At 72.3% G+C, this 55,533-nt stretch carries 54 protein-coding genes (1 of these 54 only partly in view); 33 read left to right on the top strand and 21 right to left on the bottom strand.

What is annotated here, in order from left to right:
• The 4 genes in view from J2X36_RS21490 to J2X36_RS21475 are tightly spaced (at most 47 nt apart) and all read right to left on the bottom strand, a layout consistent with a single transcriptional unit that may run on beyond the window.
• A protein-coding gene (locus J2X36_RS21490; protein ID WP_310353587.1) for a zf-HC2 domain-containing protein crosses the window boundary here: on the bottom strand, positions 1–484 show its 5' portion. It extends 338 nt beyond the left edge of the window; the window shows 484 of its 822 coding nt (coding positions 1–484); the start codon lies at positions 482–484; the stop codon falls past the left edge of the window.
• Positions 481–1,245: a sigma-70 family RNA polymerase sigma factor gene (locus J2X36_RS21485; protein ID WP_310353585.1), complete on the bottom strand. Its 765-nt coding sequence runs from the start codon at positions 1,243–1,245 to the stop codon at positions 481–483. Before J2X36_RS21485 ends, J2X36_RS21490 begins: the two co-directional genes overlap by 4 nt.
• 47 nt (positions 1,246–1,292) lie before the next feature.
• Entirely contained in the window at positions 1,293–1,679 is a 387-nt protein-coding gene (locus tag J2X36_RS21480) for a cupredoxin family copper-binding protein (protein WP_310353583.1), read from the bottom strand.
• Between the two features lie 32 nt (positions 1,680–1,711).
• Complete coding sequence (locus J2X36_RS21475; RefSeq protein ID WP_310353581.1) at positions 1,712–2,662, bottom strand: metallophosphoesterase; 951 nt, start codon at positions 2,660–2,662, stop codon at positions 1,712–1,714.
• A 326-nt stretch (positions 2,663–2,988) separates the two neighbouring features.
• Between J2X36_RS21475 and J2X36_RS21470 the strand changes: the two genes are divergently transcribed.
• The 3 genes from J2X36_RS21470 to J2X36_RS21460 all read left to right on the top strand — a co-directional run bounded on the left by J2X36_RS21470 (position 2,989) and on the right by J2X36_RS21460 (position 5,386).
• Entirely contained in the window at positions 2,989–3,297 is a 309-nt protein-coding gene (locus J2X36_RS21470) for a hypothetical protein (RefSeq protein ID WP_310353580.1), read from the top strand.
• Positions 3,298–3,564: 267 nt separating this feature from the next.
• Positions 3,565–3,714 carry a DUF1127 domain-containing protein gene (locus J2X36_RS21465; protein WP_132254437.1) on the top strand — a complete coding sequence of 50 codons (150 nt, stop codon included), beginning with the start codon at positions 3,565–3,567 and terminating at the stop codon, positions 3,712–3,714.
• Between the two features lie 304 nt (positions 3,715–4,018).
• Positions 4,019–5,386: an adenylate/guanylate cyclase domain-containing protein gene (locus tag J2X36_RS21460; protein WP_165937867.1), complete on the top strand. Its 1,368-nt coding sequence runs from the start codon at positions 4,019–4,021 to the stop codon at positions 5,384–5,386.
• On the opposite strand, the gene J2X36_RS21455 is transcribed toward J2X36_RS21460, so the two are convergent.
• Positions 5,349–8,108, bottom strand: a complete 2,760-nt coding sequence (locus J2X36_RS21455; protein ID WP_310353577.1) for an ABC transporter transmembrane domain-containing protein — start codon at positions 8,106–8,108, stop codon at positions 5,349–5,351. The two genes, J2X36_RS21460 and J2X36_RS21455, sit on opposite strands and share 38 nt — an antisense overlap.
• A 154-nt stretch (positions 8,109–8,262) precedes the next feature.
• Here J2X36_RS21455 and J2X36_RS21450 point away from each other — a divergent pair, with 154 nt between their 5' ends.
• The 9 genes from J2X36_RS21450 to J2X36_RS21410 are packed head-to-tail and all read left to right on the top strand — an operon-like array spanning position 8,263 to position 20,979.
• Positions 8,263–9,534 carry a hypothetical protein gene (locus J2X36_RS21450; protein WP_310353575.1) on the top strand — a complete coding sequence of 424 codons (1,272 nt, stop codon included), beginning with the start codon at positions 8,263–8,265 and terminating at the stop codon, positions 9,532–9,534.
• Complete coding sequence (locus J2X36_RS21445) at positions 9,531–10,856, top strand: glycosyltransferase (protein WP_310353573.1); 1,326 nt, start codon at positions 9,531–9,533, stop codon at positions 10,854–10,856. The genes J2X36_RS21450 and J2X36_RS21445 overlap by 4 nt, the downstream gene beginning before the upstream one ends.
• Complete coding sequence (locus J2X36_RS21440) at positions 10,844–12,820, top strand: glycosyltransferase (RefSeq protein WP_310353570.1); 1,977 nt, start codon at positions 10,844–10,846, stop codon at positions 12,818–12,820. Before J2X36_RS21445 ends, J2X36_RS21440 begins: the two co-directional genes overlap by 13 nt.
• Positions 12,817–14,658, top strand: a complete 1,842-nt coding sequence (locus J2X36_RS21435; protein ID WP_132254089.1) for an ABC transporter ATP-binding protein — start codon at positions 12,817–12,819, stop codon at positions 14,656–14,658. The genes J2X36_RS21440 and J2X36_RS21435 overlap by 4 nt, the downstream gene beginning before the upstream one ends.
• Complete coding sequence (locus J2X36_RS21430) at positions 14,658–15,545, top strand: hypothetical protein (protein ID WP_310353566.1); 888 nt, start codon at positions 14,658–14,660, stop codon at positions 15,543–15,545. Before J2X36_RS21435 ends, J2X36_RS21430 begins: the two co-directional genes overlap by 1 nt.
• The gene (locus J2X36_RS21425) at positions 15,542–17,491 is read left to right on the top strand and encodes an ABC transporter substrate-binding protein (protein ID WP_405029836.1); all 1,950 of its coding nucleotides are present in this window, start codon (positions 15,542–15,544) and stop codon (positions 17,489–17,491) included. Before J2X36_RS21430 ends, J2X36_RS21425 begins: the two co-directional genes overlap by 4 nt.
• On the top strand, positions 17,488–18,504 hold the full coding sequence (locus J2X36_RS21420) for an ABC transporter permease (RefSeq protein ID WP_310353563.1): 1,017 nt from the start codon (positions 17,488–17,490) through the stop codon (positions 18,502–18,504). Before J2X36_RS21425 ends, J2X36_RS21420 begins: the two co-directional genes overlap by 4 nt.
• The gene (locus J2X36_RS21415; RefSeq protein WP_310353561.1) at positions 18,501–19,649 is read left to right on the top strand and encodes an ABC transporter permease; all 1,149 of its coding nucleotides are present in this window, start codon (positions 18,501–18,503) and stop codon (positions 19,647–19,649) included. The genes J2X36_RS21420 and J2X36_RS21415 overlap by 4 nt, the downstream gene beginning before the upstream one ends.
• A 7-nt stretch (positions 19,650–19,656) precedes the next feature.
• Positions 19,657–20,979: a nucleotide sugar dehydrogenase gene (locus J2X36_RS21410; protein ID WP_310353559.1), complete on the top strand. Its 1,323-nt coding sequence runs from the start codon at positions 19,657–19,659 to the stop codon at positions 20,977–20,979.
• 321 nt (positions 20,980–21,300) lie between these two features.
• Here the strand turns inward: J2X36_RS21410 and J2X36_RS21405 are convergent, their stop codons facing one another.
• On the bottom strand, positions 21,301–23,037 hold the full coding sequence (locus tag J2X36_RS21405) for a bifunctional protein-serine/threonine kinase/phosphatase (RefSeq protein WP_310353556.1): 1,737 nt from the start codon (positions 23,035–23,037) through the stop codon (positions 21,301–21,303).
• Positions 23,038–23,101: 64 nt separating this feature from the next.
• On the bottom strand, positions 23,102–23,938 hold the full coding sequence (locus J2X36_RS21400; protein WP_310353554.1) for a formate/nitrite transporter family protein: 837 nt from the start codon (positions 23,936–23,938) through the stop codon (positions 23,102–23,104).
• A gap of 307 nt (positions 23,939–24,245) precedes the next feature.
• Between J2X36_RS21400 and J2X36_RS21395 the strand changes: the two genes are divergently transcribed.
• The 9 genes from J2X36_RS21395 to J2X36_RS21355 all read left to right on the top strand — a co-directional run bounded on the left by J2X36_RS21395 (position 24,246) and on the right by J2X36_RS21355 (position 32,101).
• Entirely contained in the window at positions 24,246–24,698 is a 453-nt protein-coding gene (locus tag J2X36_RS21395) for a YqaA family protein (RefSeq protein ID WP_165937851.1), read from the top strand.
• 129 nt (positions 24,699–24,827) lie between these two features.
• Positions 24,828–25,832, top strand: coding sequence for a glycosyltransferase family 2 protein (locus tag J2X36_RS21390; protein ID WP_310353549.1), 1,005 nt, complete (start codon positions 24,828–24,830; stop codon positions 25,830–25,832).
• Between the two features lie 12 nt (positions 25,833–25,844).
• Positions 25,845–26,651 (top strand): glycosyltransferase family A protein, encoded by an 807-nt coding sequence (locus J2X36_RS21385; protein WP_310353547.1) that lies wholly within the window; start codon positions 25,845–25,847, stop codon positions 26,649–26,651.
• Positions 26,652–26,881: 230 nt separating this feature from the next.
• Positions 26,882–27,673 carry a DUF2189 domain-containing protein gene (locus J2X36_RS21380; protein ID WP_310353545.1) on the top strand — a complete coding sequence of 264 codons (792 nt, stop codon included), beginning with the start codon at positions 26,882–26,884 and terminating at the stop codon, positions 27,671–27,673.
• A gap of 20 nt (positions 27,674–27,693) precedes the next feature.
• Positions 27,694–28,527, top strand: a complete 834-nt coding sequence (locus J2X36_RS21375; protein WP_132254060.1) for a cytochrome c oxidase subunit II — start codon at positions 27,694–27,696, stop codon at positions 28,525–28,527.
• Between the two features lie 13 nt (positions 28,528–28,540).
• On the top strand, positions 28,541–30,310 hold the full coding sequence (gene ctaD, locus J2X36_RS21370) for a cytochrome c oxidase subunit I (RefSeq protein WP_310353542.1): 1,770 nt from the start codon (positions 28,541–28,543) through the stop codon (positions 30,308–30,310).
• A gap of 7 nt (positions 30,311–30,317) precedes the next feature.
• Complete coding sequence (locus J2X36_RS21365) at positions 30,318–31,019, top strand: cytochrome-c oxidase (RefSeq protein ID WP_310353539.1); 702 nt, start codon at positions 30,318–30,320, stop codon at positions 31,017–31,019.
• Positions 31,020–31,035: 16 nt separating this feature from the next.
• Complete coding sequence (locus tag J2X36_RS21360; RefSeq protein WP_132254054.1) at positions 31,036–31,758, top strand: heme-copper oxidase subunit III family protein; 723 nt, start codon at positions 31,036–31,038, stop codon at positions 31,756–31,758.
• Between the two features lie 10 nt (positions 31,759–31,768).
• Positions 31,769–32,101 (top strand): cytochrome C oxidase subunit IV family protein, encoded by a 333-nt coding sequence (locus tag J2X36_RS21355; protein ID WP_310353534.1) that lies wholly within the window; start codon positions 31,769–31,771, stop codon positions 32,099–32,101.
• A 106-nt stretch (positions 32,102–32,207) separates the two neighbouring features.
• Here the strand turns inward: J2X36_RS21355 and J2X36_RS21350 are convergent, their stop codons facing one another.
• Positions 32,208–33,302: an NAD-dependent epimerase/dehydratase family protein gene (locus tag J2X36_RS21350; RefSeq protein ID WP_310353531.1), complete on the bottom strand. Its 1,095-nt coding sequence runs from the start codon at positions 33,300–33,302 to the stop codon at positions 32,208–32,210.
• Positions 33,303–33,462: 160 nt separating this feature from the next.
• On the opposite strand from J2X36_RS21350, the gene J2X36_RS21345 reads away from it, so the two are divergent.
• Together J2X36_RS21345 and J2X36_RS21340 are read left to right on the top strand one after the other, a co-directional pair.
• Positions 33,463–34,707 (top strand): ATP-grasp domain-containing protein, encoded by a 1,245-nt coding sequence (locus J2X36_RS21345; RefSeq protein ID WP_310353529.1) that lies wholly within the window; start codon positions 33,463–33,465, stop codon positions 34,705–34,707.
• A gap of 226 nt (positions 34,708–34,933) precedes the next feature.
• Positions 34,934–35,224: a hypothetical protein gene (locus J2X36_RS21340; protein ID WP_132254048.1), complete on the top strand. Its 291-nt coding sequence runs from the start codon at positions 34,934–34,936 to the stop codon at positions 35,222–35,224.
• A 95-nt stretch (positions 35,225–35,319) separates the two neighbouring features.
• Here the strand turns inward: J2X36_RS21340 and J2X36_RS21335 are convergent, their stop codons facing one another.
• The 3 genes from J2X36_RS21335 to J2X36_RS21325 form a co-directional block, all read right to left on the bottom strand.
• Positions 35,320–35,700, bottom strand: a complete 381-nt coding sequence (locus tag J2X36_RS21335) for a GCG_CRPN prefix-to-repeats domain-containing protein (RefSeq protein ID WP_132254046.1) — start codon at positions 35,698–35,700, stop codon at positions 35,320–35,322.
• A 127-nt stretch (positions 35,701–35,827) separates the two neighbouring features.
• On the bottom strand, positions 35,828–36,649 hold the full coding sequence (locus J2X36_RS21330) for a DUF4344 domain-containing metallopeptidase (RefSeq protein WP_132254044.1): 822 nt from the start codon (positions 36,647–36,649) through the stop codon (positions 35,828–35,830).
• 65 nt (positions 36,650–36,714) lie between these two features.
• Complete coding sequence (locus J2X36_RS21325) at positions 36,715–37,725, bottom strand: AraC family transcriptional regulator (RefSeq protein WP_310353522.1); 1,011 nt, start codon at positions 37,723–37,725, stop codon at positions 36,715–36,717.
• A 423-nt stretch (positions 37,726–38,148) separates the two neighbouring features.
• Here J2X36_RS21325 and J2X36_RS21320 point away from each other — a divergent pair, with 423 nt between their 5' ends.
• Together J2X36_RS21320 and J2X36_RS21315 are read left to right on the top strand one after the other, a co-directional pair.
• A complete protein-coding gene (locus J2X36_RS21320; RefSeq protein WP_132254041.1) occupies positions 38,149–38,442 on the top strand; it encodes a hypothetical protein in 294 nt (97 codons plus the stop codon).
• 66 nt (positions 38,443–38,508) lie between these two features.
• On the top strand, positions 38,509–38,883 hold the full coding sequence (locus tag J2X36_RS21315) for a hypothetical protein (RefSeq protein ID WP_310353519.1): 375 nt from the start codon (positions 38,509–38,511) through the stop codon (positions 38,881–38,883).
• Positions 38,884–38,908: 25 nt separating this feature from the next.
• Here the strand turns inward: J2X36_RS21315 and J2X36_RS21310 are convergent, their stop codons facing one another.
• Complete coding sequence (locus J2X36_RS21310) at positions 38,909–40,792, bottom strand: MHYT domain-containing protein (RefSeq protein WP_310353516.1); 1,884 nt, start codon at positions 40,790–40,792, stop codon at positions 38,909–38,911.
• Positions 40,793–41,156: 364 nt separating this feature from the next.
• Here J2X36_RS21310 and J2X36_RS21305 point away from each other — a divergent pair, with 364 nt between their 5' ends.
• From J2X36_RS21305 to J2X36_RS21280, 6 genes are all read left to right on the top strand, one after another.
• Positions 41,157–42,365 carry an L-dopachrome tautomerase-related protein gene (locus J2X36_RS21305; protein WP_310353513.1) on the top strand — a complete coding sequence of 403 codons (1,209 nt, stop codon included), beginning with the start codon at positions 41,157–41,159 and terminating at the stop codon, positions 42,363–42,365.
• Between the two features lie 148 nt (positions 42,366–42,513).
• Complete coding sequence (locus tag J2X36_RS21300) at positions 42,514–43,554, top strand: PAS domain-containing protein (RefSeq protein ID WP_310353512.1); 1,041 nt, start codon at positions 42,514–42,516, stop codon at positions 43,552–43,554.
• 146 nt (positions 43,555–43,700) lie between these two features.
• The gene (locus J2X36_RS21295) at positions 43,701–43,952 is read left to right on the top strand and encodes a hypothetical protein (RefSeq protein ID WP_132254030.1); all 252 of its coding nucleotides are present in this window, start codon (positions 43,701–43,703) and stop codon (positions 43,950–43,952) included.
• Positions 43,952–44,092, top strand: coding sequence for a hypothetical protein (locus tag J2X36_RS21290; RefSeq protein WP_165937850.1), 141 nt, complete (start codon positions 43,952–43,954; stop codon positions 44,090–44,092). Before J2X36_RS21295 ends, J2X36_RS21290 begins: the two co-directional genes overlap by 1 nt.
• A 149-nt stretch (positions 44,093–44,241) precedes the next feature.
• A complete protein-coding gene (locus tag J2X36_RS21285; RefSeq protein ID WP_132254027.1) occupies positions 44,242–44,475 on the top strand; it encodes a hypothetical protein in 234 nt (77 codons plus the stop codon).
• Between the two features lie 225 nt (positions 44,476–44,700).
• Positions 44,701–45,420: a DUF4214 domain-containing protein gene (locus J2X36_RS21280; protein WP_132254025.1), complete on the top strand. Its 720-nt coding sequence runs from the start codon at positions 44,701–44,703 to the stop codon at positions 45,418–45,420.
• Positions 45,421–45,469: 49 nt separating this feature from the next.
• Here the strand turns inward: J2X36_RS21280 and J2X36_RS21275 are convergent, their stop codons facing one another.
• On the bottom strand, positions 45,470–45,676 hold the full coding sequence (locus J2X36_RS21275; protein WP_132254022.1) for a hypothetical protein: 207 nt from the start codon (positions 45,674–45,676) through the stop codon (positions 45,470–45,472).
• Positions 45,677–45,903: 227 nt separating this feature from the next.
• Here J2X36_RS21275 and J2X36_RS21270 point away from each other — a divergent pair, with 227 nt between their 5' ends.
• The gene (locus J2X36_RS21270; protein WP_310353508.1) at positions 45,904–46,761 is read left to right on the top strand and encodes a type II secretion system protein GspK; all 858 of its coding nucleotides are present in this window, start codon (positions 45,904–45,906) and stop codon (positions 46,759–46,761) included.
• A 38-nt stretch (positions 46,762–46,799) separates the two neighbouring features.
• Positions 46,800–47,309, top strand: a complete 510-nt coding sequence (locus tag J2X36_RS21265) for an A24 family peptidase (protein ID WP_310353505.1) — start codon at positions 46,800–46,802, stop codon at positions 47,307–47,309.
• A gap of 6 nt (positions 47,310–47,315) precedes the next feature.
• Here the strand turns inward: J2X36_RS21265 and J2X36_RS21260 are convergent, their stop codons facing one another.
• From J2X36_RS21260 to gspM, 8 genes are all read right to left on the bottom strand, one after another.
• The gene (locus tag J2X36_RS21260) at positions 47,316–47,942 is read right to left on the bottom strand and encodes a hypothetical protein (protein ID WP_310353503.1); all 627 of its coding nucleotides are present in this window, start codon (positions 47,940–47,942) and stop codon (positions 47,316–47,318) included.
• The gene (locus tag J2X36_RS21255) at positions 47,939–48,352 is read right to left on the bottom strand and encodes a hypothetical protein (RefSeq protein ID WP_132254014.1); all 414 of its coding nucleotides are present in this window, start codon (positions 48,350–48,352) and stop codon (positions 47,939–47,941) included. The genes J2X36_RS21260 and J2X36_RS21255 overlap by 4 nt, the downstream gene beginning before the upstream one ends.
• Positions 48,336–48,821 (bottom strand): GspH/FimT family pseudopilin, encoded by a 486-nt coding sequence (locus J2X36_RS21250; RefSeq protein WP_132254012.1) that lies wholly within the window; start codon positions 48,819–48,821, stop codon positions 48,336–48,338. Before J2X36_RS21250 ends, J2X36_RS21255 begins: the two co-directional genes overlap by 17 nt.
• The gene (locus J2X36_RS21245) at positions 48,818–50,038 is read right to left on the bottom strand and encodes a type II secretion system F family protein (protein ID WP_310353494.1); all 1,221 of its coding nucleotides are present in this window, start codon (positions 50,036–50,038) and stop codon (positions 48,818–48,820) included. Before J2X36_RS21245 ends, J2X36_RS21250 begins: the two co-directional genes overlap by 4 nt.
• Positions 50,035–51,780 (bottom strand): GspE/PulE family protein, encoded by a 1,746-nt coding sequence (locus J2X36_RS21240; RefSeq protein WP_132254007.1) that lies wholly within the window; start codon positions 51,778–51,780, stop codon positions 50,035–50,037. The genes J2X36_RS21245 and J2X36_RS21240 overlap by 4 nt, the downstream gene beginning before the upstream one ends.
• Before the next feature lie 14 nt (positions 51,781–51,794).
• On the bottom strand, positions 51,795–54,041 hold the full coding sequence (gene gspD, locus J2X36_RS21235; RefSeq protein ID WP_165937849.1) for a type II secretion system secretin GspD: 2,247 nt from the start codon (positions 54,039–54,041) through the stop codon (positions 51,795–51,797).
• A 210-nt stretch (positions 54,042–54,251) separates the two neighbouring features.
• Positions 54,252–54,866, bottom strand: a complete 615-nt coding sequence (locus J2X36_RS21230) for a hypothetical protein (RefSeq protein ID WP_310353490.1) — start codon at positions 54,864–54,866, stop codon at positions 54,252–54,254.
• Positions 54,851–55,426, bottom strand: coding sequence for a type II secretion system protein GspM (gene gspM / locus J2X36_RS21225; protein ID WP_310353488.1), 576 nt, complete (start codon positions 55,424–55,426; stop codon positions 54,851–54,853). Before gspM ends, J2X36_RS21230 begins: the two co-directional genes overlap by 16 nt.
• Positions 55,427–55,533: the final 107 nt, after the last annotated feature.

The following is a 55,533-nucleotide window of genomic DNA, read 5'->3' as shown; positions in this document are numbered from 1 at the left end:
TCCGGACGTCCGTCAGGTGGTCCGCCAGGAGGGAGCGGACGTGGCCGGAGACCAGCTGGCTCGCCAGATCCGGCGCTTCGCCGGGGCGTGTCACCAGGACGGCGAGCGCGAGGCTCGCGGCGAGAGCGAGGCCCGCCGGCAGGGCCCGCCATCGGGTCGCGCTGTCGCGCAGGCGCGACACCCACCCGATCGGGGCGCGCGTCCACGCCGCCGCGACCTCGCCGTCGCTCGACGTGCGACCGGCCTCCTCGGCGAGGCTTGCGAGGATCCGCGCGCGCAGCGTGGCGGGCGCGCGCCAGACGACACCGTCACGGGCGAGGAGGTCGCGCACCGCACGCAGGCGGTCGAGTTCGGCCGCGCAGGCGGGACAATGCGCGACATGGGTCTCGCAGCGCAGGCTGTTGGCCGCGTCGAGCTCCCCGTCGAGGAGGGCGTTGAGCGAGGCGGCATCCTCGCCGCAGGGCCGCGCGTGATCGCTCGTCATGGCCTCGCCGCCTCGTCCTGGCGCCGCCAGGCAGCACCGATCATCTGCCGCGCCCTGGCCAGGCGCGACATCACCGTGCCGATGGGCGTCGCGGTGATCTCGGCGATCTGCCGATAGGACAAGTCGTCGAACTCGCGCATCACGAGGACCTCGCGGAAGGCTTCCGGCAGCGCCTCGATCAGCCGGCGGACCAGCCTCGCCTCGCTGTCGCGCAGGAGCGCGGCCTCCGGAGTGGCCTGAAGGGGATCCGGGACTTCGAGGGCCTCGGCCTCCGCTTCGTCCTCCGCCTGCGGAGGCGGAAGCGGTTCCGAGAGCGCCCGGGTTCTGGCCCGCTCGCTCGCCCAGCTTCGTGCGCAATTGCGCACGATCGCGAGCAGCCAAGCCCGCGGGTCGCCACCCCGAAACCCGTCGAAGGCCCGGAAGGCGCGCAGGAAGGCGTCCTGCACGATGTCGTCGGCGGCATCCGCGTCCCGGGTCAGGAAGCGGGCGAGATTGTAGGCGGCGTCGAGATGCGGGAGCACGATCTCGTGGAACGAGGCCCCGGATTTCGGCGGGGGCGCCTGGGCGACAAGCGTCGGGTGCCCCCCTCGCCGTTCCGTTCGGGCGGCAGGGCGCAGCAGCCCCGTCTGGACCGAGGCCGCGAGCACCGAGCCGATCGTCGCCGCGAGATCGGCGGCTGCCGCCTCGATCCAGGCCCGCAGGGTTGATTCGGGCACCACCGGCCGCAGCGACGTTCCGGCAATGATGAGCCTGCCCGTCATGTGGCTTCTCCCGCGCTCGCTCTCGCCTCTCGCGCTCCTCGGCCGGATCAGTCCGTCGGGCCCTTGACCACGACCGTCCCGGTCATGTGCGGGTGCAGGGAACAGAAGTAGGCGTACTCACCCGGCACTTGGAAGGTGACGGTGAAGCGATCGTCCGTATCGAGCGTCTTCGAACGGAAGAACTTGTTCTGCGCCACGACCGTGTGGGGGATGTCGTCGCCGTTGATCCAGGTCACGCGCGTTCCCGGGGCGACGGTCAGCGTCTGGGGGCCGAAGGTGAAGTTGTCGATGCGGATGACGACCGGATCGGTGCTGGCCCGGTCCGCCGCGGCCATGCTCGGCTGCGCCGCGAGGGTAAGGGCGAGGATCTGCAGGGCGATGGCGGCAATGATCCGCCCGGCCGGGTGGCAAGGTAATGCGCGAGGCGTCGGCATGGCACGCTCCTGATCGGTGAGGGGAAGCCGGCTCATCCGGAGAGCGGCGTGTCGATGATCGCCAGGGGCTCGCTGCCGCGCACGAGGCTGACGCTCGTGATGCCGAGCACCCCGCGCAGTTCGCCGGCCGGCACCTTCATCGGTCCCGGCGAGGGCGCCGTGCCGGGCGCCGGCTGGGGGAAGGCCGTCGAGCGGGACGTGTGGAAGGCGACGTTGCCCTCCACCTTCTGGATGATCTGGTGGATGTGCCCGTTGAGGACCGTGACCGAGCCGAACCGCTTGAGGGTGGCGAGCACCCGCGCCCCGTCCTGCGTGCCCCAGCCCCATTCGGGATAGACGGTCCAGAGGGGAATGTGGGCGAAGACGACGACGGGCGTGCTTGAGGCGAGCCCGGCCACGTCACGCTCCAGCCAGTCGAGTTGGTCGGCCCCGAGATTGCCGAGGCCGCCGGCCTTCAGGTCGACGACGTTGACGAGGCCGATGAAGTGGACGCCTTGCCGGTCGAAGCTGTACCAGCCGGCCCCACGCGACCCCTTGCCGTAGCGGTCGAGGTAAGACCGTCCACGCTCGTCGTCGAGCAGGTCGTGCTCGCCGGGCACGAAGAACAGGGGCAGGCCGGTCTCGCGGAGGATCTGGTCGGCATCGTCGAATTCGCGATCCTTCGAGAGATGGCTGATGTCGCCGGTGTGGATGATGAAGGCAGGCTTCTCCGGCAGCTGCCGGATCCGGGCCACCGCCTCCCGCAGCGTGCCCAGGGCGTCCGGATTGGCGGGCTTGTTGAAGCCCACATGGCTGTCGCTGATCTGCAGGAAGGTGAAGGGCGCCGCGGGCTTGTCGGCGGCCAGCGCCCGGGTCAGTCCGACCGCGCTCGGCAGACCGCCCTCGAGCGACCAGAGCAGGCCGGTGCCCGCCCAGATCATGCATTCGAGCGCCCCGCGGCGGCTCGTCCTCCCCGGCTCGTCCGGGCTCTCGTGATCCAGCATCGCTTCGGCTCCGCAGGCACGGGACGTCGATGTCCCTGCGGATCCTGATCATGGGCGGGCACCGATTATTCCCGGGCTCATGAGATTTGCCACAGGGGCGGCGGATCGATCTCCTCCCCCGACACCCATCCGCACCGCGTCCGGGCTCTGCGGCGGCGGGAATAAACCGGCCGCAGGGGCGGTCTGGCTGGTTGGAGAGGCCCTGAGCCTCCCGATCCATGCCAGCAGCGCCGAAGCGTCGAGACGCGCTTCAGGCGGCCGACGGGTCCGCAGGCCGGGCTCGCCAGCCGGATGGCGTTCGGCTGGCCGCGCGTCAGGAGAACGCCATGCACGCGAACCGATCCACGCCTGCCCGGAGCACGCTGTCCGTGATGACGGCCGCGATGCTGCTCCTGCCCGCGGCCTCAGCCCCCGTCACGGCTGCGCCGCGGTCCCTGCAACGCGCCGGCGCCGTCACGAGAGACGCCGCACCCGGCCTGTCCGGCCCGAGGTGGACGGGCAGCCTCCAGGCGGCGGGCGAGCCCGCCCGCTCGGCGCGCCCCCTGAGGAGCAGCACGCTCGGCAATGCCGAATTCCCGGAGCGTGACCCCATCGCACAGAACCTGGGCAGCACGGCGGGTGGCGGGTCCAACTGAGGGGACCGATACCTGACCCGAAACCCGCGCAGCCTCGATAGGCGTTCGGCCCCGGACCGCGCGGCCCCGGACCGTGCGGTCTCGTGGCTCGCGGTCCGAACCGATAGGCGCCGCGCTCTCGGCATCGAGCCTGCGGACGTCGCGGCAGCCCGGGGGCTCGGGTCCCGGACGCACCCGGATCTGTGATCGGCCTCACAGACCCCTCAGCCTCCCTCGGGCATCTCGCCGCCCCTGGCACTTCGCCGCCCCTGGTAGGGAGATCACACGATGCTCACGGCAATCCTGCGCACGTTTCACCTCTGGCGCGAGCGGCGAAGAGCGGATCAGGAGCTTGCCGCCCTCGATGATCGCCTGCTCGAAGACATCGGCCTCAGCCGGCATGACGTGCCTCGAGATCGCGATCGCTTCTGGTCGTGAGGCGTCGCCCTGTGGCGATCCGTTCCGCCGGAACCGGGCATCCCTCGCTCCGAAGGGGCGCCGCGGCCCGCCTCGCCGATCGTCGGGGTCGCGGTACCGGACGGCTGCCGGGCCTGGCCGCTCCTCGCCACCGGGAGGATGCGGTGCTCGACGCTCCGTGACCGGGCGAGCGCAGGCGAGGCCAGCGGGCGATCCGGGCTGAGGCTCCCCCCGAAGGATGGCCCCCGTACGCTCGATGGCCGGGCGCCCGCGGCCATGCTCTTATCCCGCCGTCGCCCCTTCGACGAGGATCCGGGAGGCCGGGATGCGGCCAGGTCTGCGTGCCGATGCGGTGGCCGGGGAGATCGAGCTGCCGACCGGCACTCCCGCGCGCCCGCTGGAAAGCGATCTCGTCGCCGCGCTGATGCGCCGGCACGAGGTCGCGGCGGAGCGCCTGATCGGGTGGCTCCGGGTGGCGATCGGGCTCTGCGTGTTCGTGACGGTGATCGTCGCCGATCACGTGATGCTGCGGTGGACGGGCGTGTCCCTCGACCTGTTCATGCGCAACGCCTGGATCGCCGCCCTCGGCTTCCTCTCGGTCGGTGCGGTCAGCATCGGTCTCGCCGTGCCGCAGCGCTGGCGCCACGGGTACTCCTACCTGTTCATGGTGCTCGATGTCGGGCTCGTCCTCGTCATCGCCTACCTCGCCCTCGCGGAGCGCGGCCTGCCCGGCAACGCGCTGCCCTCGGCGCCGATCACTTGGTCGGTGCCCGTGGTCCTCGCGGTCGGCGCCCTGCGCTACGACGTGAAGGTGCAGCTCGGCGCCATCGCGCTCCTGGCGCTGGGACTGGTCGGGATCGCGGGCGCGCTCGACCACAGCCTGATGCTCGACCCGGCCTCGCAGAACGTGCCGGCTTGGCCCGGCTTGTTCTCGATGCCGGTCAACGTGATGCGGTTCGCGCTGCTGCTGCTCGCCGGGGCGGCGACCGCCTTCGGCATCGTCCGCTCGCGCCGCCTCCTATCCTCGGCCGTCAAGGATGCGGTCGGCCGCGCCAGCCTCGCGCGCTTCCTGCCCGCCGAGATCGCGCCCCGGGTCGCGGCCGGCGACCTCGGCTTGCGCCGCGGGCGCCGACAGAGGGCCGTCATCGTCTTCGTCGACATCCGGGACTCGACCGGGATGGCCGAGGGCATGGACCCGGAGCGCCTGTCGCAGTTCTTCACGGCCTTCCGGACCCGCATCCTCGGCTGCGTGCGAAAGCACCACGGTATCGTCGACAAGTTCATCGGCGACGGGGCGCTGATCCTGTTCGGCGTCCCGGACGAGGGCAGCGACGATGCGGGTCGCGCCCTCACCTTCGCGCACGACCTCGTCCGGATCGTCGAGGCCTGGAACGCGACGCACGAGATGCCGCATCCGGTGCGGATCGGCATCGGCATCCACGTCGGCGAGGTCTTCTGCGGCATCGTCGGCGACGAGGAGCGGATGGAATTCACGGTCCTGGGCGATGCGGTCAACGTCGCCTCGCGCCTGGAACAGGCGACCAAGCGCTACGGCGCCATGATCCTGGCCTCGGGGGCGGCCGTCGAGGGCACGCCGGAGCGGGCCGCATGGCGGGAGATCGGGCGGGAGCCCTTCGCCGGGCGCAGGGAGCTGGTCACGATCTTCGCCCCCGCGGAGGGAGGCCCCGGCTGAGCCCACGCTCCTTGCCGAGGTCCGCCCGCAGGCGTGGACCGCGCCCGTCCGGCGCCGTCCGCGCGACGGGATCGCCCGGCTCTCCGGATCCCGCGGTCGCCCGTCGGGCTCCGGTCCTCCCGACCGTGATGCAGGGGTCGAATCCGGCCGCGAGCGCGGCGGAGGCGGTGAACAGGACCAGGGAGGTCTCCCGCCCGGACCAGTCCGATGCGGCGAGGAACCCGATCAGCGCCCGGTCGAGCACGCCCGAATCCTCCACGACGAGGATCGGCGGCAGCGTGAGCGCGGCCCGCGCGATCTCGATCCGCGCACGCTGATCGTCCGTCAGAAGCTGACCGCGGTTGCCGACATCGACGTCGAGGCCGCGCCGCTCGATCCACTCCTCCAGATCGAAGCGGCGGACCGCCGCCAGCACGTGCTCGCGCATGTCGGCCTCCGCATGCATGCGCCGCGTGCTGATGCGTCCGAACAGGAGGTTCTCGAGGATCGAGATGCGCGGGTTGATCCGATCCGGATCGTAGGGTTCGATCCCGTTGCCGTCGATTCCGCCGAGCGCGGCCTGGACGAGGCCCCGCGCCCGCACGATCCGGACCTGGAGCGCCGAATCGAGAAGGCCGAAGCGCTGGCGGGTCTCGACGTAGCGGAGCGTCAGCGCGAGGAAGGCCGCCCTGTCCTCCGGTTCGAGCCCGCCATCCGCGTCGATCCGGGCGAGCTGGCGGACGTAGTCGGGCAGCGCGTCGGGCGTGATCAGCGAGAACCGCCGGAAGAGGGTGTGCCCCTGCGGCAGGTCGCGGAAGATCTCGACGAGGTTGCGGGCGATCGCCACGCCCATCCCGACCAGCCCGTCCCCGAGCCCCGCCCTGCCGAGCGCCTCGACGAAGGCCGGCTCGGCCGCGAGCCGATCCATCAGCCCGGGCTCACGCGGCACCCCGAAGAGCAGGTTCTCGGCGACCGTGGCCTCGTCGTTGTAGCGGTCCGCGGCGAAGGGCACGACGAGGCCGCCGCGCTTGGCGCCGTCGAGGAGCGCCTGCAGGTGCCGGCGCGCGGCGATCAGGCGCGTGCCGATCGTGGGGTCGGGCATGTCCCGGCAGATCGTCGAGAGACCGAACCGGTACAGGTCGCGCTCCATCCCGAGGCCGGCCAGCAGCGCCAGGATCCGCCGGTCGAGCCCCTCCGCGCCCGAGACGCCGAGCCGGGCGTAGTCGATCCAGTTCTGCTCGATCGTCTCCACGGGGTTTCCGGTCCGCAGGGCCTCGGCCTGCCTGTCCGCGTCCGTCGGGACGGGTCCGGTCGGGATCCGGTGCAGCCCGTAGACGACGTTGTCCCGGATCGAGCCGGGAAACAGGTTCGGGCTCCGGCCCGCATAGCCGATCAGCCGGCTGCGGACCGACTGGGGCAGCCCGACGAGGTCGTGCCCGCCGAGCCGGATCGCCCCGCTCTGGGGCGAGTCGAGGCCGACGAGCGCGCGGGCCAGCACATGGGCGAGTTCCCCGTCCTCCACCACGAAGCCGACCCGCGCCGGCAGGGGGACGGTCGCATCGGCGATCGCGACGAGCTCACCGTCATGGGGGCTCCTCAGGGCGACGCCCTCCCATTCCAGCGTGCGGGCCGCCGGGACGGCCGCGCCCTCGGCCTCCTCCGCCTCCGCCCGGCGGAGCCGGTGGGCCGCGAAATGCGCGGCCACGGTCTCGTACTTCACCTCGACGTCGAGGCGCTGCTGATCCCAGTCGATGAGTTCCTTCAGCGGCGGCGGCAGGTCGCGATAGGCCGCCAGGACGGCGACGAGCTGGCCGATATCGAGCTGTCCGTGGAGGGCGAACATGCCGCCGACGGCGTAGAACAGGAACGGCGTCACCTGCGCCAGCAGGTTGTTGAGATACTTGATCGCGAATTTGCGCCGGTAGATCCGCAATCGAAGGCTGTAGAGCCGGTGCAGGCGCCCGCCGAATTCCGCCCGCTCCCAGCGCCCCGCATCGTTCACCGTCACGGCGTCGAGCCCCTCGAGGACCTCGCCGACATGGCCCGCCAGCTCCCGCGACCGGAGTTGCCGCTCGCGGCTCAGCCGCAGGATCGTCCGCCGCAGGCGCGGGATGACGATGAACTGGACGGCGACGATGGCGGCCGCGACGAGGCCGAGCCACACGTTCTGCAGGAGGATGAAGGTCAGGGCGGTGGCCGCCTGCGTGCCGAGGAAGACCGGGCTGATGATGGCGTCGCCGATGAAGGCGCCGATCGGCTCGACCTCGTCGCGGATGATCGTCGCCGTCTCCGAGGCCTTCACCTCGCGCTGCGCCTCCGGCGTGAAGCGCAGCATCAGCGCGAACAGCTGGAACCGCAGGCGGCGGAGCATGCGCTCGCCGAGCACGCCCTTCGAGAGGTTGATCCAGAACTTGAAGGCGCCGTTGATCAGGACGAGCGCAAGGAACAGGGCGGAGAGGCCGATCAGCAGTTCCATCCGCTCGAGCTGGAAGCCCTCGAACAGCGTGGTGGCGCCGCCGCCGGCCCAGAGCGGCCAGTGGATCGTCAGGTCGAGGAAGGGGGCCGTCCGGCGACCCCCGCCGAAGGCCTTGCCGGTGATCGCGTCGTTGACGATTCGCCGCGGCAGGTCGAGGGACGCGAAGTAGAACGGTAAGGAAACGAACACAACGGCGCAGATGGCGAGCTGATCGCGCTTCGAATGCGCCCAGATGTACTGGAACAGGGTCGGCTGCAGGTCACGCATCGGGTTCGGGGCTCGCCCCTCCGCTCGGCTGGACTTGACAAACATGGAACATCTAGAAGTTGTCATGCTTGGCCGCTTCATGCGAGGGGCCAGGCATCGGCCGTCCAGACCGATCCGCCGCCAGAGGAAGAGTGTTCGAGATGGAACGCTTCCGGTGAGGGACGCCCCCGCCTCGGCCCCGCGCGTGCTGATCTACAGCCACGACACGTTCGGGCTCGGGCATCTGCGCCGGTCGCGCGCCATCGCCCACGCCATCGTCGCGGCGGAGCGCGGGGCGCGCGTGGTGATCGTCTCGGGGTCGCCCTTCGTCGACCGGTTCGGCTTCGCCGACCGCGTCTCCGCGGTGCGGCTCCCGGTCGTCACCAAGCGCGTCGACGGCATCTACGCCCCCTTCGAGCCGGGCAGCGCCCTCGACGACCGGATCGCGGAGCGCGCGGCGATCGTCGCGGCGACGGCGGAGGCGTTCCGGCCCGACCTGACGATCATCGACAAGGAGCCGACGGGCCTGCACGGCGAGTTCCTGCCGACGCTCGAGCGCCTGTCCGTCCAAGGCGGCAAGTGCGTGCTCGGCCTGCGCGACATCCTCGACGACGGCGAGCGCCTCGCACCCGAATGGGCGCGCAAGGGCGCGGTCGAGGCCATCGAGCGCTACTACGACGAGATCTGGGTCTACGGCGTGCCGCGCATCCACGAGCCGCTGCGCGCGCTCCCCCTCGGCCCCGCGACCAGGTTGGTCTACCTCGGCTATCTGCGCCGCGAGGTCCCGGACTGGCCGCCCGGCCGCTCCGAGCCGGCGCTCGCGGGCGCCCCCTTCCTCCTCGTCACCCCCGGCGGCGGCGGCGACGGTGCCGGACTGATCGACTGGGTGATCTCGGCCTACGAGACCGATCCGGGCCTGCCGCTCCCGGCCATCGTGGCCTTCGGGCCCTTTCTCGATGCGGACACTCGCACGGCCTTCCTGGCGCGGATCGACCGGCAGCCCGGCCGCCTCTCGGCGATCACCTTCGACAGCGAGATCGAGCACCTGATGAGCCGGGCCGCCGGCATCGTGGCGATGGGCGGCTACAACACGTTCTGCGAGATCCTCTCCTTCGACAGGCGGGCCCTGCTGGTCCCGCGCACGGAGCCGCGGCGCGAGCAGGAGATCCGCGCCGTCGCCGCCGAGGCGCTCGGCCTCGCGCGCGTGCTCCATGCCGAGCCTCATGCGGGGCCGGGCCGCGGCGCCGCGCGCATGGCCGCCGCGCTCCGAGGGCTCCCGGACCAGCCGGTGCCGTCGCGCTTCGTCGAGCCGGGCCTCCTCGACGGGCTCGGCGGCGTGGTCGAGCGCCTGCGCGCGCTCCTCGCCGATCCGGCCGCCGGCCCGTCGCCGGGGCCGCCCTTCGTGGAAAGCCGCGCCGAACCCTGCCTCGGATGCGCCCATCCATGAGCGCCCGCGACGCCGACGCCCCGCCGGGAACCGGCGCGCGGATCGCGATCGTGCTGAAGGGCTATCCGCGGCTGTCCGAGACCTTCATCGCGCAGGAGATCCTGGCCCTGGAAAGGCGCGGCCTCGGCCTGGAGATCTGGTCTCTCCGGCGCCCCACGGAGGGTGAGCGGCACCCGATGCACGCGGCGATACGGGCGCCCGTCACCTATCTGCCCGAATACCTGCACCGGGCGCCCGTGCGGGTGCTGCGCGGCCTGATCGCGGCCGCGCGGCGTCCGGCCTTCGGCAGGCTGCTGCGCACCGTCGCGCGGGATCTCGTGCGGGACCCCACGCCCTCGCGCCTGCGCCGGCTCGGGCAGGCGCTCGTCCTCGCCCGCGAAGTGCCGGATGCGGCGACCCACCTGCATGCCCACTTCCTGCACGCCCCGGCGAGCGTCGCCCGCTACGCGGCTCTGCTGACGGGGCGTGCCTGGAGCGTCTCGGCCCACGCGAAGGACATCTGGACGACGCCGGCCTGGGACCTGTCCGAGAAGCTCGCCGATTGCGCATGGGCCGTCGCCTGCACGCGCGACGGCCTCGCCCGCCTGAACGCTCTCGCGCCACCCGGCCGGGTGGCGCTCGCCTATCACGGCCTCGATCTCGCGCGCTTTCCCGAACCCTGCCCGCGGCGCCCGCCCCGCGACGGGTCCGGCCCCGGACATTGCGTTCGGCTGCTCTGCGTCGGACGGCTCGTCGCCAAGAAGGGACAGGACGACCTGATCGCGGCTCTCTCCCGCCTGCCCGGCGCGCTGAACTGGCATCTCGACCTGATCGGGGACGGGGAGCGGCGCGGGCCACTCGAGACCCTGGCCAGGTCGCAGGGCCTTCGCGGGCGCGTCACGTTCCACGGCGCGCAGGCGCAGCCGCGCGTGATCGCGGCGATGCGCGAGGCGGACCTGTTCGTGCTGCCGACCAAGGCCGCCGCCTCCGGCGACCGCGACGGCCTGCCGAACGTCCTGATGGAGGCGGCGAGCCAGGATCTGCCCATCCTCGCCACCGCCTTCGCGGGGACGCCGGAATTCGTGACCGACGGGACGCACGGGGTCTTGGTGCCGCCGGGCGATCCGGCGGCCCTGGCCGATGCGATCCTGGCGCTTGCCCGCGATCCGGGACGGCGCCGAAGCCTCGCCGCGGCGGCGGGCGCGCGGCTGAGGGCGGAGTTCACGCACGAGGCCGGCATCGACCTGATCGGCGCGCGCCTCGCGGCCTCGGCCGGCCTGGTCCCGGCGCCGGCCCGGCGCATTCCCGGTCCCCACGCGGCGGGCTGCCCATGCGCGTCCTGATCGCCGTCACGCACCTCCTCGGGGCGGGCCATCTGACCCGCGCGGCGGCGCTGGCGCGCGCCTGCGCTGCGGCCGGCCATGAGGCCCTGCTCGTCAGCGGCGGGCGCCCAGCGCCCCTCGTGCGCCTCGGCGGCGTCCGGCTCGTGGCGCTGCCGCCGGTCCATGTCGAGGGCACCGATTTCCGCCGCCTGCTCGGACCCGACGGCGGGGAGGCCAGCCCCGGCCTGATGGCGCGGCGGCGGGCGATGCTCCTCGACACCCTCGACAGGGCGCGGCCGGACGTCGTCGTGACGGAGCTGTTCCCGTTCGGCCGGCGGGCGATGGCCGGGGAATTCCTGAGCCTCGTCGAGGCTGCGCGCGCGCGGCGCCCGCGCCCCCTCGTCCTCGCCTCGATTCGCGACATCCTGGTCGCGCCCGGGAAGCCGGGCCGGATCGCGCAGACGCAGGCCCGCCTTCGGGATCTCTACGACGCCGTGCTCGTCCACGGCGACCCGAGCCTCGTCCCGCTCGGAGCATCCTGGCCGGTCGATCCCAACCTCGCCGAGCGCCTGCACGCGACGGGCTACATCGACGAGGGGACGCCGGTGCCGGCCCCGGCCCGACGCTCGGGCATCCTGGTCGCGGCCGGGTCGAGCGCTGCGGGGCTCGGCCTGTTCCGGGCCGCGGCCGAGGCTGCGCACCGCGCGCCGGATCTCGGCTGGCGGATCCTCGTCGGGCACGGTGTGCCGGATGCGGCACTCTCCCAGATCGGCCGCGACCTGCCGGACGGGGTCGTCGACCGGGCGCGCCCGGACTACCGTGCGTTGCTGGCGGGCGCTTCCCTGTCGGTCAGCCAGTGCGGCTACAACACAGCGGTCGATCTTCTCGCCACGCGCACGCCCGCCGTGCTCGTCCCCTTCGAGGCGGGGGGCGAAACCGAGCAGCGCCTGCGCGCCGATCACCTCGCCGCGCGGGGCCTCGCACGCGTCCTCCCGGAAGCGGACCTCGATGCCGACGCGCTGCTCCGCAGCGTGCGCGAGGCCCTCTCGGCCCCGGCCCTCTCCCCGCACGGCATCGATCTCGACGGCGGCCCGCGCTCGGTGGCGATCATGGAGGACCTGTTCGCGGCGAAAACGGCGGGTCCGCCTGCGGCGAACGTGCCCGGCACGCGGCGCGTGGGCGACCCGGTCTCGGCTGCGCTCGCCCGCCTGCGCGCGGGGCTCGATGCCGCGGCCCGCGAGGGCGCGCGGGTTCCGGTCTGGTGGCGGGACGACGACGCGGTCGCGGCGACGCCCGCCTTCGACCGGCTGCTCGCCCTCTCCGAGCAGGCGGGCCTCCCCGTGCTGATCGCGGCCATTCCGGGCCGGGTCGAGCCCTCGCTCGCGAGACGCGTCGATCGCGCGCCGGGGGCCTGCCTCGCCGTCCACGGCCTCGTCCACGCCGATCACGCGCCGCCGGGGGGCCGCCCCGCGGAGTTCGGCTCGCACCGGTCCCTGCCCGTCCTGATCGCGGAGGCGGAGGAGGCGCTGCGGCTTGCGCGATCGCGGCTTCCGGCCGACCGGCTGCTGCCGGTCTTCGTGCCGCCCTGGAACCGGCTGGACGGACATCTCGCCGCGGCCCTGCCGGATCTCGGATACGAGGCGCTCTCGGCCGCGCCCGGTGCGGCCGGGGAGGTCCCCGGCCTCCTGCGCCACGACCCGCAGATCGATCCGATCGACTGGCGTGGCACCCGCAGCCTCGTCGACCCGCACCGCCTCGTCGATCGCCTGCTCCGCATCCTGACGGAGGCGCCGGAGACGCCGATCGGGCTCCTCACGCACCACGGCGCCCACGACGCCGCGTTCTGGGATTTCCTCGAACGCCTCCTCGACCTCCTCGCCCGGCATCCGGCCGTGCGCTTCGCCGACCCCCGCCGGCTGTTCCGGGCGGCACCGGCGGCCGCGCGACCCAGGGCCAGGAGCGCCGCCTGCGCGAGGCTGCCGTGAGCCCGCTCCTGTCGATCCGCGACCTGTCGGTCGCCTTCCGGACCGATACCGGGAGGGCCGAGGTCCTGCACGGCCTGTCGCTCGACGTCGGGGCCGGCCGGACGCTCGCACTCGTCGGCGAGTCGGGCTCCGGCAAGTCGGTGACGGCGCAGGCGGTGCTGCGGATCCTGCCCCCTGCCGCAGAGATCACCACCGGCCGCATCCTGTTCGCGGAGGGGGCCCAACCGACTGACATCGCTGCTCTTATCCCCGATGGAGCGGTGATGAGCGCTCTACGCGGCCAGCGCATCGCGATGATCTTTCAGGAGCCCATGACATCCCTGTCGCCGCTCCACACGATCGGCGACCAGATCGGCGAGGCCCTGCGCGTTCACACCGGGGCGAGCCGCCGGCAGGCGGATGCCGAGACGCGCGAGGCGCTCGCCCGCGTCGGCTTTCCCGACCCGGCCCGCGCCCTCACGACCTACCCGTTCGAATTGTCGGGCGGCCTGCGCCAGCGCGCCATGATCGCCATGGCGCTGATCCTCAAGCCCGCCCTTCTCGTCGCCGACGAGCCGACCACCGCCCTCGACGTGACGACGCAGGCGCAGATCCTCGCCCTCCTGCGCCGCCTGCAGGACGAGACCGGCATGGCGATGCTGCTGATCACCCACGATCTCGGCATCGTCGCGAACATCGCCCACGACGTCGCCGTGCTCTATCGCGGCCGGCTCGTCGAATCGGGACCGCGCGACACCGTCCTGCGCCGGCCCGGCCATCCCTACCTGCGCGCCCTGATGCGGGCGGTGCCGCGCTTCGACATGGCGCCGGGCGAGCGGCTCGCGCCGATCCGCGCGGCGCGGGCCGAGATCCCGCCGATGGACCGGCACGCCGCGCCGGCCGGGGACATCCTGCGGGTCGAGGGCGTCGGCAAGAGCTTCGTGCTGCGGGCCGGCCGCCTGTTCGCGAAGCCCCGCATCGTGCGGGCGGTGTCGGACGTGTCCCTGCGCCTCGCGGGCGGCCGGACCCTGGGGCTCGTGGGCGAATCCGGCTCGGGCAAGACCACCGTCTCGAAGATGGTGATGCGCGCCCTGGCACCCGATTCGGGGCGAGTCCTGTTCGATGCCGGCGCCGGCCTCGCCGACGTGCACGACCTCGAAGGGGCAAGGCTGTTCGCCTATCGCGGCCTCGTCCAGCTCGTGTTCCAGGATCCCTACGCCTCGCTCGATCCGCGCATGAGCGTGCGCCAGATCCTCGGCGAGCCCATGGAGATCCACGGGGTCGAGCCCCGGCTCCGGAGCAGGCGGGCCCGCGACCTCATGGCGATGGTGGGTCTCGATCCGGCCGCGCTCGCGCGCTATCCGCACGCCTTCTCGGGCGGCCAGCGGCAGCGGATCTGCATCGCCCGCGCGCTCGCGCTGAATCCGCGCCTGCTCGTCCTGGACGAGCCGGTCTCGGCCCTCGACGTCTCGGTCCAGGCGCAGATCCTCAACCTTCTCAAGGACCTGCAGGCAGCCCTCGGCCTCTCCTACCTGATCGTGTCCCACAATCTCGCAGTGGTCGACTACATGGCCGACGACATCAGCGTGATGTGCCGGGGCCGGATCGTCGAGGAGGCGCCGCGCGCCGCCCTGTTCCGCAATCCCGCCCATCCCTATACCCGCGCGCTGCTCGCGGCCGTGCCGGATCCCAGCCTCGACCACCCGCTGGATTTCGCCGCCGTGACCGGGGAGGCGTCCGACCCCGACCGATGGCCGGAGCCCTTCCGCCTCGCCCCGGACGAGGCGGGAACGATGCGGGCGATCGAGCCGGGCCACCGCATCCGCGTCGGCGCCGCGCACGCACGGGAGGCGGCCTGATGCGGGCGCGGCCGATCCTCCTCGAACGGCTGCGCCGCCGGATGCTCGTGCCGTTCTTCGACCGCCTCGGCTACGATCTCGTGCCGGCCAATCCCGACTGGATCCACCGGCCGCTCTCGGGCCGGGAGGTCGAGCATCTGCTGGCAAACGCGGCAGCGATCCTCCAGGCGGACCTCGCCGCCGCCGGCATCCCGGTGCGCGGCTCCGTGCGCGCCATGGTCGAGGAGTTCTGGTCCCTCATCCCACACGCACCCGTGAGGCAGCGCCGTGGGGGCAGCGGCTTCAACGGCGCCCTGCAGCTCTACGTCGCGATGCGCACCCTCGCGCCGCGCTTCGTCATCGAGTCCGGCGTATTCCGCGGCCTGACGACCTGGGTGATTCGGCAGGCCTGCCCCGAGGCGCAGATTCGGTGCCACGACCCGGACCTGTCCGGCCTCCAGTACCGCGACGCGCGCGCGCACTACGCGACCGTCGATTGGGCGCGGGCGGATCTGAGCGCGCTCGATCCCGACGCGACCGTCGCCTTCTTCGACGATCACGTCTCGCAGGCCCGTCGCGTCGTCGAGGCCAGGGCGCGCGGCATCACGCGGCTCCTGTTCGACGACGACGCGGCCGGCCACCGCATCCATGCCCACGGAGGCCCGGCCCACCCGACCATCGCCATGGTCACGGCCCTGCGCGACGATCCCGAGCCGATCCGCTGGCTGCACAACGGCCGCGCCTTCGAGCAGCGTCCCAACGACCCGCTGATGCGCGAGGCCGCCGCCTGCATCGCGCGCGCCCACGCCTTCGACGACCTGCACCGCGCGACCGGATACGCGCCGGCGCGGCTGACCGCCGTGACCCTGCGCCGGCGCGGGGCCGGCCCCGAAGGGGCGAGCCCGTGAGCGTCGATCGGACCGGCCTCCCGCAGGAAGCGCCCGGGCGCGAGCGCGCGGCCGCGGAGGGCGGCCTGTCCCGGCGCAGCCTCGTCACCGGCCTGACGGCAGCCGCCCTTCTGCGCCCGGCCGCGCCGCAGGCCGCCCCGGAGGCGGGTGCGGCCACGCGCCTGCCCGAGACCCCGCTCGTCGTCGATCTCGCCGCCCGGGGGCGCCGGCGCGGCACGGCCGGGGGCAGCATCCGCACGCTGATCGCCAGGGCGCGGGACGTCCGCTATCTCTCCGTCTACGGCTACACCCGCCTCGTCGGCTACGACGCCGATCTCGTCCTGCGGCCGGACGTGCTCGAGCGCTGCGACGAGGAGGGGGGCCGCTTCACCTTCCGCCTCCGCAAAGGGCATTGCTGGTCGGACGGCCACCCGTTCACGACCGAGGATTTCCGCTACTACTGGGAGGATGTCGCAAACGAGCCCGAGCTCAGCCCCGGCGGTCCTCCGGACTTTTTCCTCGTCGACGCCAAGCCGCCGCGCGTCGAGATCCTCGACGACATCACGATCCGCTATCTCTGGGAGCGGCCGAACCCCCGCTTCCTGCCGGCGCTCGCCGCACCGCGCGACCCGCTGATCTACCGCCCGGCCCACTACCTGAGGCCGTATCATCCACGCCATGCGGGCCGCGAGGCCGCGGAGGCCGCCGCGAAGGCGCAGAAGCTGCGCGGCTGGGCGGCGCTCCACAACCGCCTCGACGACAATTACGAACTCACCAACCCCGATTGCCCGACCCTTCAGGCCTGGCGGCCGCGCACGCCGAGCCCGGCCACGCGCTTCGTCTTCGAGCGCAACCCCTCCTATCACCGCGTCGACCGCGACGGCACGCAGCTGCCCTATCTCGACGGCATCCTGATGGACGTGACCGCGTCCGGCCTGCTCACCCCGAAGACGAATGCGGGCGAGGCCGACCTCATGTTCCGCGGCCTGTCGATGTCGGACATTCCGAGCCTGAAGGAGGGCGAGCGGGCGCACGGCTACCGCACGCTCCTCTGGCCGATCGCCCGCGGCTCCGAGATCGCGCTCTACCCGAACCTCACCACCCTCGATGCGGGCTGGCGGGCGCTCAACCGCGACCTGCGGTACCGGCGGGCACTCTCGCTCGCCATCGACCGGCGCACCCTCAACAACACGCTGCTCTTCGGCCTCGGCACCGAGGGCAACGACACGGTCGTCGCCGAGAGCCCGCTCTTCGCGCCCGAATTGCGGACGCTCCACGCGGTCTACGATCCGGAGCAGGCCGTCCGCCTGCTCGACGCGGCGGGGCTCGACCGGCGCGACGCGGCGGGCATCCGCCTGATGGCGGACGGGCGCCCGGTCGAGGTGGTGGTCGAGAGCGACGGCGAGGCGGCCATGATCCTCGACGGTCTCCTCCTCATCACGGAGTTCTGGCGCGAGGTCGGCATCCGGCTCGTGGTCAAGCCGCAGGAGCGCACCAACCTGAGGCGCCGGTCGCTCGCCGGCATGACGATGATGGTGGCCGCGCAGGGGCTCGACCTCGCGGTCGCGACCGCGATCATGCCGCCGACGGGCCTGAGCCCGGCCCAGCCCGACCATTATGCCTGGCCGCGCTGGAGCCTGAATGTCGAATCTCGCGGCCGGAGCGGCGAGCCCTGCGACGTGGCGGCGGTCCAGCGCCTGATCGCGCTGAATGAAGAGTGGAACGGGACCGACGACGCGGGCCGCCAGGGCGAGATCTGGCGCGAGATGCTGCGCAATCACGCCGAGAACCAGTGGGTGATCGGCACGGTCGCGGGCGCGCTGCAGCCGGTCGTGGCGGCCGACCGTCTCGCCAATCTCCCCGAGCGCGCGCTCTTTTCCTGGGAGCCGACCGCGATGATCGGCGTGCAGCGCCTCGACGAGGTGTTCTGGGATCGCCCCGCCGACCGAAGGGCCGAGGCCAAGTGATCGGCCTCGTCCTGCGCCGCTGCGCCACGATGGCGGTCACGCTCCTCGTGATCTCGGCCCTCGTCTTCCTGGTGATCAAGCTGCCGCCGGGCGACTTCCTGACAAACCGAATCGCCGAATTGCGCGCGAGCGGCGAGGCCGCCTCCGTCGCGAAGGCCGAGCTCTTGATCCGGCAATACGGCCTCGATCGCCCGGTCACCGAGCAATACCTGATGTGGATCGGCCTGTGGCCCGGCCCGGCGGGGTTTTCCGGCCTCATCCAGGGCGATTGGGGCTGGTCCTTCGAGTACGACCGGCCGGTCGCCGAGGTGGTGGGCGACGCGCTCTGGCTGACCCTCGTCGTCAACCTCGCGGCGGTGATCTTCGTCCACGCGGTGGCGATCCCGATCGCGCTCTACTCGGCGACCCATCGGCACTCGGCCGGCGACGCGCTCGTCACCGTGCTGGGCTATGTCGGGCTCGCGGTGCCGGGCTTCCTGCTCGCCTTGATCCTCCTGTTCTACGCCAATCGATGGTTCGGTCTCTCGATCGGCGGCCTCTACGACGCGGAGTTCACCGGCAAGCCCTGGGATTGGCCGAAGGTCCGCTCGCTGCTCGCCCACCTCGTCGTGCCGACCCTGGTGATCGGGCTCGGCGGCACCGCGGCGATGATCCGGCGGATGCGCGCCAACCTCCTCGACGAGCTCGCCAAGCCCTACACGATCACCGCCCGCGCCAAGGGCTTGCCGCCGCTGCGCGCCCTCCTGAAATACCCGTTCCGGATGTCGCTCAATCCCTTCGTCGCCGACATCGGCAACCTCCTGCCGCATGTGGTCTCGGGCTCGGTGCTCGTCTCCCTCGTCCTCAGCCTGCCGACGGTCGGCCCCCTGCTGCTCGACGCCCTGCGCAGCCAGGATCAGTTCATGGCGGGCTTCATCCTGATGTTCATCGCCGGGCTCACCTTGGTCGGCATGCTGATCTCGGACCTCGTGCTGGTCTGGCTCGACCCGCGCATCCGCCTCGGTGCCCAATGATGGAGAGGGTGGGCGGTCCCGGTCATTTCGTCGACACCGGCCCCTTCGATCCCGATGCGGGCGAACCGGGCCGCGGGGAAGCCGCCTCCGCGTGGAGGCTGTTCCTCCGGCGGTTCCTGCGCCACCGGCTCGCCGTCGCCTCGGCCCTCGTCCTCGCCGCCCTCTACGCGAGCGTGCCGTTCGTCGAGTGGCTCGCACCCTACGGGCAGGCCCGGCGGAACGGGGACTTCATCCACGCACCGCCGCAGGGCCTGCACCTGTTCCACGACGGACGATTCGTGGGGCCCTTCGTGTATCCCTATCGCGCCGAGCTCGACCTGCAGACCTTCCGGCGCGACTATCGCAGCGATCGCAGCCGCCCGCAGCCGCTGCGCTTCCTGTGCCGCGGCGACGGCTACCCGTTCCTCGGGCTCTTCCCCGCCGACCGTCACCTCGTCTGCCCGCCCGAGGGCGGCACCCTGTTCCTGTTCGGCACCGACCGGCTCGGGCGCGACCTGCTCTCGCGCCTCGTCTACGGCGCCCGGGTGTCGCTGATCATCGGGCTCGTCGGCGTCTCGATCTCCTTCGCGCTCGGGCTGATCCTCGGCGGGATCGCCGGATATTTCGGCGGCGCGCCCGACGCGGCCGTGCAGCGCCTGATCGAGATCGTGCGCTCGCTCCCCGAACTGCCCCTGTGGCTCGCCCTCTCCGCCGCGCTCCCGCCGACCTGGAGCCCGCTCTGGGTGTTCTTCGGGATCACGATCATCCTCGGCCTGCTCGACTGGCCGGGCCTCGCCCGGGCGGTGCGCGCGAAGCTCCTCGCGCTGCGCGAGGAGGATTTCGTGCAGGCGGCCGAACTGATGGGCGCGACGCCCGCCCGCGTGATCGCGCGCCACCTGATCCCGAACTTCATGAGCCACCTGATCGCCTCGGCGACGCTCGCCATCCCCACCATGATCCTCGGTGAGACGGCCCTCTCGTTCCTCGGCCTCGGCCTGCGTCCTCCGGTGACGAGCTGGGGCGTCCTCCTGAACGAGGCTCAGAACCTCGCCGCCGTCCAGCTCTACCCCTGGCTGCTCTGGCCGGTCGTGCCCGTACTCGTGACGGTGCTCGCCTTCAACTTCCTCGGCGACGGCCTGCGCGACGCGGCCGACCCCTACCAGTGAGGCGACGATGTCCAACCTCGCCCGCCGCCTGGCAGAGCGCGACGCCGAGATCGGCGTGATCGGCCTCGGCTATGTCGGCCTGCCCCTGGCCCTCGCCGCCGTGCGGGCGGGCTTCCGGGTCACGGGGTTCGACATCAATCCGGATCGCGTCGCCCGGATCAACGCGGGCGAGCCGGTCATGGCCCATCTGGACACGGACGGGTTGCGTGCGGCTCTCGCGACCGGGCGCCTCCGGGCGACGGCGGACATGACCGGGTTGTCGCGCCCCGACGCGATCCTGATCTGCGTGCCGACGCCCCTGACGCGTCAGCGCGAGCCCGATCTCTCCTACGTCGAGGCCACCGCGCGGGACATCGCGGCGACGCTCCGGCCCGGTCAGCTGATCGTGCTCGAATCGACCACGTGGCCCGGCACCACCACGGAGGTTCTCAAGCCGATCCTGGAAGCCACCGGGCTCCGGAGCGGGCGCGACTTCCACCTCGCCTTCTCGCCCGAGCGCGAGGACCCCGGCAACAGCCGTTACGCCCTCGCCGACATGCCCAAGGTCGTCGGCGGCGACGGGAACATCGCGCGCGATCTCGCCTGCCTGCTCTACGACGGCATCGTCGCGCGGACGGTCCCCGTCTCGTCTACCGCCGCAGCGGAGGCCGTGAAGCTCACCGAGAACATCTTCCGCGCCGTCAACATCGCCCTCGTGAACGAGCTGAAGGTCGTCTACGACGCACTCGGCATCGACGTCTGGGAGGTGATCGAGGCCGCGGCCACGAAACCCTTCGGCTTCATGCCGTTCCAGCCGGGGCCTGGCCTCGGCGGCCATTGCATCCCCATCGACCCGTTCTACCTGACTTGGAAGGCGCGGGAGCACGACGTCGTCACGCGGTTCATCGAACTCGCGGGCGAGATCAACCGGCGCATGCCCCACTACGTCGTCGAGCGCCTGGCGCTCGCTCTCGAACGGCAGCTCGGCCGGCCCCTGCGCGGCGCGCGCATCTTGCTGGTCGGCATGGCCTACAAGCGCAACGTCGACGACGTGCGCGAGAGCCCGGCCCTCAAGCTGATGGACCTGATCGAGGCGCGCGGCGCCGACGTGACCTTTCACGATCCTTTCGTGCCGGTGATCCCACCGACCCGGGCGTTTCCCCACCTCGCCGGGAGACGCTCGACCGACATCAGCCCGCAGATCCTCGCCAGCGCGACGGCCGTCCTCATCGTGACGGATCACGACGGTGTCGCATACGAAACCATCGTCCGGCACGCACGACTTGTCGTCGACACGAGGAATGCCTGCGCGAGAGCCGGCCTCGCTTCCGAAACCGTCTTCAAGTGCTGATCGGCGTTTCCCGGCCCTCGAAGGGCCGGCTCATGACGGTCCGATCCGATGCCCTGACTGGATGGCCCGGTGCCCGCACGAGGGGAGGGGCGGGGGCGCCCGCAACGAAGGTCGAGCGGATCCACGGGCGCACCCCTCTTGGATTGCCGCACCGACCGGCCCGGTCCGTTCCGGCCTGCGTCCGCCCTCAGGAAGACCCGGCCCGGGTGCGCTCACGGAACCCGAGGTGCACGATGCCGCCGGAGCCCTCACGGTCTCGAACGCTGCGATGCGGACACGACCCTCGGTGAACGGGCTGTCGGCTTCAAGCGCGCCGCGAGTTCACGGTGATCGGCTCGCCAGCAAATAGAGCACGACGAGCCCGAGCAGGACGGAGAGCAGCTTCCAGAAGAGGACGGGATGTCGCTCCAGGAGGGGTGCCCGCCGCACGCCCGGCAGCGACGGATTCGGGTGGCGCAGGTCGTACACGAAGGCGGAGAGGGCCTCGTAGCGGTGGGACGGGTTCGGATGCACCGCCTTGCGCAGAGCCGCGTCGACGTAGGGCGGCAGGCCCGGGCGCGCGGCGGCGACGGAGACGTAATGCAGGCGCCGAGCCCGGGCCTCGCTGAACGCGCGCGAAGCCTCGGCGCCGTAGGGTAGGCGCCCGGTGAGCATCTGGTAGGCGATGACGCCCACCGAGAAGAGGTCGGCGCTCTGCGTCGCGGGATGGCCGGCGAGGCATTCCGGCGCGGTGTACTGGACCGTTCCGAGCAGCGGCTCGTCCACCGCACCCTCCTCGGCGAGGCCGGCGACCCGGGTCGAGCCGAAATCGATGATCCGCACGGTCCCGGCCCCGTCGATGAGGATGTTCTGCGGGCGCAGGTCCCGATGGACCATCTCCCGCCGGTGCAGGGCGCGCAGGCCGCGGGCAACCTGCTCGACGATCCGCCGCACCTCCTCCAGATCCGGTTCCGGATGATCGCGCATCCACTGCGCGAGGGTCTGGCCCTCGACATACTCCATCACCGTGTAGAGGTGGCTCCGTCGGCGGGTCTGCGGAGGCGCGCTCAGCACGTGCGGGCTGTCGACGCGCCGCGCGATCCACTCCTCCATCACCAAGCGGCGCAGGCCCGCGGGATCGCTGCGCAGCTCGGTCGAGGGTACCTTGAGGGCGACCGTCGCGCCCGTCTCCGGATCGGCCGCGAGATAGACGTGGCTGCGGTGGCTCGCATGCAGCGTGCGCAGTACCCGGTAACCGTCGAAGAGGGTCGGCGGATCGAGGAGCGGGGCCGGCGGCAGCTCATCGCCCCTGCCCGAGAGCTCGATCGGCTCCCCGTCCGGAACGGAATCGACGCGCACGATCTGGACGGTGAGATTGTCGCCACTGCCGTTCTCGTAGGCAAGATTGGCAATCGTCCGGGCGGCCCGGTCAAGATCGTCGCCGTGGCGGGCGATGGCTGCGACGACGGCCTCGGGCCGCAGATGCTCGTGCACGCCATCCGTCGTCAGGACGAAGACGTCGCCCCGCTCGATCCCGACCGTGTGGTGGTCGATCTCCACGTGGGACGACGCGCCGAGCGCCCGGCCGAGATAGGATTCGCCCGGTGAGAGGACGACGCGGTGATCCTCCGTGAGAATTTCGAGCGACCGGCCGATCACGCGCGCGATGCGGGCGTCACCCACGTGGAAGACGTGGGCGGTCCGCGATTTCAGCACGAGCGCACTGAGGGTGGTGACGTAGCCCCGGTCCCGGCTCCCCTCGGGATCGTGCAGGTCGCGGTTGCGCCGCGTCTCGGCGTGGAGCCAGGAATTGGCGGCGGCGATGACGCGGCGCGCCGACAGCTTCACCGGCCAGGTGTCGGGCGTGTCGTAGTAGTCGGTGAGGAAGCTCTTGACCGCCGTCTCGCTGGCGACGTGGCTGACGGCGCTGCTGCCGATCCCGTCCGCGATCGCGACCGCGGCGCCCTTGAGCGCCAGGGTGGGGCGCTCGGGGATCAGGGCGCCGTGGAAATCCTGGTTGGTCGCCTTGCGGCCGCGCTCGCTGTGCTGCCCGAGGGAGAGCGTCAGGTCTGAGGGCATCGCGAGCCTCGGCGGGGCGAGCCCCGGGCCATGCGGCCCGAGGTCCTTCCGGTCAAGCCCGGGATCAGGCCGCGAGGCGGCGCTCGGTGCGGATCGCGGTCCGCTTCGGAGCGGTGCGGACGTGCGTGGTGTAGAGCGTCAGGCCGGTGAAGGCGAGGCCGCCGACGAGGTTGCCCAGCACGGTCGGAATCTCGTTCCAGAAGAAGTAGTCGGCGATCGAGAAATGGCCGCCCATCAGCAGTCCGAAGGGGAACAGGAACATGTTCACCACCGAGTGCTCGAAGGTCATGTAGAAGAACACCATGATCGGCATCCACATGGCGATCACCTTGCCGCTGACGGTGGTGGAGATCATGGCGCCGACGACGCCGGTGGAGACCATCCAGTTGCACAGCATGCCGCGGATGAAGATCGTGAACCAGCCGCCCATCCCGTGCGCTGCGTAGCCGACCGTGCGACGCTCGCCGATGCCCGCGATGTAGGTGCCGACCTGATCGGGGGGCGAGGTGAAGCCGAAGGTGAAGACGAAGCCCATCATCAGGGCCACGGTCAGGGCGCCGAGGAAGTTGCCGAGGAAGACGAGCCCCCAGTTGCGCAGCACGCCGCTCCAGGTCACGCCCGGCCGGCCGTCGAGCAGGGCGAGCGGCGCCAGCACGAACACGCCCGTGAGCAGGTCGAAGCCGAGCAGGTAGAGCATGCAGAAGCCGACCGGGAACAGGGCGGCGCCGAGGATCGGGATGCCGGTCTGCTGCGTGATGGTGACGGCGAAGACCGCGGCGAGGGCCAGGATGGCGCCGGCCATGTAGGCGCGGATCACGGTGTCGCGGGTCGACATCAGGATCTTGGATTCACCGGCATCCACCATCTTGGTGGCGAATTCTGCAGGCGCGAGATAGGCCATGTCGTGTCCTTGTCGGTTGAGAGCTTCTGCAAAGCGTGCCGGCGTCGCCGGGCAGGATCCCGGCATCCGGCCGCGCTCCGTTGCGCGGCTTGCAGCAGGCGTGCTGGGCGGGAAGCCTGCACGACGCCTGTCGGCAGCCCGCAAGGCAAGATCCGGACCCTTTGCGGCCGCGGACTCCTCAGCGCCCTCTGAGCCCGTCCTCGGACGCGCGGGTCCGGCCGCTCTGGCCTCGCCCCGACGGGCCGGGTTTACTGGACGCGTCGCGACGCCGGATCGATCGGGCTCGCGCGTCGACGGGTGGAATCCGATGGATGCTCTGCCGGCCTTCGTCGGGCTGTTCGTCACCGCGCTAATCGCCGGCACGTTCCTGCCCTTCCTGCCCGGCTCTTCCGAGATGGCCATGGCCGGCCTCATGGCTGCCCAGGCCGGAAGTCCCGTCGCCCTCGTGGCGACCGCCGTTGCCGGGAACGTCACGGGCGCGACCGTCAACTACCTGATCGGCCGCAATCTCGCCGGCCTCGCGGGGCGCCGCTGGTTTCCCCTGTCCCCGGCCACCCTGGACAAGGCCGCGGCCTGGTTCGAGCGGTACGGGGTCTGGGCATTGGCCCTGTGCTGGCTTCCGACCTTCGGTGATGCCGTCACGACCGTCGCCGGGCTCCTGAGAGCCGATCTCCGCCTCTTCCTGCCCTTGGTCCTGCTCGGCAAGCTGTTCGGTCACGGAGCGGTCGCCCTCGGCCTGACCTGGCTCATCGGCACCTGACCCGCGGGACGCGAGGGCGGCGAGGAGCGGTTCGGCGGCGGCGGCGAGGAGCGGCACGGCATCGGAACCTTCACCCGGACCCTCCGCTTGTCCGGGTGCCGCAGCGCATCGACGGTTGACCGCAGCTTGATGACCTCGCTCGTCCCGCCGTTCGAGGCGCAGAGACCCTGCCGCATCCTCCTCGTGGCCACCATGCGCAACGAGGGACCCTACATCCTCGAATGGCTGGCCTATCACCGCGCCATCGGCTTCACGGACATCGTCGTCTGCACGAACGACTGCGTCGACGGATCGCCCGCCCTGCTCGACCGGCTCCAGGCGCTCGGCCTCGTCACCCATCTGGCGCACGCCGTCGGCCCGGACGACAAGCCGCAACTCGCGGCCTACGCACGGGCGGAGGCGCTGCCCGTCCTCGCCGAGGCAGCCTGGATCATGGTCCTCGACGCCGACGAGTTCCTCAACGTCCACGTCGGGGAGGGGCGCGTCACGGACCTCATCGAGGCCGTTCCGGGGTGCACGGCCGTCCTCGTCAACTGGCGCGTCTTCGGCAGTTCCGGCCACCATGCGTGGTCGCCGGACTTCGTGACGGAGCGCTTCACCCGGGCGGCCCCGCGCGGGCACGGGGTGAACCGGCCCTACAAGACGCTCTTCACCAGGGCCGGGGCGTACGGGTGCAAGCTGCTGCCGCATCAGCCCCGCTTCCCACGTCCCGAGGCCCTCGGCACGCTCCGCTACGTGAACGGGGCCGGCGACGTGCTGCCCGCCTACTTCCACGACGAATCGCGGAACGAATTCCTGCAATCGGAACCGGGCGCGGTCTCCTGGAGGCTGGCTCAGGTCAACCACTACAACACGCGCTCCTGGGACGATTACGTCGTCAAGCATCGCCGGGGCGGAGGCCTGAACATCGACTGGGATCGGGATGCGAACTGGCCGGTCTTCGACCGCAACGAGGAGGAGGATGCGACGATCGCGGGCAGGCTGCCGGCCGCCCGTACCCTCTACGACGCATTCCTGGCGGATGACGGCGTACGGGCCTGCCATGCGCGCTGCTGCCGTCTCTATGGGGCGCATGTCGCCGCATCGACCCCTTCCGCGATCCGGCCCGGGTCGCAGGCCCCCGCCGGCACCTGAGGAGCCCCGACCGTGGCCGAGCCCTTCACCTTCGGCATCCCGCTGATCGCCCGCGAGGCCGCAGCCGACTGGCCCCTCGTGACGGCGCTTCTCGGCCTGACCCTGGCCTCCGCCGCCGCGCAGACGGACCGCTCCTTCCGCATCGTCATCGCCGCCCATGACGAGCCGCCCCTTCCGTGCCTCGCCGACCGGACGACCATCCTTGCCGCCGACTGGGCCGCCGCCGACGTTCGGGCGGACAACCTCGACAGCGGGAGGAAGAAGCACGCGATCGCCCGGCACGTCCTCGCCCAGGGCGGCGGCCTGCTGATGTTCCTCGATGCCGACGATTGGATCGACAGGCACTTGGTCGAGATCGCCCGGGCCACGATCCCGCCCGACGCGCTCGGCGGATACATCGCCGAGGGTTTCGCCGCCGACATCCGGTCCCTGCGCGCCACCCCGCTTCCCGATCCGGAGATCTTCGACGGCGCGTTCCACCGTCTCTGCGGCTCCAGCATCGTGGCTCGGCTCATCCCGGACTCTGCGGATCCGCTGCGGCGCGACCCGCACGCCGCGCTTCACGAGCATTACCGCTGGCCGGAAACCGCCCATGAGCGCGGAGCGAAGGTCGTCCGCCTGAGGGCGACCGGCGCCTATGTGGTCAATACCTCCGCCAATCACTCGGAGACCCACGGTCCGTACAGCGCCTGGCGGCGCGACATGAGCGCCCGCGTCGGACGGACGGGCTTCCCGTTCGACGAAGCCTTCCTGTCCCGCTTCGGCCTGACGCCGGATCAGGTCGGCGGCCTTCTCCGTCGAGGCAGCGGGGAAGCCTAGCCCCGGGGTCTGGGCCGGGCCTCCGGCCAATCTGCCGAGCCGCTCGCCGGACCTTTCCGCTCGGCACGAATGCTTGGATTTGCAAAGTGAATTATCAAACGTTCTGGAAGTGCGAGGGCACAGTACGTTATATTGTCTTCCTGCCGCGCTGAATTCTCGCGAGGGCACGAGGCCCGTCCGGAGGGGCGGCCCGGCCGCAGCGAGACGACTTCCCGAGGAAGGACGGTGCGATGACGACGCTGCGTGCGATCTTCGCCCACCACGTCGGAACACGTCCGGAGGTGCGGACGGTCTCGGCACAGGATCTCCGGTTCGCCCTGGCCAAAGGCGTCGAGGACTTCCTCGCGATGCCGACGCACGTGCTCTTCGTGATCGCGATCTATCCGGTCGCGGGCCTGATCATCGCCACCGTGACGTTCGAGCAGGATCTGATCCCGCTCCTGTTCCCCCTCGCGTCCGGCTTCGCGCTGGTCGGCCCCTTCGCGGCGATCGGCCTCTATGAACTCAGCCGGAGGCGGGCGGAGGGCCTCGATCCGAACTGGGCGCGCGCCTACGCGCCGCTGCGCACCCACGCCTCCGGGCCCATCCTCGCGGTGGGCCTCCTGCTCACGGCGATCTTCTTGGCTTGGCTCGTCGCCGCGATGGGGCTCTACTGGACCCTGTACGGCACCGACAGGCCCGAGACGATCCTCGGTTTCGTGGCGGATGTGCTCACGACGGCGCGCGGGTGGGCGCTGATCGTCGTCGGCAATCTCGTGGGCTTCGCGTTCTCGCTGCTCGCTCTCGCGATCAGCGTGATCTCCCTTCCCATGCTCGTCGATCGCAACGTCGACGCCCTCGCGGCGATCGAGACCTCCCTGGACGCCGTGCGGACCAGCCCACGCACCTTCCTGATGTGGGGCTTCATCGTGGCGGGGCTCCTCGTCGCGGGAATGCTTCCGCTCTTCGTCGGCCTCGCCGTGGTGCTGCCCATTCTCGGGCACGCGACGTGGCACCTCTACCGGCGGACCATCGCCCCCTGAGGGGAGGGAAGGCATCGGACATGGCGCCCGTCCTCGTACTGATCGCCGTCGGATCGATCGCCTTCCATCTCCTCAGCCCATGGTGGTGGACCCCGATCGCCTCGGATTGGGGCTACATCGACGCGACGCTGATCATCACCTTCTGGATTACGGGCATCGCCTTCACGGCGATCGTCCTGTTCATCGCCTACTGCCTCGTCCGCTTCCGTCACAGGCCGGGCGCGCGGGCGGCCTACGAGCCCGAGAGCCGCCGCCTCGAGGTCTGGCTCACCGTCGTGACGGGGCTCGGCGTGGCGGCCCTCCTCGCGCCGGGCCTCGTCGTCTGGAACCGGTTCGTGAGCGTGCCGCCGGGCGCCTCCGAGGTCGAGGTCGTCGCGCAGCAATGGCGGTGGGCGTTCCGCCTGCCGGGCGCGGACGGGCGCCTCGGCGCCGCGAACATTCGCCATGTCGGCGAGGAGAACCCCCTCGGCCTCGACCCGGAGGACGCGGCCGGGCGCGACGATGTCGTCATCGACGGCGACCTTCATCTGCCCCTCGGCAGGCCCGTGAAGGTCCTGCTGCGCTCCGTCGACGTCATCCATAACTTCTACGTGCCGGAATTCCGGGCGAAGATGGACATCATCCCGGGCACGGTCACGTATTTCTGGCTGACGCCGACCCGGGTCGGCACCTTCGACGCCCTCTGCAACGAGGTTTGCGGCGTCAGCCACTACGCGATGCGCGGCCGCGTCGTCGTCGACGCCGAGCCCGACTACGCGTCGTGGCTCCAGCGCCAGCGGACATTCGCCCAGCTTCCGGCGGGCAGGGGGCAGCGGCGCGTCGCCGCCCAGCAAACCGCCCCGTCGGACCGATGAGGAGGCGCAGCCGATGGCCGACGCTCAGCTGGGAACCGCCGGGCCCCTGCCGGGGGCGGAGAGCGAGGACGTCGAACTCTACCATCCTCACAGCTGGCTGACGAAGTACGTCTTCAGCCAGGACGCCAAGATCATCGCCATCCAATACGCGTCGACCGCCCTCGCGATCGGCCTCGTTGCGCTGGTCCTGTCATGGCTGGTGCGGCTTCAGCTCGGCTTTCCGGGCGCGATCTCGTTCATCGGACCGAAGGAATACTACCAGCTCATCACCATGCACGGGATGATCATGGTGATCTACCTGCTGACGGCCCTCTTCCTCGGCGGGTTCGGCAATTACCTCATCCCGCTCATGCTCGGCGCCCGGGACATGGTGTTCCCCTACGTCAACATGCTGAGCTACTGGATCTATCTGCTGGCCGTGCTCGTCCTCGTGGCGAGCTTCTTCGCGCCGGGCGGCCCGACCGGCGCCGGCTGGACCCTCTACCCGCCGCAGGCGATCCTCTCCGGCACGCCGGGCCAGGAATGGGGCATCGTCCTGATGCTCCTCTCCCTGATCCTGTTCATCATCGGCTTCACGATGGGCGGCGTGAACTACGTCGTGACCGTGCTCCAGGCGCGGGCGCCCGGCATGACCCTGATGCGGATGCCGCTCACGATCTGGGGCATCTTCACCGCCACGATCCTGGCGCTCCTCGCCTTTCCGGCCCTGTTCGTGGGCGCCGTGATGATGCTCCTCGACCGCCTCCTCGGCACGAGCTTCTTCATGCCGGCGATCGTCGAGGCCGGGCAGCGCCTCCGCTACAACGGCGGCAGCCCGATCCTCTTCCAGCACCTGTTCTGGTTCTTCGGCCATCCGGAAGTCTACATCGTGGCGCTTCCCGCCTTCGGGATCGTCTCGGACCTGATCAGCACCCACGCGCGCAAGAACATCTTCGGCTACCGGATGATGGTCTGGGCGATCGTCGCCATCGGAGCCCTGAGCTTCGTGGTGTGGGCGCACCACATGTACGTCAGCGGCATGAACCCGTATTTCGGGTTCTTCTTCGCCACCACGACGCTCGTGATCGCCATTCCGACGGCGATCAAGGTCTACAACTGGGTTTTGACGCTCTGGCGCGGGGACATCCACCTCACGCTGCCGATGCTGTTCGCGATCGCCTTCATCGTGACCTTCCTGAACGGCGGCCTGACCGGTCTCTTCCTCGGCAACGTGGTGGTCGACGTGCCCCTCTCCGACACGATGTTCGTCGTCGCGCATTTCCACATGGTCATGGGCGTCGCGCCGATCCTGGTCATCTTCGGGGGCCTCTATCACTGGTACCCGAAGGTCACCGGCCGGATGCTCGACGAGCGGCTGGGGCAATTGCACTTCTGGGCCACGTTCCTCGGCGCCTACGCGATCTTCTTCCCGATGCACTATCTCGGGTTGATGGGCGTGCCGCGCCGCTATTTCGACATCGAGGGCCTGAGCTTCGTCACACCCTCGGTCGCGACGCTCAACGCCTTCATCAGCGTCGTCGCCCTCCTCGTCGGCGCCGCCCAGATCGTGTTCCTGTACAACCTCGTGCGCAGCCTGACGCACGGCGCCCCGGCCGGCCCCAACCCGTGGCGGGCCACCACCCTGGAGTGGCAGACCCCCGAGACGCCGCCCCCGCACGGAAACTGGGGCGCGACCCCGCCCGTGGTCTACCGCTGGGCCTACGATTACAGCGTGCCGGGCGCGGCCGAGGACTTCATCCCCCAGAACCAGCCGGGCCGCGCTCCCGGGCCCGCACCGGTATGAGGACGCGATGACCCTCGTGCTCCTCTATCTCGCCGTTCTCGCCGCACTGTCCGCGCGGTGGCTGTCGCGTCAGCGGCTCGCCTCGAAGCCGTGGCTCGAGACCGGGATGACGCTCGGCGTGCCGGCAGGCCCCCCACCGGTCGCGCCGGCGAGGCTCGGCCTCGCGGTGCTCCTCGCGGCGATCGGCCTGCTCTTCGCCCTTCTCGTCGCCGCCTACACCATGCGCGTCCCGCGGGAGGCCTGGCAGACGCTGCCCGATCCGGGCATCCTGTGGTCGGTGACCGGTCTGCTCGCGCTGGCGAGCGTCGCCCTGCACGGCGCCGAGCGCGCGGCGAGCCGGGGCGAGCGTGACGGCCTCCTCCTCGCGCTCGCGGCCGCAGGCACCGCCACGGCGGGATTTTTCGCGTGGCAGTGGCTCGCCTGGCGCCGGCTCCTCGACCTCGGGGCCGGACCCGGCTCGGACGCCGGCGCCGCCTTCTTCTACCTGCTCACGGCCCTGCACGGCCTGCACGTCGCGGGCGGGGTCGCCGCCCTCGCGGTGATCGCCGTGCGCGCGCTCAGGGCGGCCGACCCGCGCGACCTGCGCCCGGCGGCGTTCCTCTGCGCCGTCTATCTCGACGCCCTCCTGGCGATCTGGCTCGTCCTGTTCGGTGTGCTGTACCGGACGCCCTGGTCGGGCTGGATCCTCGCCCTGTGCGGCCCCCTGTGAGACCAGCGAGAAGAGCATGACCGGCTTCGCGTTCCGATCCGTCGCTCCCGCCGAGACCCGGCCGAGTCAGTGGCGCCGGCTCTCGCGCGAATGGTCGGCCGACCGGCAGGCCTTCGGCGGCGCATCCTGGCGGAAGGCCATGATGTGGATCTTCCTCCTGAGCGACACCTTCGTGTTCGGCTGTTTCCTGCTGTCGTACATGACGGTGCGGATGTCGACGACCGTGCCCTGGCCGAACCCGAGCGAGGTCTTCGCCCTCGAGATCGGCGGCACGAAGATGCCGCTGATCCTGATCGCGATCATGACCTTCGTGCTGATCTCGAGCAGCGGAACGATGGCGATGGCGGTGGCCTTCGGCTACCGGCGCGACCGCGTCAGGACGGCGCTGCTGATGATCGTCACGGCCCTGCTCGGGGCGACCTTCGTCGGCATGCAGGCCTTCGAGTGGACGAAGCTGATCCACGAGGGCGTGCGCCCCTGGGGCAATCCCTGGGGGGCCGACCAGTTCGGCTCGTCGTTCTTCATGATCACGGGCTTCCACGGCACCCACGTGACGATCGGCGTCATCCTGCTCGCCGTCGTCGCCCGGAAGGTCTGGCGCGGGGACTTCGAGACGGGCCGGCGCGGCTTCTTCACGAGTCAGCGCGGGCGCTACGAGAACGTCGAGATCCTCGGCCTCTACTGGCACTTCGTCGATCTGGTCTGGGTCTTCATCTTCGCCCTGTTCTATCTCTGGTAGGAGACGTCCGATGTCCGCCGGCACGGCAGGGGGCCCGGAGCAGGCCCACCCGATCCGCCTCTATCTCCTCGTATGGGGGTGGCTGTTCGTGCTGAGCGGCTGCTCGTACCTCGTGGATTACTTTCACCTCCAGGGATCCCTGCGGTGGTTCCTGATCCTGCTGTTCATGATCGTGAAGGCCGGCCTGATCGTCGCGGTCTTCATGCACATGGCCTGGGAGCGCCTCGCGCTCGTCTACGCGATCCTCGTTCCGCCCGCGGCGCTGCTCGTCTTCGTCGCGATCATGACGTTCGAGGCGAGCTACACCCTCCTCAACCGCCTGGCCTTCGCCGGGCTCGGCTGACCGGAACGGCGTGCTTCCCCCGGCCGGGCCGGCCCGTGGGCTCGCAAAGGGAGGGGCCTCGGGGAGGGGCCTCGGGGAGGGGCCTCGGCCGAAACCGCTCCCCGCATCATCGGCCGAGCGGCTCTCGAGGCGGCGCGGCGGCGCTCGCACGGAGCCGGGCGCCGCGGCCGAGCGTCGATCCGACAGGGGGCTTCGATCCGCGCTCGGTCGCTCCCCGCGGCACCGGCGCGCCGGTCCGCGATGCGGCGACAGACCGTCCGGTCGCACAGAGCCACTGCACGGCCTCCGCCAGGGCGCCGGCGATCGGGGCCGGCCGGTAGCCGAGGGCGGTGCGGGCGGTGCGGTCGTCGACGCGCGCGGCGCGCAGGGCGAGGCGGACGCCCTCGCGCGTCGCGGCCGGCGGCGCGCCGGTGACGTGGTCCGCCACCCATTCGGCGAGTCCGGCGACCGGAAGGGCGAGGCTCGCGGGAAGGGTGAGGCGCGGCATCCTGCGGCCCGACACGCGCTCCACCTCGGCGAGCAGATCGCGCAGGGCGACGGTCTCGCCGCCCAGGACGTAGCGCTCGCCGGGCAGCCCGTGGTCGCCCGCGAGGGCGAGGCCGGCCGCCACGTCGCGCACGCCCACGAGGTTGAGGGTGCAATCGAGATAGGCGGGGGTCCGGCCGGCGAGGAAGCGGGCGAGCATCGCGGCCGGCGGGGTGAGGTTGCGGTCCTCTGCCCCGATGGGCACGGTTGGGCTCGCGATCACGACGTCGAGCCCGTCGCGAGCCGCCGCGAGCGCGGCCGCCTCGGCCGCGTGCTTGGATCGGGTGTAGGGCCCGGCCATGGCCGAGAGCGGCGGCAGGCGCTCGGCCAGCAGCACGGCCTCGGTCGAGCAGTGGACGACGCGCCGCACCCGGGCCGCGGCGGCGGCCCGAAGCACCCTCTCGGTTCCGCGGGCATTCACCTCGGCGAGATCCGCCCGGCGCCTCACCCAGAGGTGCGAGATGCCCGCGACGTGGAAGACCCGATCCACGCCGCGCATCGCGGCCTCAAGGTCGCCGCCATCGAGGATCGAGCCGCGCCGGAACGCGGCACCCTCCGGCCTCCCGTCCGGATCCGCGACGTCGAGGATCCGCACGTCGAAGCCCTGCGAGAGCAAGCACTCAACCAGATGACGGCCGATGAAGCCGCAGCCTCCGGTCACCAGGGCCCGGGCCATCGCACACCCCCTTGCATGTCGCACATCTTCAACTGTTCACCCATACTCGGCCGTGCGAACCCGCATTTGCGAAGACCGGTCTGCCAGTGCGGTACATGACATGGAAGTCTTGTCAAAACGCGCCTAGACTTCCCGTACTCCTTTCGGCTTAGAGGCATGGATGGTCGACGGGACTGTCTCTCGGCGCCGGCTGCGCATCCTCCTGTCGGAAGGCGGCAGCACGTCCGCCCGGGAAGCCATCACGGCCCTGGCGCTCGCGGGCCACGAGGTGTCCTATTGCGATCCCGAGCGGGTCTGCCTCGGGCGGTTCTCGCGGCTCGTCGCCCGCCGCTACCGCTGTCCTCCCCTCGGGTCCGAGCCGGAGAGCTACCGCGTCTTCGTGCGCGACCTCCTCGCGACCGGCCGCTTCGACGTCCTCCTGCCGATCCACGAGCAGGGCTACCTCTTCGCCCGGATCGCCGACGAGGTCAGGCCGCACGCGGCCCTGGCGGTGCCGCCCTTCGAGAGCTACGCGCGCCTCCACTCGAAGCTCGGATTCAGCCGGTTGCTCGATGCGCTCGGCCTCTCGCAGCCGCGCACGACGATCCTGGAGGACGGGCGGGAGGTCCGCCGGCTGGAGGATTACCCCTTCGTGCTGAAGGCCGCGCTGGGCACCGCGAGCCGCGGCACCTGGATCGTCCGCGACGCGCCGGCGCGGGACCGGGCCGCCGCCGAGCTCTCCGCCGCCGGCACCGGCCTGCCCGTGCTCGTCCAGGCCTGGATCGATGCGCCGCTCGAACAGGCGCAGGCGGTGTTCCAGGGGGGGCGCCTCGTCGGCTTCCACGCCGCGCGCCGCCTCATCGAGGGCGGCGGCGGGGGGGCGGCCCTCAAGGAGAGCGTCGCCCGCCCTCAGGTGCTCGCCGACATGGCCCGGATCGGAGAGGCCCTGGCGTGGCACGGGGCCCTCTCGCTCGAGTACTTCCTCGATGCGAGCCAGCGCCCTCTCTACATCGACGGCAACCCGCGGCTCGTCGAGCCGATGGGAGCGGCCCTGTCGGGCCTCTGCCTGACCGATCTGCTGATCGGCGTCTCGCTCGGCGAGGCGCCCGCGGGCGTCGCCACGAGCCGGCCCGGGATCCGCACCCGCCTCGCCCTCCAGGCCCTGATCGGCGAAGCTCTGCGCAGCGGATCGCGAGCCGCCCTGCTGCGCACCGGCCGCGACCTCCTCGCCCGGCGGGGCGCCTTCGCGCGGGCCGAGGAGGAGCTGAGCCCGGCCGGCCTCGATCCGCCGAGCGCGATACCCGTCGTCGTGGCGGCCCTATCCCTGCTCGCGCGTCCGAGCCGGGCCGCCGCCTGGACCCGCGGGGGCTGGAGCCGCCATCTCCTCACTCCGGAGGCCGTGCGGACGATCGAGGCCATGCGGTGAGGGCGCCTCGGTCGGTGGGCCAGCCCGGGCCTCGCCGCAGGGCATCCTCCCTTGGCATGCGGCGCGCGCAGACGAGGCTGCGCCGGAACGGGCTAGGATGGGCGGTCCGTGGCGGACCGGAAACTGCGCCGGAGCAGGGTGGTACCCCGCGTTCGAGCAATCCGGTCGATCGGGAGCCGGCGATGACGATAGGGCGACGCGTCCCCCCGCGCAGGCGGGCTTCCGCATGATCTGGCGGGCGCTCATCCTCATCCTGACCGTCCCGGTGGCGATCTGCGCCGCGGCCTGCCTGGCATGGCTGCTGCTCGCCAGCCCCGTCCTGCTCCTGGCCGGCTATCTCGGCTGGATGCCCCGGACCCTCGCGATCGACTACGCCACCTTGCCCGCCCTGTTCCTGGCCCTCTGCGCGGCGTTGCAGAGCATCGTCCGCCTGATCGTGTCCCGCCTGGACGACGAGTTGCGCACGGGTAACTGGATCACGTTCTGGTGGCGGCTCTGGTGGAGCCGTCTCAGCTGATCGCGGCCGCTCCCATCGCCGCGGCGCCCCGGCCCTTGATCGGACCGGACATCGCCCGGTTCGTGGCGGCAGACCGTAGGGGAGGGGACCCGGGCTCAGCGCCGGAAGCGGCCCCCGCCGTGGAAGCCCCTGCCCGCGACGGCACCGCGGCCGCCATAGACGCCCCGCCGGGCATAGCCACCGCCGCCGCGGTAGACGCGGCCGCCATAGGCCCGGCGTCCGTACACGGCGCCCCCGCGATACACCGCGCCGCCGCGATACACCGCGCCCCCGCGGTAACCGTAGGCCCCGCGCGGACCGTAATAGGCGCCGTAGGCATTGGGCCGGCAGGATCCGTAGGGCCCGCGATGGAATCCGGGACCGCAGCCCTGAGCCGCTTCGGCGGATCGCAGGCCGACCGGGCCGGGCGCCAGGAGGCCGGCGAGCGCGAGGCCGAACGCCAGGATGGTCGCTGCGGCTGATCTGCGTGGCGTCATCTCCTGCACTCCCACTCTGCCCGCGCGCCTCCCGTTCCCGAACGGAAGGCGGGCGACGCAGAGTGACGCCCGTGCGATCCGGCTGCTTGATCCTTCGGGACAAGCGCGGCGAGGCCGCGGGGTCCCCTCATCGATACGCCCAGCGGAAGCCCCGGCGCACCCGATCCCGTGCGATGCGCCCCCCCTGCAGGTGGCGCCGGAACAGCCGGTCCAGGGCGAAGGCCGCCTGGTCGTGCTCGGCCGCGCAGCCCCGCGCCCGCTCCTCCGGCAGGTCGCCGCGCTCCACGAGATAGCGGAAGGCGCGCCGGTCCGAGCCGTAGGCGAGGCACAGGAGATTGTAGAGGCGCTGCTGGACGAGGCCGTGGTCGTCGGCGAGCGCCTCCCTGTCGGCCGTCTCCTCCCGGGCGTAGCTTCCCATCAGGAAGGCGCTGCCGTCGATGATCGGCCGGGCCTGGGAAGCCCTCAGGCGCAGCAGCACCAGCGCGGCGAACTGGTCGGCCGCGTCCTCCTCCCGTCCGAGGACGGGCACGTCGAGCAGGTGGAAGAGGGCGTGCCCGGTCTCGTGCAGGAAGACCTGCGCGATCGGGCCGACGATGGCCTCGTGGCGGGTCACGCCCGTCGGCGACGTCTCCTGCGGCGCCCGGGCGTGCATGTCCTGGATGTACTCGTAGCAGACCGTCACGGAGCGGGTCTCGGGCGCGTACCACGCATTGGCCTCGCTCCCGCATTCGGACAGGCGAAGGGTGAGAGGCCGCGGCAGGCGAACGACGCTGAGGATGTCGCGCAGGCCCTCCAGGACCCGCCGCCCCTTCATGTCGCGGTAGATCTCCTGCATCGCCGCAGCCCGCGGAACGACATAGTCGATGCGGACGCGGCTGGCGGCGGCGGTCGACGGGGCCGCCCCCGCGGGGAGGGCCAGGGCGAGCCCGATCAGAAGCGCCCGGATCATGGTCGGGCCTCCGATGCCTCATCCGAGATCCGGCGGATCCCTCGGAGCGGCGGAGTTCGTCTCGCTCACGGACCGCCCTCCGGTCGCCGGGACAGGTCCGCGGGACGGTTGGCCTTGCGCCAAGCGCTCGGCGTCGTGCCGGACCACCGCCGGAAGGCGTGGGTGAAGGCCGCGGGCTCGGAGAAATCCAGGACCGCCGAGATCTGCGCCAAGCCCATCGTCGTGTCGGTGAGGAGTTGCTTGGCCACCTGGAACTGCACCTCGTTGGCGAGCCGCCGGAAGCTCGTGCCCTCGGCGCGCAGCCGCCGGCTCAGGGTGCGCCGGTGCAGGAACTTCAGGCGCGCCACCCGCTCCGCGCGGCAGCGCCGGCGGGTCACCGCCGTCCGGAGATACTGGCGCAGGTCGTCCGCCAGGGTGTGGGGCTGGGCCGCCTCGAGGCACCGGACCTGATCCTCCACCCGCCGGCGGATGGCAGGGTCCGCCCCTGCGATGGGCAGCGCTAGGACGGGGGCGGGAAAGACCAGGGCGGCCATTTCCTGGTCGAACCGGACCGGCGCGCAGAAGAAGTCCTGGTACGGGCCCGTGTCGGGGGGGACCGAGCGCGGCAGAAGCACCTCCAGCGGGACCCAGTCGGATCCGCACAGGGCGCGCAGGATATTGGTCGTCACCGCCAGCGCCCGCTCCGATTGGAGGGCGGCGCCCTCGGAGACCGGCTCGTGCGGCGCGTAGCTGAGGACCGCCAGTTCCGCCTCGATGCCGAGCCCGACCACGGCGCCTCGGTCCTGCACGCCGATATGCGCCTCGAGCGCCCGCAGGGCATCCCCGACCGTCGCGCAATGGCGCATCAGCAGCCCGACCAGACCGAGCGACCCCAGGTCGGCGTGCTGCCCGACGAGGAGGCCGAGATGGGGGCAGCGCGTCCGTTCGGCCGCCAGGGCGAACAGGCGCCCGAGCGCGACGAAGGGGACGCTCAGGCTGCGGCCGTCGAAGATCCGCGGATCGAGCTCCGCCGCGCGGACGAGGCCCTCGGGATCCGCGTCGCGTTCGATCAGCACCGTGCGGAGGCCCTGCGCCACCCTGACATCCGTGAAGCCGAAGGGACAGGCAGCATCCCGGGCGGCAGCCTCGAATGAACCGGGATGAAGGGGGCACATTTCGGTACGCGGCCCGACAGAAGAGGTCATGGCGCCCTCCGGCATGTGCTTGTCGAATTGGCGTATTTGACCAGTATTATTTAAGCTGAACAAGAGAATGTCTTGATCGTACCGGCTCTATTCGATAAGTATTATTTGATACTATAAAAAATCACCTTCCGGAACAGATCCGCAGCCCTGCCCGCCGGCCGGACACCTCGCCTCGCGCCGAGCGCCTCCGGCAGAGCCGGCCGGGCGGCGATCGGAACCGGCCGGGCGGCAGGGCCTTTCCCGGAGGAGGAGCGTGCGGCGATGCGGCCGGCCCCGGGCCGATCGGGGCCGTCACGCGAACGGGAGAGCGAGAGCATGGAGCAGGATACCCCGGCCGCCGATCGCGTCGCCCGGACGATCGCCGAGAACGTCTACGCGGCCTACACCCGGCAGATTTCGGGCGCGACCCACCCGCAGACCGAGCAGACGATCCTGGCGCGCCTCGTGGAGGCGATCCGCCCGCGGGTGGACGCCGCCGCACCCGGCGAGATCGTCGCGGCGGCCAACGGCGTGCTCGATGCCTGGGAGCGGCAGGATCCGCGGATCCGCGGCCCGCGCGTGAACAGCGTCGACCCGATCGGGGGAGGGGTCGGACTTCGACCGGCCTGAGGTGTTTCGGGCGCGAAGGGAGACCCGCGACTTCCGTGGCCGGGCCGAATCGGCGATAGCCCCCGCATGCGAACGGCAGTTCTCGGCATCCTCGTCGTCCTATCCCTCCCGGTGCCCGCGACGCGGGCCGACGAGACGACGGCCGGGCCCGCCCCGAACCTCGACGGCCTCAGGCACGCATGGCACCGCTGCGTGCGCAACGCCTTCTCCGGCCAGCCCGAGAGCCTCGGCAAGCTCGCCGCGGAGAGGGAGGCGCTCGCGGCCTGCAAGGCCGGCGAGGACCGCTACGTCGCCGCGCTCCTCGCCGCCCGCGCGGCCGAGGAGGAGGCGGCCCGGCGCGAGGGCCGGACCCTGGTCTCCCGGGCGCGGGCATGGGCCGCCTCGATCGCCGCCTACGTCATCGATCCGGTCTCGTCCTGGCTCGCGGCCCCGACCCGCTAGATCCTCCCCTTCCGGGGCGCCGGCCTCACTCGGCGGCGAGCCGCAGCGCCTCGACCGCCGTCCGCTGGCCGCGGGAGGCATGGCCGGGCAGGAACACGCTGAAGGTCGTGCCCGAGCCCGGCCGCGAGGTCAGGTCGATGCGCCCTCCGAGGGCGCGCACGAGCGCCTTCACGTGGGCGAGCCCGATGCCCTCGCCCGGCTGGTCCTGGGGGCCGGCGCGGCGGAACAGCTCGAAGACGCGGGAATGATCCTGCTCCGCGATGCCCCGCCCGTTATCCGCCACGTCGAACCGGGCATAGCCGCTCGCGACGACCCGGCCGGTCACCGCGATGCGGCCGGGCCGGGCGGGGTCGAGATACTTCACGGCGTTGTCGATGAGGTTGCCGAAGATCTGCTCGACCGCGAGCCGGTCGGCCGTGATGCCGGGCAGGTCCGGCGCCACCGTGACGCTCGCTCCCCGGGTCTCGGCCTGATGGCGCTGGGCATCGCGCAGGCCCCGCACCAGGGCCGCCATGTCGAGGGGCTCGGGCACGAAGGTGCGGCGCCCCTCCCGCGACAGCTTGAGGATCGCCGCGATCAGGCTCTCCATCCGCGTGACGGCCGCCTGGATGAAGCCGAGCGCCTCACCGAGATCGGCGTCGATCCGCTCCGCCTCCGGGTGGCCGGCGAGCGCGGCGCGCACCTCGCCGCGCGTGGCCGCGATCTCGCTCGTGAAGCCCATCACGTTGACGAGCGGCGCCCGGAGGTCGTGGCTGACGATGTAGGCGTAGCGCTGGATCTCCTCGTTCGACTCGCGCAGCTCCGCTTCCGCCTCCCGCTGCTCCGTGATGTCGGTGTGCACGCCGACCCATTCGCGGATCGAGCCCGTCCCGTCGAAGACCGGCACGCCCCGGATCGCGAAATGGCGCCAGCTGCCGTCGACCGAGCGGAGGCGGTGCTCGAAGACGAAGGTGCGGCGCTTGGCGACCGTCTCGTTCCAGGCGTCGATGCTGGGCTGGGCGTCGTCCGGATGCACGGCATCCGCCCAGCCGTAGCCCTGGTACTCGGCCCGGCTCTGCCCCGTGATCGCCGCCCAGCCCGGCTGCTCGCCGACCATCCGCCCCTCGGCGTCGTTCGTCCAGAGCACGCCGCGCACCGCCTGCACCGCGGCGCGGAAGCGCTCCTCGCTCATGCGCAATTCGGCCTGGACGCGCTGCTGGTCGAGCGAGGAGGCGAGCATGGCCAGGAACAGGATCAGGAAGGTGGCGCCCGCCACGGCGAGGGCGAGGTTCTGCTGATCCGCCCCGAGGCTCGCGGCGTGGGCGGCGTGGGCGCCCGATCCTTGCGCGGTGATCGTGGCGGCGGCCATGCCGGTATAGTGCATGCCCGCCACCGCCACGCCCATCACGCAGGCGGCGGCGAGCTTCTGCCAGACGCTGTTGTGGCGGAAGGTGAGCCAGAGCGCGGCGGTGGCCGCGGTCACCGCGATGGCGACCGACACGGCGACGACGGGCGGGCTGTAGGCGAGGCTGCCGGGCATGCGCATCGCCGCCATGCCGGTATAGTGCATCGCCGCCACGCCGAGGCCCATCAGCGGCCCGCTGACGAGCACCGCCCGGATTCCGGCCGCCGGGCGGCTGACGACGGTGAAGGCCGCTCCCGTGACGCCGACGGCGATGAGCAGGGACAGGACCGTCAGGCCGAGGTCATAGGCGGCGGGCAGGCCCATCTCGAAGGCGAGCATGCCGACGAAGTGCATCGACCAGATGCCGCCGCCCATCGCCACCGCCGCCCCCGCGACCCAGGCCCAGCGCGGGCCCGCCGCGCCGTCGCGCAGCCGCGCACCGAGATCGAGGGCGGTGTAGGAGGCGAACACCGCAATCGCGATCGACAGGGCGACGAGCGCCGGGTTGTAGCCGGTATGGACCATCGGGGAGCGCCGGGCAGGAAGCCGCGGCAGGCCGCGGAGGAGGCCGCACGCTAGCCCGGCCGCGCCAGGAGCGCCACCGCCGGGCGGCGACAGCGGCGCGCCGAAATCCGCCTCGCCCAAGCCCCGCCTCAGCCCTCCTCCAACGCGTCGGCGCGAGCCCGGCGGCGCAGCCGGTTCCGGAAGCCCGGTCCGGCTCCCGCGATCGGGCAGGGGCTCGCGCGGGCAAGCGTCGCAGGCGGGAGGTGTCGCAGGCGGGAGGTGTCGCAGGCGGGAGGTGTCGCAGGCGGGAGGTGTCGCAGGCGGGAGCTTGGGCGGACCTGCCCGCGTTCCCCGGAACGAGAACCATCTCACGAGGTCACCGAGCATGTTGAGAAACCCCCGCGCCGGCCTGGCCGCGCTCCTCCTGGGCGGCCCGCTGGCCGGCGCGATCCCGCCCGCCTCGGCCCAGGCACAGACGCCGACCACGGGGCAGGCCCAGCTCACGAAGGTCGCCAGCTTCGAGCATCAGGTCACCGGCGTGACCGTGTCGCGGGACGGACGGATCTTCGTCAACTTCCCCCGCTGGAGCGAGGACGCGCCCGTCTCGGTCGCCGAGTTGAAGGACGGCAAGCCGGTGCCCTATCCGGACGAGGCCTGGAATTCCTGGCGCAACGCCAAGGCCGACGAGGTGTCGCCCAAGGACCATTTCGTCTGCGTGCAGAGCGTCGTGGCCGACGGGCAGGACCGGCTCTGGGTGGTCGACGCCGCCGCCCCCGCGATGGCGCACGTCGTCAAGGACGGGCCGAAGCTCGTCGGCATCGACCTCAAGACCAACCGCGTCGTCAAGACGATCCCCTTCGGCACCGACACGGTGATGCAGGCCTCCTACATCAACGACGTGCGGATCTCGCCGGACGGCAAGACCGCCTACCTGACCGATTCCGGGGCCGAGGGCGCGCTCATCGTGGTCGATATCGACAGCGGCAAGGCCAAGCGCGTGCTCTCCGGCCATCCCTCGACGATGCCGGACAAGAGCGTGACCGTGACCTACGACGGCAAGCCGCTGCGCCGGCCCGACGGGCGCGGCGTCGAGTTCTCGGCCGATGGCATCGCCCTCTCGCCGGACGGCGGGACGCTGTACTGGCAGGCGATCAAGGGCAAGACGCTCTACAGCCTGCCGACCGACGCGCTCACCGGCTGGGCCACGGCTTCGGTCGTGCCCGAGATGCTCACCGACAGGACGCTCGGCTCCAAGATCGTCACGGTCGGCGAGAACGGAGTGGCGGACGGCCTGCTGATCTCCCGGCACGACGGGCGCATGTACGTGACCTCGCCGCAGGACAACGCGGTGAAGGTGCGCGACCTGTCGGGCAAGGGCACGGGCCTGACGACGCTCGTGCAGGACCCGCAGCTTCGCTGGCCCGACACGTTCTCCGAAGGACCGGACGGCACGATCTACGTCACGACCTCGCACATCCAGGATTCGGCGGACTACAAGCCCGGCGCGCCGGTCAGCCTGCCGACGGAGCTCTGGAGCCTCAAGCCCGGGACAACGGAGGCGACGGGCTCGACCCGGCCCGGCAGCGCCCGCTGAGGCCTCTCCCGCCCGGCCCCGCCAAGGGGCTGCGGCCGGGCTAAATCTCCCGTATGCCTCGCCGGCTCTCTCCCGCCCGGGAGAGGGCTCCTGCTCCGCGAGGAGCGGGCCGGAAGCCACCGATACCCTGTGGGCACGTCACGGTCGGATGGAACGCCTCGATACCCCGGACCCCCGGTCCGTCTTCTCCTCCCTCGCCTATTTCCGCCTCCTCGAAGCCTGCGGGCTGACCGGGAGCTGGTGCTGGACTTTCGCCTCCGGCGAGCAGAGCTGGTCGCCGGGCCTCTTCGCCCTGCTCGGGCTGGAGGCGAGCGCCGTGCGCCCGAGCTACGGCGCCCTGCGGGCGCTGGCCCACCCGGCCGACCGCGAGGTCCTCGAGACGGAGGTCGAGGTGCTCGGCGCGGGCCTCCTCAGGGCCCACACGGTTCGGATCGTCCGGCCCGACGGGTCCGTGCGTACCCTTGAGAGCCGGGGCGAGATCTTCCTCGACGCCGAGGGGCGCCCGGCCGCGGCGTCGGGCTTCATCCTCGACGTGACGGACCGGGAGGCCCTGGCGGACGCCCGCCGGGCGGAGCAGCGCCGCCGCTGGGCCCTGTTTCGGGAGACCCAATCCTGGACCCATGCCTCGCTCTACGCACAGGCGCAGCGCGTCGGCTCGCGCGAGCTCCTCAGCCTGACCGGCGTCACGCAACAGGCGTTCCGTGACGATTGCACCTGCGTCGTCGCGGCGGAGGACCGCTCCCGCACCCGTGAGCATGTCGGCTCGCTGATGCGGGCGGGCCGGCCCTTCGAGGCATTCAAGCGCCTCGTCCTCGCGGACGGGGCGTCCGGCTCGTTCCGGTTCGTCTACGTCCCCGTCCGCGATGCGTCCGGCCGCATCGAGAGCTGGGCCACCCTGGCCTCGCGGGTCGGCGGCATCCCGTCGGCCCCGGTCGACGGCTTCCTGAGGGACGAGCTCGAATCCGCGCTCGGGGGCAAGCACCTGCGTGCCGCGCGCAAGATGCTGGGCTGGTCGATGATGGATTGCTCCCTGGCGAGCGGGCTGTCCTTCGCGACCATCCGCAAGCTCGAGGGCGAGACCGAGGCGTCGGCGTCCTCGGCCCGGCGCCGCGTGGTCGCGGCCCTGCGGCGCGGGGGCATCGGCTTCTCCCTCGTCGACGGAAGCGGCATCGCCATCGCCCGGACCTGACGGGCCTTCCGCCGGCGCGCCGCGCACGGCGCCTCGTCACCACCGGAATCGCGCCGGCGGGCCCGGCGCGGGTTGCCAAGCTTGACCATATAGGCCAAGATCTACGTAAGTAGTGCCTACGATTCCCCTCGCATCCGGGAGAGACGATGCTGGTCAACCACGAGCGACGCCTCCTCAGAAAGGCTGCAGAGGCGGCCGACCGTCAGATCACCATCAAGCAAAGACCGGACAGAACTTGGCCGGGCGACCACAGCAGGCTCGTAGCCCTCGAGAGCCGCGGCGCTCTTCGCTCGCTCCGCCCGCTCCCGGACAGGGGATTCAGCGACACCTTCGCCACCTGGCAGATCACCGAGCGCGGCCTCAGCGCGCTCGCGCGCCTGTCGGGACGGGACGCCTGATGGCCTCGATCAAGGTTCGTGCGGTCGCCGACGGAAGCTTCGCCGTCTACCAGAACGGCACCGCGCTCTGCTCCGGGCTCACCCGCGCGCAGGCCGAACGGCTCGCGGCCGTGCTGAGATGGGTCGAGCCGGTTCTGTGATGCGCGCCAGCGGGGTGATCGCCCTCCCGTGACCGACCCGGCGGGGCGCGGCGGAAGACTTGCAACTTCACGTTAACCCAGGTGATGGTGCGCCACCACCGGTCTGCGAAACACTGATTCGTGTTCGCACGCGCGTGGAGCTTGCGCCGATGCCGACAGTGCCACCCCCGGGATCGCCCCCCTGCGCCTTCATGCGGGAACTCCTGTCGATGCTGCGGGAGGGCGAGGGCGCGGACGCGCTGTTCCTCCGGCTGCTCATGCTGGAATTGCGGGCGCTCACCTGCGGCGCGTCGGACGACACCCTGCAGGCCATCGTGACCGCGCGCACGGCGATCGGCTTCGCGACCCTCGGCGGCCTGCCCGGGATCGCCCGCCCCGCCTGACCCCCGCTCCCAGGGATCCGTCCGGTTCCTGACCCGGCCGGCCCCGGCGCCGCCCGCAGCCCCCTGTCAACGGACCGGCGTCTCGGACCTTGGTCGGAACGACCTCGGACGAACGGCCGTATCGACCCGCGCCGCCCCGATGCGAGTGGTGGTCCGCACCGGCCCGCCGGCGACAGGTTCCGAACCGTCTCCGCGGGCCCCGACAGCGGAAGAGGGGAGAGAACCATGGGCCTCGATGATCTCGTCGGCGCGGACGACAGCCTGATCTATGCCCTGTACGACGGCCTGCTCGGGCGGGCGCCCGACGCGCCGGGCCTCGCGTCCTGGATGGGCCACGTCAGCGGCCTCGACTCGCTCCACGACGTGGTGGAGAAATTCCTGAAGTCCGGCGAGGGCAAGGGCCGGCACGACGGCCTCGACGACCGCGGCTTCGTGAACAAGCTCTACGAGGACAACCTCCATCGCACGGGCGACGACGGCGGCGTGTCCTACTGGACCGGCCAGTTGAGCCACGGCGCCTCGCGGGAGGACGTGGCCCTCGGCTTCGTCCTCTCGGACGAGCACCTCGCCCATCTTCGGGGGACGTTCGAGGCGGGCGACGTCGCGCGGCTCTATTACGGTCTCCTCAACCGCGCGCCCGACGCCGGCGGCCTGCACCATTTCCGCGACGCGATCGAGCACGGCGCCTCGCTGCACGACGTGGCGCAGACCTTCCTGGGCTCCGCGGAGTACCAGGGCCGTGCGGCGGGCCTGAGCAACGCGGCCTATGTCGAGGACCTGTACGAGCACGCCCTCGGGCGCGGGGCCGATGACGGGGGCTCGCGCTACTGGCAGGGCGAGCTGGAGCACGGCGCCTCGCGCGCCGCGGTGGCGGCGGCGATCACCGATTCCGCCGAGGCCCACCACCACCTCGCCGCGGGCGTCGAGCAGGCCTGGCACATCTGAGCGGGCTCAGGCCCCGGGCTTCCGGAGCCGCCGGCCCGTCGCGACGACGTCAGGCCGGCGGCCTCGGCTGCAGGACGGCGAGGATCGCGTCCCGCAGCTCCGCCCCGCGCGCGCCGGATTCGCCGAGCCGCGTCAGCGCCACCGCGATGCCCGCGGCGACCGAGGTGGCGCGCACGCCCGCGTTCAGGCGGCGGGCGATCAGGTCGATGACCGCGTCGGCGATCTCCTCCACGTCCGCGACCGAGCGATCGTCCATGACAGGCCTCCACGACACGTCTGCCCGGCGGGTCGGCCCGGGACCTTCGCCGGGATGCCGGCGCGGGCGAGGGTAGGGGCGGGGGCGCCGCGCCGGCAAGTCCCGGACGCGACCGGAGCCGCGGCCCCGTGCTATGCTCAAGCTCGCCCCAGCCGCGGCGAACCCTCCCCGAGCGCGCGATGATCCCGCCTCCCTCAGCGCCCCGACCTCCGGGACCGGCCAGCCCGGTGCCGCTCCGGACCGAGACCGGGAGCGAGGCGGGCTTCGCCCTCGTGGCGGTGATCTGGATGATCGGCCTCATCGGGCTGATGATCGCCACCTACATCGCGGCGGCCCGCTACCGGGCGATCGAGGCGCGCGCCACCGCGCAGCTCGCCCGCGCCGAGGCCGGGGCCGAGGGCGCCGTCCACCTCGCGATCCTCGAACTCCTCGCAGACGTCCCCCGAGGGCAGGAGGCCGCCGCCCGGCCGAGACCGCACGGCCCCCGCCTCTGCGCCCTGGAGGACGGCACGACCCTCGCCGTCGCGGTCGCCGACGAGAGCGGCAAGGTCGATCTCAACGCGGGCACGCCCGAACTCGTGGCCGCCCTCGTCCGGGGCGTCGCGCCGGAGGCCGGCCCGGCGACGCTCGGCCTCCTGCGCCTGCGCGAGGCGGCCAAGCGGGAGCCGGGCCGCGGGGCGGCCGAGCCCGCCCCGCCCCTCTTCCGCTCGGTGATGGAGCTGGCGCAGGTGCCCGGCATCGACCGCCCCCTGTTCGAGGCCCTGGTGCCTCTCGTCACGGTGCATACCGGCAGCCCTGGCCTCAACGCCCGGGCCGCCCCGACCGCGACCCTGCTCGCGGTCACCGGAGCGCGGACCCGCGCCGAGGCCGAGCGCTCCGGCACGCCCTTCTTCCTCGCCCAGGCGCCGGGGCGGACCGTCCTGATCCGCGGCGAGGCGGTGACCCGCTCCGGCGCCCGCGCCGCCCGGGAGGCGATCGTCGAGTTCACCCCGGGCCCGCCCGCGGGCTACAGCATCCGGGAATGGCGCGAGGGCGGTCCCTCCGGTGCCCTCGTCCCGGCCGCCGGCGGGCAGGTCCCGTGCTGAGCGTCCCGCGGTGAGGGCCCGTCGGTGAGCGGTTCCCGATGAGCCTCGGCCCCGAATCCGGCGCCCTCCTCGTGCTGCTGCTCCTGGCGGGCGCCGCGGCGGCGAGCGACATCCGGGCGATGATCATCCCCGACGCGGTCAACCTGCTGATCCTCGCGACGGGGCTCGGGGCGAGCCTCCTCCTCGGCACGGTCGAGCCGGCCTCGGCGCTCGCCGGGGCGCTCCTCGGCGGCGGGCTGCTCCTCGGGGTGCGGACGGCGTTCCGGTCCCGGCGGGGCTATCACGGGCTGGGCCTCGGGGACGTGAAGTTCGTCGCCGCCGCCGGGACCTGGACCGGCCTCGAGGGGCTCGCGCCGATGCTCCTCCTCGCGAGCCTGACGGCCCTCGCCTACATGGGCGGCCGGCGCCTCCTCGATCCCGGCTTCGACACGGGCCGCCGCATCCCGTTCGGGCCCTTCCTCGCCCTCGGCACGGCGGGGATCGCCGTCCTGCAGATCGGCACCGGGACGAGCGTCCTCGACCTGATCGACCGGGCGCTCGGCGCCTGAGGGGGCTCACGAGCCGGGAACCCGGAAGGACAGGTCGAGGGGCTCGACGCGGCCGCCGAGATCGATCTCCGCCCGGAGCCGGACGAGCTGCGGCAGGCGGGTCGCGTCGGTCCAGGCATCGTGCCAGGCGGCCGGCCGCCCCTCCCCGAGCGCACCGAAATAGCCGAAGCGGGCCCCGGCGACGCGGGCGATCAGGGTCTGGCGCGCCACCTGGTCGGGCAGGAGCGAGGCCCCGACGGGCAGGGGCGCCACGTCGAACAGGATCGAGCCCGTCGGGGCGCCCCGGTCGCGTCCGTTGAAGCCGACCGTCACGGCGAGAAGCCCCGCCGGCTGCACGTCGCCCCGGCTCGCCGTGACGAAGGTGAGGCGGTCGGGCCGCCCCTCGAACAGGACCGGTCCCGGACCCGCCGGCGTCGCCGGGCGGATCGGGGCGGCGGCGGCGAGCCAGCCCCCGAGCGCGCCCCCGCCCGCCACCGTCTGGGCGAGGACGTCCCGCCCGTGACCGGCCTGCGAGAGCCGCCGGGCGAAGCCGAACATGCCGGCCGAGAGCCCGAGGGTGAGGGCGAGGAGGAGGAGCGCGACGAGCGCCTCCGCGATCACGAATCCGGACATGCGCGCGTTGATCGCGATCATCGCCGCCCCGCCCGGTCGAGCACGAAGGAATGCAGGGTCAGCGAGCGCCCGCCGCGCTCCGGCGGCTCGGCCACGCTCACCGCCACGCGGTAGCCGGCGGCCGCGCTCCCCGGCCCGAGGGGGACGAGGGCGTGGCGGGCGATGTCGGCGCGCCAGAGATAGCCGTTCGGCAGCACGCCCCCCGTCGCCCCCGGGCGCAAGGGGTAGTCGACGCCCGCGGCCGCGAGCCGGCCCTTGGCCAGGGCGCTCCCGAGGGTCAGGAAGGCGGCCTGGTGGTCGCCGCGCATCGCGACCGCGAGGGCGGCCAGGATCGCGGCGAGGAACAGCGTCAGGATCGTGAAGGCCGCCAGGAATTCCAGCAGGGCGAAGCCGCCCTGCGCCGCCCGGCCCGCGTCAGCGCCCGGCGGCATGGGCTGAGAGACCCTGCTGCGCGAGAACCTGCCCCGTCGCCCAGACGACATCGAGCCGCCCCTCGGATCCGCCGAGGCGCAGGCGGATCCGGCCGCCCGTCGAGCGCCCGCTCGGGAAGAAGCGGATGCGGCCGGCCGCGCCCGCCCGCTCGCCCGGATCGGGCAGGTCGAGGCTCACCTCGGTGCGGGGGTCGATCGCGACGGACGGCACCGCCGGGGAGGCGAAGCGGCGGTGCTCCGCGTCGAGGACGAGGGCGAGGGGCTCGTTGCGCATCATCGCGGCCGCCCGCGTGATCCGGAGCGCCGCGGCGAGCCGGCCGAGATCGGCCCGCAGCTGCAATTCGGCCGGCGGGCGCCGCAGCAGGGGCGCGGCGAGGAGGACGACCCCCGACAGGATCGCGACGGCCACGAGGATCTCGACGAGGCTGAAGCCCGCCTCGCGCGTCCGGCCGTGGCGCGGGCCCGTCATTGCAGGGCGAGGTCGTTGATCGAGAGGATCGCGCTCATCACCGAGAGGATGATCGCCGCGATCATGCCGGAGACGAGCACGGTGACGGCCGGCGTCAGGATGGCGAGCAGGCGGTCGGTCCGGGCCTGGTCCTGCCGCTCCAGGATGAGGGCCGCGCGCAGGAGCATGTCGCGCAGGCGCCCGCTCTCCTCGCCGACCGTGATCATGTGGCGGGCGGCGAGGGGCAGGGCGCCCGCCCGCTCCATCGCCGCGCCGATCGTCGCGCCGGCCCGCACGTCGGCGATGCTCGCCTCGAGCCGGGCGCGGGTGACGCTGTTGCGCACCAGGGTGCAGGCGGTCTGCAGGGCCTGGAGGGGAGCGACCCCGGCCTTGATCAGGGTCGCGAAGGTGCGGGTGAAGCGGGCGGCCTCGCGCGTCTCCGCGATCGGCCCGGTGACGGGCAGGGCGAGGCGCAGGCGGTCGAGCCACCGCCGGATGGCGGGGCTGCGCCGGCCGAGGATGAGGGCGAGGCCGAGGGCGCCGAGGAGGCCGGCGGCAAGGGCGAGGATCGTCCCGGAATGCGCGCGCAGGGCGTCGAGGGCCGCCAGGATCGCGGGCAACTCCATGCCGCTCTCGTGGAAGATCGGCGTCACCGCGGGCACCAGGAGGCCGAGCACGATCCAGAGGGAGACGGCGGCGAGCCCGACGAGGAGCGAGGGGTAGGCCAGCGCCGAGCGGACCCGCGCGCGGATCTCGACGCGGCGGTCGAGGAGGTCGGCGAGGTCCTGCATGGCGGCGCCGAGATCGGCGCTGACGTCGCCGGCCTGGACGATCCGCACGCAATCGGGCCGGAACGCCTCGGGCATCCCCTCCATCACCTCGCCGAGGGAGGCGCCGCGCAGGATGCCCTCGCGCATCCGCAGGGCGAGGTCGGCCATGCGCCGGTCCTCGGCGGTGGCCGAGGCGATGCGCAGGGCCGCGTCGAGGGGCACGTCCGCCTGGAGCAGCACGGCGAGGTCGCGGGCGAGGCGGGCGAGCGCCGCGTCGGCGGCCCTGGCGCCGGGCATCTCCAGCCGGACCTCCTTGAAGAGGAGGTCGAGGGGGCGCGCCGCGCGCAGGGCGAAGGGGGTCGGCCCGCTCGCGCGCACCAAGGCGCGGGCCTCCTCCGCGCTGGCGGCCTCGATCTCCCCGACCAGGAGGTTGCCCGCCCCGTCGAAGGCCTCGTAGCGGAACTTCATGCCGGCGGCGCCTCGATCCCGCTCGTGACGCGCAGCACCTCCTCGACCGCGGTCAGGCCCTGCCAGGCCTTGACGATCCCGTCCTCGTAGAGGGAGCGCACGCCGCCGGCCCGGGCGAGCGCCTCGATCTCGGTGCCGGAGGCGCGCCGCAGGACGGCGTCGCGCAGGCGGGAATCCACCGGCATCAGCTCGGCGATCGAGAGCTGGCCCGCATATCCGCTGCCCTGGCAGGCCTCGCAGCCGACGGGGCGGCGCAGGTCCGGGGCGCCCGCGCCCCGGAGCGCGGGCACCCGGTCCGGCAGGTGGGCGGCGAGCACCGGGGCGTCCGGGTGGGGCGCGGCGCAGGCCGGGCAGAGCCGCCGCACGAGCCGCTGGGCGACGATGCCGCGCACGGTCGAGCCGAGCAGGAAATGCTCGATGCCCATGTCGATCAGGCGGGTGATGGTCTCGGCGGCGCTGTTGGTGTGGAGCGTCGAGAAGACGAGGTGGCCCGTGAGCGAGGCCTGCACGGCGATGCGCGCCGTCTCCTCGTCGCGGATCTCGCCGATCATGATCATGTCGGGGTGGTGGCGCAGGATCGAGCGCAGGATCGCCGGGAAGTCGAGGCCGATACCCTCCTGGGTCTGGACCTGGCTGATGCCGGAGAGCTGGTACTCGATCGGGTCCTCGACGGTGAAGATCTTGGCGGTCGGGCGGTTCACCTGCCGCAGCATCGTGTAGAGCGTGGTGGTCTTGCCGCTGCCGGTCGGGCCGGTGACAAGGATGATCCCGTTCGGCTGGGCGGCGAGCTGGGTCAGGGTCTCGATCTGGCCCCTCTCGAAGCCGAGGCTCGCGAAGTCGAGGGTGACGCGGCTGCGGTCGAGGACGCGCATCGTCACGGCCTCGCCGTCGATCGTCGGGATCGTCGCGACGCGGAAATCGACCTCGTGGCCCCGGACCGGGATCTTGATGCGCCCGTCCTGGGGCAGGCGGCGCTCGGCGATGTCGAGACGGGCGAGGATCTTCACGCGGGAGGCGACGGCCGCCGAGAGCCGGGCGGGCGCCTCCTCGACGACCCGCAGCACGCCGTCGACCCGGTAGCGCACCCGCAGGGAGGCGGTGGTCGGCTCAATGTAGATGTCGGAGGCGCCGGCCTCGACGCCGCCCGCGATGATCTGGTCGAGGAGGCGGATGACGGGCGCCTCGCTGGCGCTGTCGCGCAGGCGCTGCAGGTCGGTGTCGCTGTGGTCGGCCTCCAGCCCCGTTCCGGCCGCCCCGGCCGCGCTCCGATCGGCGTAGAGTTGGGCGGCGAGGCGCTCGAAATCGGCCGGCGCGATGATCTCGACGCGCACGGGCTCCTCGACGACGAGGCCGACCGATTCCAGCGGCATCCGGTCGAACGGGTCGACCACGGCGAGCGTCAGCACGCCGCCCTCCAGGCGCACCGGCAGGACCCGGTTCTCGGTGACGAAGCGGGCCGGCAGCGCGTCGGGCAGCAGGCGCTCGGGCGCGCCCTCGCCGGGCACGTGGAGCGGCAGGCCGAGGAAGCGCGACAGGCCCGCGGCGAGCGCCGGCTCCGAGAGGATGCCGAGCTTCGTCAGCACCGCGTCGAAGCGGTCGCCCGAGAGGGTGGCGGCGCGGCGCGCCCGCTCGACGGCGGCCCGGTCGAGGAGCCCCTCCTCCGCGAGGAAGGCGCCGAAGCGCTCCGCGAAGGCCGGGGAGGCGGGATCGAGGCCGCGGAGCGAGGACCGAACCTGTTCCATCCCGGCCGCCCCGCTCACTCGATGCTGCGCTTGACGTTCGTCATCAGGCGCTGGACCGGGTCGCGGGTCGGCATGACGCTGCGGACGCGGTTGCGGTACTCGTCGGTGACCGCCGCCGCCTCGTTGAGGTCGCGCACGACGCGGGGCGTCAGCATGATGATCAGCTCGGTCTTCTCGACGAGGTTCTGCTTCTCCTTGAAGGCGTTGCCGATGATCGGCAGGTCGCCGAGCACGGGCACCCGCGTCTCCCCGATCGTGGTCCGGTCCTGGATCAGGCCGCCCAGCGTGATGCTCTCGCCGTTGTTGACGACGACCGTGGTGCGCACCTTGCGCCGCCCGAAGGAGGGCGAGTCGATGTTCGAGGAGGTGGTGCGCTGGACCGTCGAGACCTCCTGCTCGATGTCGAGGAGCACGCGGCCGGACTCGCTCACCCGCGGCGTCACGGAGAGGATCACGCCGGTGTCCTTGTAGGCGATCGAGTTCACCACCGGCGCGCCGGGGGTCAGGATGCTCTGGGCCGACTGGGTCTGGATCGGCACCTGGTCGCCGATCTGCAGGACGGCGGTGCGCCGGTCGAGGACCATCAGGCTCGGGGAGGCGAGGACGTCGACGCGGGTGACGTCGTTCAGCGCGTTCAGCGTCACCTGCCCCCCCGCCGCCCGGGCCACGAAGGAGAAGCCGGGGAAGGCCGAGCCGACCGCCCCGCTCACGAGGTCCGAGAAGGTGCCCGAGCGCGAGCCGTTGCGGTTCTGGAAGAACCAGCGCACGCCGAGACGCAGGTCGTCGTTGAGCTGGACCTCGGCGATGGTCGCCTCGATCAGCACTTGGTTCGGCAGCACGTCGAGATTGGCCAGCACCCGCTCGACCCGCCGGTAATCGCTCTCGGCGGCGAGGATCAGGAGGGCGTTCTGGGACGGGTCGGCGACGATCTTGATGCGGGGCTCGCCGTTGTCGCCCGCGCCGATCCCGGCCGAGCGGTAGCTCCCGTTCTCGTCGACCCGGGGGAGGGGCCCGTCGAGGAAGCGCTCGGAGCCGGACAGGCCCGTGCCCCCCGCCCCGAAGCCGCCGCCGACCGCGATGCCGCCACCGCCGAAGCCGCCGCCACCCAGGCCGCCCCCGCCGAACTGGCTCCCCCCGCCCACCGAGAAGCCGCCCGGCCCGGCATCGCCGCCGAACCCGTTGCCGTTGCCGTTGCCGAGGGGCGCCCCGTTGCCCGGCCCGTCGCCGAGCCCCGTGCGGGCGGAGCGGGCGGAGCGGACCTCGCGGGCGGCCGTCTCGTCCGAGAACATCGCGTTCAGGACGTCGACCACGTCCTTCGCCTGCCGGTTGCGCAGGACGTAGGTGAAGAATTCCTTGCGGCGCCCCCCGGCGACGCCGTCGAGATTGCGGATCCAGGACTTGGCCGTGAGCAGGTACTCGGGCTGCTTCGAGATCACGAGCACGGATTTCAGGCGCTTGTTCGGGATGAACTGCACCATCCCGCTCATGGCGCCCTCGCCGTTCGTCGCGAAGGCCTTGCTCAGGTTCTCGACGACCTCCTCCGGGTCGAGGGAGCGCACCGGCACGAGGGCGAAGGACATGCCCTTCATGTAGTTCACGTCGAAGACGGACGCGGCCTCCCGCATCGCGGCGATCTCCTGGTCGGTGCCGGAGAGGAGCAGCGCGTTGCGCGAGGGATCGATCCGGACGACGCCGCCGTAGGAGGCGATCGGCTCCAGGAGCCGCTTCATCTCGGCGGCCGCGACGTAGCGGAGCGGCAGGACCTTCACGGCATTGCCGACGCCGGAGGGCCCGCCGCGGTCGGCCATCCCGATCCGGCCGCCCGCCGTCGCCTGCTCCGCCGGCACCACGCGCACGACGTTGCCGCTGCGGGCGAGGGCGCCGCCGACGTTGCGCAGCGCCGATTCGAACAGCTCCGTCGCGCCCGCCTTCGTGACGGCGTGCGTCGTCTGGAGCGTGAGCTTGCCCTCGAGCTTGGGGTCGATCGTGTAGTTGACGCCCAGGATGTCGCCGAGCACGGCGGCGGCGGCCTCCTGGATGCTCGCGTCGACGAGGTTGAGCGTGTGCGTCCCGGCGGCCGACTCCGCGGGCGGGCGCGCCGGCCGCGGCTCGCCATAGAACTTGCCCGAGCCGATGCCGATGCGGGTCTTGTCGGGGGCGCCGGGCGCGGCCGGATCCGGGGTGCGGGGGCTCGCGCCGAGGCGGCGCTTGCCGTCGTCGGGCAGGGCCGGGGCGGGATCGCGCCCGGCCCATTCCGGCATCTCGGCCGCCTGGCGCGGCGCGGCGGCAGCGGGGCGCAGCGAGGCCGCGCCGAGGCCGAGCGCGACCAGAACAGCCGCGCAGGCCCGCGTGACTCGACCAATGTTCCGAAGTCTGATGTGCGGACGGAGGGTCGCAGGCCTCAGTCGACGCGAATTACGGCCCGCCCCGTGTCCCGGCAGAAACATCGCACTGCCCGCCCCCGTTCACCTTCACCTATGCGGGCGTAGGAAGAGGAGCACTTCCTGACCGTCGCAGGACAGGTTCACGTTTTCAGCGGTGACGGTCAATACTTTCCATCCATCGGACGTTGTTTTTCCCTCGCCGATCCACCAGCCGCGATCGCCCTTGTGCCTGCGGAGCAACACTTTGCGACCCGAGGCCGAAATCAGGACACCGCCCATCGTATAGCTCGGTACGGTACGGGACGGAGGCGGCGGGGGCGGGGGTGGCGCCTCGATCGTCTGCGCGGCCAGGACGGGCGCCTTCGGGGCGCGGGCGCGGCTCGGCGAGAACAGGGGCTTCTCGATCAGCATCTCGGCGACGCCCGTCTCGGCGGCGGCGTGCAGGAGGGGCAGGGCCGGCGCGGGGCGGGCGACGCGCGGCTCCGCCTCGGCGCCGGCGGCGGGGCCGACCGGGCCGAGGAGCCCCGCCCAGGCGACCCAGAGCGAGGCGGCGAGCGCGGGCGCGCCGCAGGCCAGGGTCAGGAGCCAGGACCGGCTCGGGGCCGAGACCCCGCGGCGCGGGGCCACCCCCTCCCGCGGAGAGAGCAGTCCGGGCGGAGCCGGGAGGCCGCGGGAGGCGGCGGGTATCAGCTGCGCGACCATCCTGCCACTCCGTAGACCTCGACGCTGACCGAGACCGCGTCCTCGCCGGGCTCCTCCGCACCCGCGGCGGAGAGCTGCGCGCCCGCGGCGGAGAGCTGCGCGTTGCGGATGAACAGGAAGGCCGGGCCCCGCTCCAGGCTCGACAGCAGGGCGGCGGCCCGGTGGTCGCTCGCCTGGAACTCGATCCGCGCGCCCACGACCCGGCGGCCCATCGCCTCCCGCTCCGGCAGGCTCGCCACGGAGGCGAAGGCGACCCCGTGGCTCTCGGCGATCTCGCGCAGGCGCAGGAGCAGGTCGGCCTGCAGCAGGCTCTCGGTCTCGCCCTGCACGAAGCGCTGGGCGAGGTCCTGCAGGGTTGCGGGGTCCTGCTCGGACAGGGCGGCCGCGCGGGCGATGGCCGAGCGCGCCTGCTCCAGGCGCGGCTCCATCCGCGCGATCGCCTCCTGCTGGTCCGAGAGCAGGCCGAGCGCCGGCGACAGGATCAGGCCGCTCACGAGGAGGAGGGCGAGGGCGTTGCAGCCGAGGAAGACGGCGAAGCGGAGGGCGGGGCCGGGTCTCATGGCTGGCGGAGCTCCTCGGGGATACGGGTCTCGCGCAGGGTTGCGCGGATGGAGAAGCGCTCGCGGGCGCGGGCGCGGTCGAACACGATCGGCCCGGCCAGGACCGG

The sequence above is a fragment of the Methylobacterium sp. BE186 genome (assembly GCF_031457035.1).
GTDB lineage: Bacteria > Pseudomonadota > Alphaproteobacteria > Rhizobiales > Beijerinckiaceae > Methylobacterium > Methylobacterium segetis.
The sequence above is the reverse complement of the archived record's forward strand: the minus strand, read 5'-3'. Positions and strand labels throughout refer to the sequence as shown.

Coding starts and splice junctions, on each gene's coding strand:
- J2X36_RS21485 (WP_310353585.1), bottom strand. CDS start 1,245: ATGACGGGCAGGCTCATCATTGCCGGAACGTCGCTGCGGCCGGTGGTG.
- J2X36_RS21480 (WP_310353583.1), bottom strand. CDS start 1,679: ATGCCGACGCCTCGCGCATTACCTTGCCACCCGGCCGGGCGGATCATT.
- J2X36_RS21475 (WP_310353581.1), bottom strand. CDS start 2,662: ATGCTGGATCACGAGAGCCCGGACGAGCCGGGGAGGACGAGCCGCCGC.
- J2X36_RS21470 (WP_310353580.1), top strand. CDS start 2,989: ATGCACGCGAACCGATCCACGCCTGCCCGGAGCACGCTGTCCGTGATG.
- J2X36_RS21465 (WP_132254437.1), top strand. CDS start 3,565: ATGCTCACGGCAATCCTGCGCACGTTTCACCTCTGGCGCGAGCGGCGA.
- J2X36_RS21460 (WP_165937867.1), top strand. CDS start 4,019: ATGCGGCCAGGTCTGCGTGCCGATGCGGTGGCCGGGGAGATCGAGCTG.
- J2X36_RS21455 (WP_310353577.1), bottom strand. CDS start 8,108: ATGCGTGACCTGCAGCCGACCCTGTTCCAGTACATCTGGGCGCATTCG.
- J2X36_RS21445 (WP_310353573.1), top strand. CDS start 9,531: ATGAGCGCCCGCGACGCCGACGCCCCGCCGGGAACCGGCGCGCGGATC.
- J2X36_RS21440 (WP_310353570.1), top strand. CDS start 10,844: ATGCGCGTCCTGATCGCCGTCACGCACCTCCTCGGGGCGGGCCATCTG.
- J2X36_RS21430 (WP_310353566.1), top strand. CDS start 14,658: ATGCGGGCGCGGCCGATCCTCCTCGAACGGCTGCGCCGCCGGATGCTC.
- J2X36_RS21415 (WP_310353561.1), top strand. CDS start 18,501: ATGATGGAGAGGGTGGGCGGTCCCGGTCATTTCGTCGACACCGGCCCC.
- J2X36_RS21410 (WP_310353559.1), top strand. CDS start 19,657: ATGTCCAACCTCGCCCGCCGCCTGGCAGAGCGCGACGCCGAGATCGGC.
- J2X36_RS21405 (WP_310353556.1), bottom strand. CDS start 23,037: ATGCCCTCAGACCTGACGCTCTCCCTCGGGCAGCACAGCGAGCGCGGC.
- J2X36_RS21400 (WP_310353554.1), bottom strand. CDS start 23,938: ATGGCCTATCTCGCGCCTGCAGAATTCGCCACCAAGATGGTGGATGCC.
- J2X36_RS21395 (WP_165937851.1), top strand. CDS start 24,246: ATGGATGCTCTGCCGGCCTTCGTCGGGCTGTTCGTCACCGCGCTAATC.
- J2X36_RS21390 (WP_310353549.1), top strand. CDS start 24,828: ATGACCTCGCTCGTCCCGCCGTTCGAGGCGCAGAGACCCTGCCGCATC.
- J2X36_RS21380 (WP_310353545.1), top strand. CDS start 26,882: ATGACGACGCTGCGTGCGATCTTCGCCCACCACGTCGGAACACGTCCG.
- J2X36_RS21375 (WP_132254060.1), top strand. CDS start 27,694: ATGGCGCCCGTCCTCGTACTGATCGCCGTCGGATCGATCGCCTTCCAT.
- ctaD (WP_310353542.1), top strand. CDS start 28,541: ATGGCCGACGCTCAGCTGGGAACCGCCGGGCCCCTGCCGGGGGCGGAG.
- J2X36_RS21365 (WP_310353539.1), top strand. CDS start 30,318: ATGACCCTCGTGCTCCTCTATCTCGCCGTTCTCGCCGCACTGTCCGCG.
- J2X36_RS21360 (WP_132254054.1), top strand. CDS start 31,036: ATGACCGGCTTCGCGTTCCGATCCGTCGCTCCCGCCGAGACCCGGCCG.
- J2X36_RS21355 (WP_310353534.1), top strand. CDS start 31,769: ATGTCCGCCGGCACGGCAGGGGGCCCGGAGCAGGCCCACCCGATCCGC.
- J2X36_RS21350 (WP_310353531.1), bottom strand. CDS start 33,302: ATGGCCCGGGCCCTGGTGACCGGAGGCTGCGGCTTCATCGGCCGTCAT.
- J2X36_RS21345 (WP_310353529.1), top strand. CDS start 33,463: ATGGTCGACGGGACTGTCTCTCGGCGCCGGCTGCGCATCCTCCTGTCG.
- J2X36_RS21340 (WP_132254048.1), top strand. CDS start 34,934: ATGATCTGGCGGGCGCTCATCCTCATCCTGACCGTCCCGGTGGCGATC.
- J2X36_RS21335 (WP_132254046.1), bottom strand. CDS start 35,700: ATGACGCCACGCAGATCAGCCGCAGCGACCATCCTGGCGTTCGGCCTC.
- J2X36_RS21330 (WP_132254044.1), bottom strand. CDS start 36,649: ATGATCCGGGCGCTTCTGATCGGGCTCGCCCTGGCCCTCCCCGCGGGG.
- J2X36_RS21320 (WP_132254041.1), top strand. CDS start 38,149: ATGGAGCAGGATACCCCGGCCGCCGATCGCGTCGCCCGGACGATCGCC.
- J2X36_RS21315 (WP_310353519.1), top strand. CDS start 38,509: ATGCGAACGGCAGTTCTCGGCATCCTCGTCGTCCTATCCCTCCCGGTG.
- J2X36_RS21310 (WP_310353516.1), bottom strand. CDS start 40,792: ATGGTCCATACCGGCTACAACCCGGCGCTCGTCGCCCTGTCGATCGCG.
- J2X36_RS21305 (WP_310353513.1), top strand. CDS start 41,157: ATGTTGAGAAACCCCCGCGCCGGCCTGGCCGCGCTCCTCCTGGGCGGC.
- J2X36_RS21300 (WP_310353512.1), top strand. CDS start 42,514: ATGGAACGCCTCGATACCCCGGACCCCCGGTCCGTCTTCTCCTCCCTC.
- J2X36_RS21295 (WP_132254030.1), top strand. CDS start 43,701: ATGCTGGTCAACCACGAGCGACGCCTCCTCAGAAAGGCTGCAGAGGCG.
- J2X36_RS21290 (WP_165937850.1), top strand. CDS start 43,952: ATGGCCTCGATCAAGGTTCGTGCGGTCGCCGACGGAAGCTTCGCCGTC.
- J2X36_RS21285 (WP_132254027.1), top strand. CDS start 44,242: ATGCCGACAGTGCCACCCCCGGGATCGCCCCCCTGCGCCTTCATGCGG.
- J2X36_RS21280 (WP_132254025.1), top strand. CDS start 44,701: ATGGGCCTCGATGATCTCGTCGGCGCGGACGACAGCCTGATCTATGCC.
- J2X36_RS21275 (WP_132254022.1), bottom strand. CDS start 45,676: ATGGACGATCGCTCGGTCGCGGACGTGGAGGAGATCGCCGACGCGGTC.
- J2X36_RS21265 (WP_310353505.1), top strand. CDS start 46,800: ATGAGCCTCGGCCCCGAATCCGGCGCCCTCCTCGTGCTGCTGCTCCTG.
- J2X36_RS21260 (WP_310353503.1), bottom strand. CDS start 47,942: ATGATCGCGATCAACGCGCGCATGTCCGGATTCGTGATCGCGGAGGCG.
- J2X36_RS21255 (WP_132254014.1), bottom strand. CDS start 48,352: ATGCCGCCGGGCGCTGACGCGGGCCGGGCGGCGCAGGGCGGCTTCGCC.
- J2X36_RS21250 (WP_132254012.1), bottom strand. CDS start 48,821: ATGACGGGCCCGCGCCACGGCCGGACGCGCGAGGCGGGCTTCAGCCTC.
- J2X36_RS21245 (WP_310353494.1), bottom strand. CDS start 50,038: ATGAAGTTCCGCTACGAGGCCTTCGACGGGGCGGGCAACCTCCTGGTC.
- J2X36_RS21240 (WP_132254007.1), bottom strand. CDS start 51,780: ATGGAACAGGTTCGGTCCTCGCTCCGCGGCCTCGATCCCGCCTCCCCG.
- gspD (WP_165937849.1), bottom strand. CDS start 54,041: ATGCCGGAATGGGCCGGGCGCGATCCCGCCCCGGCCCTGCCCGACGAC.
- J2X36_RS21230 (WP_310353490.1), bottom strand. CDS start 54,866: ATGGTCGCGCAGCTGATACCCGCCGCCTCCCGCGGCCTCCCGGCTCCG.
- gspM (WP_310353488.1), bottom strand. CDS start 55,426: ATGAGACCCGGCCCCGCCCTCCGCTTCGCCGTCTTCCTCGGCTGCAAC.